The sequence below is a fragment of the Lentisphaera araneosa HTCC2155 genome (assembly GCF_000170755.1).
Taxonomy (GTDB): Bacteria; Verrucomicrobiota; Lentisphaeria; order Lentisphaerales; family Lentisphaeraceae; genus Lentisphaera; species Lentisphaera araneosa.
In genome coordinates this window covers 1-45,000 of the sequence record NZ_ABCK01000036.1, presented here as the reverse complement: position 1 = coordinate 45,000, position 45,000 = coordinate 1, and the positions used below count along the sequence as shown (strand labels likewise).

General features: G+C 41.9%; 43 protein-coding genes. 14 read left to right on the top strand and 29 right to left on the bottom strand.

Annotated features, from left to right (window positions below):
• On the top strand, positions 1 to 326 hold a 326-nt coding region (locus LNTAR_RS22600; protein ID WP_007281098.1), incomplete at its 5' end, for a hypothetical protein.
• 85 nt (positions 327 to 411) lie between these two features.
• On the opposite strand, the gene LNTAR_RS22595 is transcribed toward LNTAR_RS22600, so the two are convergent.
• Entirely contained in the window at positions 412 to 1,194 is a 783-nt protein-coding gene (locus LNTAR_RS22595) for a TatD family hydrolase (protein WP_007281097.1), read from the bottom strand.
• A 110-nt stretch (positions 1,195 to 1,304) separates the two neighbouring features.
• On the opposite strand from LNTAR_RS22595, the gene LNTAR_RS22590 reads away from it, so the two are divergent.
• The 4 genes from LNTAR_RS22590 (at position 1,305) to LNTAR_RS22575 (ending at position 3,332) form a co-directional block, all read left to right on the top strand.
• Complete coding sequence (locus LNTAR_RS22590) at positions 1,305 to 1,859, top strand: heme-binding beta-barrel domain-containing protein (RefSeq protein ID WP_007281096.1); 555 nt, start codon at positions 1,305 to 1,307, stop codon at positions 1,857 to 1,859.
• Complete coding sequence (locus tag LNTAR_RS22585) at positions 1,860 to 2,285, top strand: group II truncated hemoglobin (protein ID WP_007281095.1); 426 nt, start codon at positions 1,860 to 1,862, stop codon at positions 2,283 to 2,285. It abuts the gene before it with no gap.
• Between the two features lie 90 nt (positions 2,286 to 2,375).
• Positions 2,376 to 2,702: a thioredoxin gene (trxA, locus tag LNTAR_RS22580; RefSeq protein ID WP_007281094.1), complete on the top strand. Its 327-nt coding sequence runs from the start codon at positions 2,376 to 2,378 to the stop codon at positions 2,700 to 2,702.
• Positions 2,703 to 2,777: 75 nt separating this feature from the next.
• A complete protein-coding gene (locus LNTAR_RS22575) occupies positions 2,778 to 3,332 on the top strand; it encodes a DJ-1 family glyoxalase III (protein WP_157473797.1) in 555 nt (184 codons plus the stop codon).
• Here LNTAR_RS22575 and LNTAR_RS22570 read toward each other — a convergent pair.
• The 6 genes from LNTAR_RS22570 to LNTAR_RS22545 form a co-directional block, all read right to left on the bottom strand.
• Positions 3,329 to 5,479, bottom strand: coding sequence for a response regulator (locus LNTAR_RS22570; protein ID WP_007281092.1), 2,151 nt, complete (start codon positions 5,477 to 5,479; stop codon positions 3,329 to 3,331). The two genes, LNTAR_RS22575 and LNTAR_RS22570, sit on opposite strands and share 4 nt — an antisense overlap.
• Complete coding sequence (locus LNTAR_RS22565) at positions 5,472 to 6,659, bottom strand: ABC transporter substrate-binding protein (RefSeq protein WP_007281091.1); 1,188 nt, start codon at positions 6,657 to 6,659, stop codon at positions 5,472 to 5,474. The genes LNTAR_RS22570 and LNTAR_RS22565 overlap by 8 nt, the downstream gene beginning before the upstream one ends.
• 114 nt (positions 6,660 to 6,773) lie before the next feature.
• The gene (locus LNTAR_RS22560; protein ID WP_007281090.1) at positions 6,774 to 7,235 is read right to left on the bottom strand and encodes a DoxX family protein; all 462 of its coding nucleotides are present in this window, start codon (positions 7,233 to 7,235) and stop codon (positions 6,774 to 6,776) included.
• Entirely contained in the window at positions 7,232 to 7,621 is a 390-nt protein-coding gene (locus LNTAR_RS22555; RefSeq protein WP_007281089.1) for an MGMT family protein, read from the bottom strand. The genes LNTAR_RS22560 and LNTAR_RS22555 overlap by 4 nt, the downstream gene beginning before the upstream one ends.
• On the bottom strand, positions 7,621 to 9,327 hold the full coding sequence (gene ggt, locus LNTAR_RS22550) for a gamma-glutamyltransferase (RefSeq protein WP_007281088.1): 1,707 nt from the start codon (positions 9,325 to 9,327) through the stop codon (positions 7,621 to 7,623). Before ggt ends, LNTAR_RS22555 begins: the two co-directional genes overlap by 1 nt.
• Before the next feature lie 3 nt (positions 9,328 to 9,330).
• Complete coding sequence (locus LNTAR_RS22545; RefSeq protein ID WP_007281087.1) at positions 9,331 to 10,014, bottom strand: phytochelatin synthase family protein; 684 nt, start codon at positions 10,012 to 10,014, stop codon at positions 9,331 to 9,333.
• 141 nt (positions 10,015 to 10,155) lie between these two features.
• Here LNTAR_RS22545 and LNTAR_RS22540 point away from each other — a divergent pair, with 141 nt between their 5' ends.
• Positions 10,156 to 10,377 (top strand): DUF1653 domain-containing protein, encoded by a 222-nt coding sequence (locus LNTAR_RS22540; RefSeq protein ID WP_007281086.1) that lies wholly within the window; start codon positions 10,156 to 10,158, stop codon positions 10,375 to 10,377.
• Between the two features lie 38 nt (positions 10,378 to 10,415).
• Here the strand turns inward: LNTAR_RS22540 and LNTAR_RS22535 are convergent, their stop codons facing one another.
• From LNTAR_RS22535 to thrC, 7 genes are all read right to left on the bottom strand, one after another.
• Positions 10,416 to 10,868: a hypothetical protein gene (locus tag LNTAR_RS22535; protein ID WP_007281085.1), complete on the bottom strand. Its 453-nt coding sequence runs from the start codon at positions 10,866 to 10,868 to the stop codon at positions 10,416 to 10,418.
• A 19-nt stretch (positions 10,869 to 10,887) separates the two neighbouring features.
• Positions 10,888 to 14,037, bottom strand: a complete 3,150-nt coding sequence (locus LNTAR_RS22530) for an efflux RND transporter permease subunit (RefSeq protein ID WP_007281084.1) — start codon at positions 14,035 to 14,037, stop codon at positions 10,888 to 10,890.
• Between the two features lie 9 nt (positions 14,038 to 14,046).
• Positions 14,047 to 15,756, bottom strand: a complete 1,710-nt coding sequence (locus LNTAR_RS22525) for an RND family efflux transporter (protein WP_007281083.1) — start codon at positions 15,754 to 15,756, stop codon at positions 14,047 to 14,049.
• Positions 15,753 to 17,114, bottom strand: coding sequence for a TolC family protein (locus LNTAR_RS22520; RefSeq protein ID WP_007281082.1), 1,362 nt, complete (start codon positions 17,112 to 17,114; stop codon positions 15,753 to 15,755). Before LNTAR_RS22520 ends, LNTAR_RS22525 begins: the two co-directional genes overlap by 4 nt.
• Before the next feature lie 99 nt (positions 17,115 to 17,213).
• On the bottom strand, positions 17,214 to 17,651 hold the full coding sequence (locus LNTAR_RS22515) for a hypothetical protein (RefSeq protein ID WP_007281081.1): 438 nt from the start codon (positions 17,649 to 17,651) through the stop codon (positions 17,214 to 17,216).
• A 90-nt stretch (positions 17,652 to 17,741) separates the two neighbouring features.
• Entirely contained in the window at positions 17,742 to 19,037 is a 1,296-nt protein-coding gene (locus LNTAR_RS22510; RefSeq protein WP_007281080.1) for a homoserine dehydrogenase, read from the bottom strand.
• On the bottom strand, positions 19,038 to 20,408 hold the full coding sequence (gene thrC, locus LNTAR_RS22505; protein WP_007281079.1) for a threonine synthase: 1,371 nt from the start codon (positions 20,406 to 20,408) through the stop codon (positions 19,038 to 19,040).
• 308 nt (positions 20,409 to 20,716) lie between these two features.
• On the opposite strand from thrC, the gene LNTAR_RS22500 reads away from it, so the two are divergent.
• Positions 20,717 to 21,685: a hypothetical protein gene (locus LNTAR_RS22500; protein WP_007281078.1), complete on the top strand. Its 969-nt coding sequence runs from the start codon at positions 20,717 to 20,719 to the stop codon at positions 21,683 to 21,685.
• Between the two features lie 501 nt (positions 21,686 to 22,186).
• Here the strand turns inward: LNTAR_RS22500 and LNTAR_RS22495 are convergent.
• On the bottom strand, positions 22,187 to 22,876 hold the full coding sequence (locus tag LNTAR_RS22495) for a 3-keto-disaccharide hydrolase (protein WP_007281076.1): 690 nt from the start codon (positions 22,874 to 22,876) through the stop codon (positions 22,187 to 22,189).
• 112 nt (positions 22,877 to 22,988) lie between these two features.
• The gene (locus tag LNTAR_RS22490) at positions 22,989 to 24,698 is read right to left on the bottom strand and encodes a hypothetical protein (protein ID WP_007281075.1); all 1,710 of its coding nucleotides are present in this window, start codon (positions 24,696 to 24,698) and stop codon (positions 22,989 to 22,991) included.
• A gap of 210 nt (positions 24,699 to 24,908) precedes the next feature.
• Here LNTAR_RS22490 and LNTAR_RS22485 point away from each other — a divergent pair, with 210 nt between their 5' ends.
• The gene (locus LNTAR_RS22485; protein ID WP_007281074.1) at positions 24,909 to 25,685 is read left to right on the top strand and encodes an exodeoxyribonuclease III; all 777 of its coding nucleotides are present in this window, start codon (positions 24,909 to 24,911) and stop codon (positions 25,683 to 25,685) included.
• Here LNTAR_RS22485 and LNTAR_RS22480 read toward each other — a convergent pair.
• Positions 25,676 to 25,933, bottom strand: a complete 258-nt coding sequence (locus LNTAR_RS22480; protein ID WP_007281073.1) for a hypothetical protein — start codon at positions 25,931 to 25,933, stop codon at positions 25,676 to 25,678. The genes LNTAR_RS22485 and LNTAR_RS22480 overlap by 10 nt on opposite strands.
• Position 25,934: 1 nt before the next feature.
• Positions 25,935 to 27,479: a glutamate--cysteine ligase gene (gshA, locus tag LNTAR_RS22475; RefSeq protein WP_007281072.1), complete on the bottom strand. Its 1,545-nt coding sequence runs from the start codon at positions 27,477 to 27,479 to the stop codon at positions 25,935 to 25,937.
• A gap of 145 nt (positions 27,480 to 27,624) precedes the next feature.
• On the opposite strand from gshA, the gene LNTAR_RS22470 reads away from it, so the two are divergent.
• The gene (locus LNTAR_RS22470) at positions 27,625 to 28,683 is read left to right on the top strand and encodes a serine/threonine-protein kinase (protein WP_007281071.1); all 1,059 of its coding nucleotides are present in this window, start codon (positions 27,625 to 27,627) and stop codon (positions 28,681 to 28,683) included.
• Between the two features lie 172 nt (positions 28,684 to 28,855).
• Here the strand turns inward: LNTAR_RS22470 and LNTAR_RS22465 are convergent, their stop codons facing one another.
• The 4 genes from LNTAR_RS22465 to LNTAR_RS22450 form a co-directional block, all read right to left on the bottom strand.
• Positions 28,856 to 29,326 (bottom strand): hypothetical protein, encoded by a 471-nt coding sequence (locus LNTAR_RS22465; RefSeq protein WP_007281070.1) that lies wholly within the window; start codon positions 29,324 to 29,326, stop codon positions 28,856 to 28,858.
• Positions 29,323 to 29,697, bottom strand: a complete 375-nt coding sequence (locus tag LNTAR_RS22460; RefSeq protein ID WP_007281069.1) for an SLOG family protein — start codon at positions 29,695 to 29,697, stop codon at positions 29,323 to 29,325. Before LNTAR_RS22460 ends, LNTAR_RS22465 begins: the two co-directional genes overlap by 4 nt.
• A 63-nt stretch (positions 29,698 to 29,760) precedes the next feature.
• Positions 29,761 to 30,633 carry a pseudouridine synthase gene (locus LNTAR_RS22455; RefSeq protein ID WP_007281068.1) on the bottom strand — a complete coding sequence of 291 codons (873 nt, stop codon included), beginning with the start codon at positions 30,631 to 30,633 and terminating at the stop codon, positions 29,761 to 29,763.
• Complete coding sequence (locus tag LNTAR_RS22450; RefSeq protein ID WP_007281067.1) at positions 30,626 to 31,399, bottom strand: class II glutamine amidotransferase; 774 nt, start codon at positions 31,397 to 31,399, stop codon at positions 30,626 to 30,628. The genes LNTAR_RS22455 and LNTAR_RS22450 overlap by 8 nt, the downstream gene beginning before the upstream one ends.
• A gap of 120 nt (positions 31,400 to 31,519) precedes the next feature.
• Between LNTAR_RS22450 and rlmB the strand changes: the two genes are divergently transcribed.
• Together rlmB and LNTAR_RS22440 are read left to right on the top strand one after the other, a co-directional pair.
• A complete protein-coding gene (rlmB, locus tag LNTAR_RS22445) occupies positions 31,520 to 32,113 on the top strand; it encodes a 23S rRNA (guanosine(2251)-2'-O)-methyltransferase RlmB (protein ID WP_007281066.1) in 594 nt (197 codons plus the stop codon).
• Positions 32,114 to 32,322: 209 nt separating this feature from the next.
• Positions 32,323 to 33,162 (top strand): sigma-70 family RNA polymerase sigma factor, encoded by an 840-nt coding sequence (locus LNTAR_RS22440; RefSeq protein ID WP_007281064.1) that lies wholly within the window; start codon positions 32,323 to 32,325, stop codon positions 33,160 to 33,162.
• Between the two features lie 73 nt (positions 33,163 to 33,235).
• Here LNTAR_RS22440 and hemH read toward each other — a convergent pair whose 3' ends face one another.
• The gene (gene hemH / locus LNTAR_RS26295; RefSeq protein WP_007281063.1) at positions 33,236 to 35,659 is read right to left on the bottom strand and encodes a ferrochelatase; all 2,424 of its coding nucleotides are present in this window, start codon (positions 35,657 to 35,659) and stop codon (positions 33,236 to 33,238) included.
• A gap of 191 nt (positions 35,660 to 35,850) precedes the next feature.
• Between hemH and LNTAR_RS22425 the strand changes: the two genes are divergently transcribed.
• Positions 35,851 to 37,386: a bifunctional metallophosphatase/5'-nucleotidase gene (locus tag LNTAR_RS22425; protein WP_007281062.1), complete on the top strand. Its 1,536-nt coding sequence runs from the start codon at positions 35,851 to 35,853 to the stop codon at positions 37,384 to 37,386.
• Positions 37,387 to 37,388: 2 nt separating this feature from the next.
• Positions 37,389 to 37,814, top strand: a complete 426-nt coding sequence (locus tag LNTAR_RS22420; RefSeq protein WP_007281061.1) for a thiol-disulfide oxidoreductase DCC family protein — start codon at positions 37,389 to 37,391, stop codon at positions 37,812 to 37,814.
• Here the strand turns inward: LNTAR_RS22420 and moaA are convergent.
• Positions 37,811 to 38,818, bottom strand: coding sequence for a GTP 3',8-cyclase MoaA (moaA, locus tag LNTAR_RS22415; protein WP_007281060.1), 1,008 nt, complete (start codon positions 38,816 to 38,818; stop codon positions 37,811 to 37,813). The genes LNTAR_RS22420 and moaA overlap by 4 nt on opposite strands.
• A 3-nt stretch (positions 38,819 to 38,821) precedes the next feature.
• On the bottom strand, positions 38,822 to 40,012 hold the full coding sequence (locus LNTAR_RS22410; protein ID WP_007281059.1) for a molybdopterin molybdotransferase MoeA: 1,191 nt from the start codon (positions 40,010 to 40,012) through the stop codon (positions 38,822 to 38,824).
• Between the two features lie 107 nt (positions 40,013 to 40,119).
• Here LNTAR_RS22410 and LNTAR_RS22405 point away from each other — a divergent pair, with 107 nt between their 5' ends.
• Positions 40,120 to 40,971: an SMP-30/gluconolactonase/LRE family protein gene (locus LNTAR_RS22405; RefSeq protein ID WP_007281058.1), complete on the top strand. Its 852-nt coding sequence runs from the start codon at positions 40,120 to 40,122 to the stop codon at positions 40,969 to 40,971.
• A 1-nt stretch (position 40,972) separates the two neighbouring features.
• On the opposite strand, the gene LNTAR_RS22400 is transcribed toward LNTAR_RS22405, so the two are convergent.
• From LNTAR_RS22400 to LNTAR_RS22390, 4 genes are all read right to left on the bottom strand, one after another.
• A complete protein-coding gene (locus tag LNTAR_RS22400; protein WP_007281057.1) occupies positions 40,973 to 43,237 on the bottom strand; it encodes a ribonuclease R family protein in 2,265 nt (754 codons plus the stop codon).
• Positions 43,238 to 43,249: 12 nt separating this feature from the next.
• Complete coding sequence (locus LNTAR_RS22395) at positions 43,250 to 43,705, bottom strand: tRNA (cytidine(34)-2'-O)-methyltransferase (RefSeq protein WP_007281056.1); 456 nt, start codon at positions 43,703 to 43,705, stop codon at positions 43,250 to 43,252.
• Positions 43,706 to 43,851: 146 nt separating this feature from the next.
• A complete protein-coding gene (locus LNTAR_RS27435) occupies positions 43,852 to 44,001 on the bottom strand; it encodes a hypothetical protein (RefSeq protein ID WP_007281055.1) in 150 nt (49 codons plus the stop codon).
• A gap of 17 nt (positions 44,002 to 44,018) precedes the next feature.
• Positions 44,019 to 45,000, bottom strand: a 982-nt coding sequence (locus tag LNTAR_RS22390; RefSeq protein ID WP_007281054.1) for a hypothetical protein, incomplete at its 5' end; no start/stop codon positions are given.

Genomic DNA, 45,000 nt, shown 5'->3' with positions numbered 1-45,000 from the left:
AACTCAAAGCACCTAATGGTGGGGCATTAACGAAACTTGGCGGAGATGCAGCTGTACTTGAAGTTCTTTTAGATCATCAGACTGGAGAAATGAAAATCTATTTCTTTGACGGAGAGGCTAAAAACCAGCTAAAAATTGAACAGAAAAAACTTAATCTAGTTATTAAAGATTTAACTATTGCTTTAACAGCTGATGAAGAAGGTGTTTTTAGAGTAGCGAATGAAAAGCTTAAAGGCTTACAAAAATTTGATGCAGAAGTAGCTGCTCTCGAGATTGAAGGTTTGCCTTTTGATGGAGTTACCATCTCCTACCCAGAAGGAAATTAATCCTTTAGGAGCCAAGATTTAGCCAATAGATTTTTTGATGTCGCCCGTTGTGTTTCGGGCGATTTTTTTGTTTAAATAAAGTGGGCTAGTCGATTTTTAAGTCGTAAAAAAGCTGAGTACTATTTTCGATTTCTCCGACGATTTTAGTAAGTGGCTTACGGTAGATTTCAGCTAATTGCTCGAGGATATGAACAAGAAAAGCTGGTTCATTTCGCGAAGGGCGCGGTTTCATATTGCGGGGGATGAGGTAGGGAGCGTCAGTTTCTATCATGAGGCGATTGAGTGGAATCTTCGGAATGAACTTATGCATGTGGTAGCCTCTGCGCTCATCGCAAATCCAGCCAGTGAGGCCAATGTGTAGGTCGAGCTCTAAATAATCTTCGAGCTCTTTTTTAGTGCCTGTAAAGCAGTGGACAACTCCTTTGCTAAATTGATGTCGCTTCTTTTTTAGGCAGCTCATAAAAGCCTCATGGGCATCGCGCTGATGCATGAAGAGAGGTTTTTGATATTTGATAGCCAGATCAATTTGTTTTTCAAAAGCAAGAATTTGCTCTTCGGCTGTGGAGAAATTGCGATTGAAATCGAGGCCGCATTCACCGACGGCGAGGACCTGATCGAGTTTGATGAGTTCTTCCAATTCCCGTGCCGTAGTTTCATCCCACGAAGAGGAGTAATGAGGGTGTATGCCAGCACTTGCGGAAAAGAAGTCAGGAGAACTTTTTGCGAGCTCAGCAGCTTGCTGACTATTTTCTAAAGTAGAACCCGTGCTGAAAATCCGCTTAAGTCCCGCTTCACGTGCTCGTTGAATGACTTGCTCACGGTCTTTGTTAAAAGCTGGTTTAAACCAGTTGACGCATATATCGATCATAAAATCTCTCTAAATTTTCTTTTACTTTAGACATTTAATCGGACTTTGACAGATCTTGTGTTGAGAAAAAGAGCTAGACTTATATTTTGAAAGAAAAACAGGAATGATTCATGAGTCAAAAAGAAGTTAACTACGGCCCTTTAGCAAATTTTCTTGGTGTATGGGAAGGTGAATCAGGTGTGGATAGAGCACCAAAGCCACAGGGAGACAAAACAACTGAGTTTTATGAGAAGATCACTTTTAGTCCAGTGGGAGATGTGGATAACGCAGAAGAGCAAGATTTAGTGGTGGTTCATTACCATCAAGTCGTGACGCGTAAGAGTGATGGAAAAGTCTATCACAATCAGACGGGTTACTGGATGTGGGATAAGGGAAGTGACGAAGTCATGTTCTCAATTGCCATTCCTCGTGGCGTCTGTGTTTTAGCTAATGGTTCGTGTGAACAAGGTGGGGATGTAAACTTTAAAGTTAAAGCTCAGATTGATGATCCAGCCTATTCCATTTTACAGTCGAAATTCATGCAAGAGAGAGCCAAAACTGAGGCGTTTGAAATTGACCTAAACTTGAGTGCGGATACACTTTCATACTCACAGACGACCTTCCTAGATATTTATGGACGTAAATTTGAGCACACCGATACGAGTTCATTAAAAAAGAAAGCTTAAATGGAGATTCAAAATCCTAAATACGGGCAGGGTGATGCAACTTATCGCGGGGTAGGCGGAGATGAAGGGCTGAAAAAATTGGTTGCGGAGTTTTATCGCCAAATGTCTTCTCTAAAAGAAGCAGAGCATATTCGTAAGATGCACCCAGATGACTTGAGCGAAAGCGAAGATAAACTCTACTGTTTTTTAAGTGGTTGGATGGGCGGACCTCGACTCTACAATGAGAAATATGGTTCGATTGCTATACCTCGTGCTCATACGCACTTGGACATAGACTACCCAGAGGCTGAAGCATGGCTTTTGTGTATGGGAAAAGCTCTTAATGAATTAGCGTATCCAGATGACTTTTGTGAGTACCTAATGACTCAGTTGAAAGTGCCAGCTGAACGAATTCGAATGGCTTCATTAAATCGACAAAAAAATTAGCTTAGCGAAAAGTTTTTTTTAAGATGGATTTCCCAAGTTAGAGGAATAGATTTGATTTTCTTAAATAAAATATAAAAAAGGAGATTAATTATGGCATCAGATCAAGTACTTAATCTAGATGATAGTTCTTTCGAATCAACTGTATCTGAGGGCGTGACTCTCGTAGATTTCTGGGCTCCTTGGTGCGGTCCTTGCCGTATGCTTGCTCCAGTAATTGATAAAGTTGCAGGTCGTCTTGATGGTAAAGCTAAAGTAGCTAAAGTTAATACTGACGAAGCTAATGCAAGTGCAGTTAAATTTGGCGTTAACTCAATTCCAACTATCATGATCTTCAAAGATGGTGAGCTCCAAGACACTCTCATGGGTGCTGCTCAGCGTGAAGATGACCTCGTATCTAAAGTTGAGTCTTACATCTAAGAGAAAAGCATTTAGATTTTTTAAGGCAGTGAATAATTTCACTGCCTTTTTTATTGTAAATAGATGAGGAGAATAATGATGCCAAGACTAGCAGTTGTTTTTGCAGAAGGTTTTGAAGAGATTGAAGCCATTACGATAGTCGATGTTTTGCGAAGAGCGCAAATTGATGTGGATATGGTAGGGCTAAGAAGTCTGTCAGTAAAAGGCTCACATGATATTGAAGTTAAAGTAGAGAAACTTTTAAAAGAAGTGGATCCCAATTTATATGATGGTGTCGTCTTACCTGGTGGGCTCCCTGGTTCTTTCAAACTTCGTGACAATGAAGATGTGCAAAATTTCATTAGGGCTTTTAATGGCAAACTACAGGCGGCGGTATGTGCGGCTCCTATCGCGCTACAAAAAGCCGGAGCTCTTGAAGGTAGACATGTGACCAGCCATCCATCAATGAAAGACGAATTTTCAAAACAGCTTTATTTGGAAAGTCCCGCCGTGATCGATGGTAAAGTCGTGACTTCACGTGGGGCAGGAACAAGTTTCGAGTTCGTTGCTGCGATTCTAACTGTATTAGAATTAGAAGAAAAAACCGAAGATCTCAGGGCAGCAATGTTATATCCAAATTTCGATTCTTAGGAAGTTAGTTTCTTCTCTTTCAGCCATTGCAGGATTTTTGCAAGAAAATCCTGCTTTTCAAATGGTTTAACTATGTAGTCATTCATGCCGACTTTATAGCATTCTTCGATGTTATCTTTAAAGGCATTAGCACTAAAGGCAATGATGGGTATTTCAACTCCTTTAGACCTTAGCTTATCAGTCGCTTCGAAGCCGTTCATTTGAGGCATTTGACAATCCATAAGAATCAAATCCGTTGGGTTAGATTCCATGAAATCTAAAGCAGCTTGGCCACTGCTCTTTAAATGACAGTTTAAAGGTAAGCCCTTAAGGCAATCCTTGACGAGTTCGAGGTTGATGCGATTGTCATCGACTACCAAAATATTGGGCTTGTAGCCTAAAGCTGAAAAGTCGATGGCTTTTTTAGCTGAAGTTACAGGGTGATGCATTTTTTCAAGAACTAGCTCAAACTCAAAGCTACTCCCAATGTTTTCTTGAGATTGAACGTTGAGTGTCGTTTTCATTTGTTTTAATAGGTCTTGGCATATCTTAAGTCCCAAACCATAGTTCTTAGAGGAGAGGTGGTGGCCTTTAGTTATTGCATTTAAGGTTTCACTGCCGATTCCCATTCCTGAATCTTTAACTTGAACATGCACTTGAGCTGTGTTATGATTGTCTAGGTAGTAGCAGTTGATATCCACCGATCCTTTTTCGGTAAATTTAATAGAATTACTAATCAAGTTAACGAGAACTTGTCGAATTCGATCTTTATCACCTTTAAGCCAAGCAGTAGATTCGTCGAGTAAAGTAAAATTTAATTTTAGCCCTTTCGCGGTACAGGAGCTCTCAAAAAGTTTTCGTAAACTCCTTAATAACTCATTAAAGTTAAAGACACGAAGATTGAGTTCACTTTTATCCTCAAGTATTTTGGAAAAGTCCAAGATTTCGTTAATGATCATTAATAAACTTTTTGTCGATTGATAGATAGAATCACAGTAGTTTTTAGCATCTTCATCTAAGTCAAGCTCTCGCAAAAGTTCGGCATATCCGTGTATCGCATTCATAGGTGTTCTGATTTCATGACTCATATTGGCAAAGAACTGGGATTTGAATTCACTCATTTTTTGAAGTTCACCAATTTTACTTGTGAGTTCTTTAGTTCTTTGATGAACGAGTTGCTCCATTTCAGAGTTAATTGTTTCTAAGTTTTCTGATCGATTCTGTAAAGCTGAAATGAGTTGGTCAAAGAGTATTTTTAAATTATCAAATTCTTGAACGATAACCCCTTCATCTTTGGGTTCTGAGCCACTTAGTTGGCATTGGCTGAAATGTGTCTCTAAGGCATTTAAAGGTTTGACAAAGAGGTGATTTATAATGAGAAAACCTATGGTAGATATAATGATACTCACCACAAAAGCAATGAGTAAGTAGTGGGCTAAGGCACTATTTCGCGTTTTGATAAAAGGAGAATAGTCAAAATAAATATTAGCCCAGAAGCCCTTTCCTAGATCAATTCTTTGTTCAAAGGCGCGAGGGATATTGGGACCTAAATATCTCAATTCATGATTTTTATGGAATATTTGAAGCCCCTCACTATGAGCTAGTAATTCTTCCATGTTTTGATAAACTTCTGCCAAGGGAAGTTCCGCAATGAGAGCCCCTTCTGTGAATTCATTGTGTTTTATAGCCACACTTAAGCGAATTCTAGGGTGGGGTTCCTGCTTAATAAGGTCAAGGTTTTGATCAAGAGTTTCGTTGAGAATGCTTTTGATAGCAGGACTCATGATGAAAGTTTTATTGGCGTTCGTACTACTTCGAATTAGGTTTCCTTCAAAATCTACAAGATAGAGTGGATAGTGTTCACCGAGTAACTTCCATGAATTCATTAGGCTTTGTGCTTCTTCGGCGTTTTGTTCGGGTTGAAGTACGGCTTGAGAAAAAATTCGTAATTGGGCAAAATCCTGTAAAATTTTTGTGTGTTGAGTGAGGTGAGATGATATTTCTTTTTGGAGCTGTTGGCTGCGGATATCTGCTTTGTTTTGAAAGCTTTTATGACCTAAATTGCTTAAGTTAATACTAATTATATATCCTGCTCCTACCATAAGGGTTATACCAATGAACACCATAAAACTAATACTTGTTTTATAAGCCGATAAATGCTTAATCATCAGTTTTTCTCCGATGATTGATTTGTCCTTTCTGATTAAAGTAGGCCATGCGATAATCCTGAACTCCCAAAGCTTCATGACTAAACGCTTGGTTTATTCGATAGGGAGAAAACGGTTTAGAATAAGTTTTTAGCAGGCCAATAACGGGTATTTTTAAATTTTCTAACTCATTTTTCACTGATTCTCTAAGCTCAATATGACGTTTGTCTAATTTGTTTTGAGAAGCTTCTAGTAAGAGGGAGGTTAAATCGTAAGCGTGAATGAATCCACTCGGGGCTTTTATATAATGATTATCAAAATCATTAGGGAATAATTTGGATGCTTTACTAATAATTTCATTGTCCGAAGTTTTTGATAAATCTAATGAACTTTGTATAAATAGGAAGGGGTGTTGCCTTGCTTTTGGAGTAAGTTTTTCATAGAATTTTCCACCTGTAACTCCCCAGTGTGAGATGATTGGAATGTTTAAATTTGATTTGCTTATAGCATTTACAATGGAGGCACTTTCATTTGAATTACCAACGAGAATAATGCTGTCTGCATTTGATTCTTTTAAGTTTAAAATGATTTTCTCAGTTGCGTAGTCTGATAAATTCCATTTAAACCAATCGCTTCCCGCACTACTTATTTGTGATTTAGTGATAGCTTGAGTTAAAGTGTTCCAGTTGTTTTTTCCCCAGGCCGTGTCTTCTAATAAGAGGTAAGGTTTTTTAGTTTTATGAATGTCAATGGCACTTTCAATTAGGAACTGTCCCACAGTAGAATCATCGAGTGAGAGTCGAAAGATATAATTATCTTTACTTTGTGTTCGAGTTATGGGAGCGGCGGCTGCCCAAGGATTCAGCAGTAAAAGTTTGTGTTCATTAATAAAGTCTTTGTTAGCAAGTACAGGGGGAGAATGCATGCCACAAAATACCGCAAGAGTGTTTGGGTCGTCGGCAGCAATTTTTAAATTTTTAAGGCTGCGGCGGTTATTGCCCCTATGATCGAGTCGTTTAACTTCTATTTTGGTCTTATGTAATTTTTCTTTGTTGATATGAAGTGAGGACAAGATCCCAACTTCGATAGAGCGACTAGACTCATAGTAATTGGAAAAGTCTGCATCAACGTAAATTGTGAGTTTTTCAGCATCTAGTGAAAAGCTCCAAAAAAACAATAAAATAATTCCAATAAGCCGCATTTCTTCTCCAAAGTCATTCTATCTAGACTATTACAGAAAAAAACTAAAAGCAAATTTCTTCAAAAGCTATTTTTTGGTTAGTTTTTTATAAAAGATTTTTTAGAGCTTTTTAGTTTATTTTTTCTTAGGGTTATCTTTTTTATGAGCTCGTTTCTTACTTATAACAGCATCAAGGGATACCCTTCCAGGGCCGAGAATAATTAAAACGACATAAGTCATTAGATAAATGAAAGCGAGTTCGGCGCTGGGTTTTCCAGGGGAATCAAAAAGTTGTCGCTGAAAAATAAATAGATTGACATAGACGCCTACAGACATGGTGATTATTAATTGGGACAAGGCAAAGCGACTTACTAAACCTAAAATTAATAAAATGGCACAAAAAAATTCCGCGAATACCGCAAGACCTAAACAAATGCTCGAACTGAGCCCGAATAAAGCAGGGAATTTTTCACTTACAGTGGAGAAGTTTTGTAATTTAGGCCATCCATGTGCAATAAGCATAGATCCACCAAAAGCGATTCTAGCTAAAAGCAATGCCATGTCCGTACTTAACTTTGGAGTGTTTTCTTGGCTCATGATTTATCCTTATCGAAATTGAAAATTAATTTTTCTTCATTAATCTTGCCCTGTATATCAAAAAAAACACCCTCGTTTTTGAGTAAGTTGAGTTTTTTAGTGATCTGTTCACCGCTGCCTTGTCCAAAAAAACCACCGATACTAAAATCACTCTTGATTATTCTATGGCAAGGGACATCTGGAGCCCAAGGGTTGGCTTTTAGAGCTTGGCCAATGGCCTGGGAAGAGCGGCAGTTAATGGATTTTGCGAGATTCGCATAAGTACTGACCCGACCACGAGGGATTTCTAGAAGCTGTTTGAGAACTGATAGGCGAAAGGCACTAATTTTTCCTTGTAATTGAGCCTGAGACATTTCATCAATTAATTGTTGTTTGTTTTTGGCCATTATTTACCTAGAGCTTTGCCATCAATTCGTCTTGGATCCGCAAAGCCGTGCTTGCCGTCATAACGCATCATAATAGTTTCTGCGCAACCAAAGGGAAAAACTTCTTCAGTATTGTGCCCTTTTTTCTTCAGGCTTTCAACGATTTCTTCATTGAGCCCAGACTCAAATTCGAGCTTGTCGGGCAACCATTGATGGTGGATTCGGGGGCGTAAAGTTGCTTCTCGTAAATCCATGTTAAAGTCAATGACATTGAGCAGGATTTGTAGAACTGTACTAATGATTCGACTTCCTCCAGGACTTCCAGTGCATAAGTAGGGTTGATCTTTTTTGAATACGATTGTGGGAGTCATCGAGCTCAATGGGCGTTTATTACTCTTAACAAAGTTGGCTTCGCCTCCGAGTAAACCATAAGAATTAGGGACGCCTTCGAGAATGGCAAAATCATCCATTTCATTATTTAAGAAAAAGCCGAGGCCAGGAATCATAATCCCACTACCAAAACTGTAATTGATTGTGTAAGTAAAACTTAAAACGTTGCCTTGACGATCAGAGACAGAGAAATGAGTGGTGTCGTTACTTTCGCGAAAATGTACCTTGCCGTGAGAAATTTCTTTGGCGGGACGGGCGCGATTCATTTTAATAGATCTTTTTAATTTCTTGGCATACTTTTTTGAAATGATTTCTTGCTGAGGAATATAATTAAAATCAGGATCGCCGGGATAGTGGCTGCGATCGGCATAAGCCAACTTCATCGTTTCAGTAAGTAAATGATAATATTGATCTTTTGGCATTTCTTTGAGGTCGTAATTTTCCAAAATATTCAGCATCTGAATGAGGTGCATACCACCTGAGCTCGGAGCGGGCATGGACGCAATTGTTAAACCTCGATATTTACCAATGAGGGGCTCACGCTCGACGACTTTATAGCTTTTAAGATCAAGTTGAGTGATGAGGCCACCATTTTCTTTATGCCATTTAACAAATTCTTTTCCTAGGTGACTCGTGTAGAAATAATTGGGCCCGTATTTCTTGAGGCGTTTTAAAGTTCCTGCTATATCTTCTTGAACAAGGATCTCACCTTGTTTAAGAGCTTCTCCCTCAGGAAAAAATATTCTTTTAGCTTCAGGGTTTTGCATTAAAAAATCTTTTTTGCTTTTAAAATCATAAGCAAGGCCAGCGGAGACTTCAAAGCCATCTTCGGCAAGATAAATGGCAGGTTCAATGACAGTTTTATGTTTGAGTAGGCCAAATTTCTTGTTGATGTAATCAAGTCCAGCTAAAGTTCCTGGGACAGCACAGGCCTTTGGAGAGAAGCGTAAAGCATTTTGGTCGACACTTCCATCAGCTTTCAAGAAATCGGATTTTTTAACTGAAGAGGGCGCACGCTCTCGAAAGTCGATAGCCACAGTTTTTTTGGTCTCGGCATCGTAATAAAGCGCAAAACCACCACCAGTAATATTTCCTGCTTTCGGTTGAGTAACGGCTAATGCGTAGGCAATTGCGACGCCAGCATCTGCGGCATTGCCCCCAGCTTCAATAATTTCTAAACCAATATCTGCAGCCTTGTCATCTTGGCAGACAATCATTACGTTTTTTGAACGGCTTACGGAAGTGTTTTTTAAGTCAATTTGTGGGATTCTTATAATCGGATCCGCAAAGAGAAATGAAGAAAATATAAGTGTAAAATGAAAGAAATATTTTGACATAGTTTACTCCTTAGTTAAACGCAACCATCCGCGTGAAATTTTACTGACTGGGTCTTCGGCGAGCATAGCGTAATAAAGATCTTTGTCATTTACCCAAAATGATTCGCGACTCCCTTGAACCTCAAGGATTAAGACAGAGCGACTTTCGACGTCGTAGGCAGTGACTAGAGAAAAGTGGCCAGAACGCATGCCTTCACCTGCGAGTGATTGACGTGAAAAGTTAACGATATACTGAGAGTTATCATTAAGGTTTTTAAGTTCTTGGCGGAAGAGGTCCAGGCCAGCTGTGTGGGCATAGAACTTTTGAGATGTGAATTGAGGCGTACGACGTTTTGCAGCTTCGTGCAATTCCCTCAAGGTCATACCCATTTTTGAAACGGTGGCAGGAGCAATGACTTCCTCCGCCACTTTATGGTCAAAAAAATTATCTTGATCAATTTTATTGTTTTGTGCAAGAGTATTTCCTGCAATCGTAAGAGAACAAACCCCACAGAAATTCTTTCTTTGTGGCTGCCAGAACTTTTTTGTTTTTGTGTAGAGCACTTGGTCAACGCGTGCCAATCTTTTTTGGCCTTCGCTCGAAGAAAGGCTGTGAACATCTTTAGGGACAGTGTGAATGTCGAAGCGAGAATCAGCCGTACAACTCCATAGGAGAAGTAATGACAGGAGTGGGATTAACTTGGACATAAGCTTGTTTCTCTTAATGAATTGATAATGATTTTAATAAATATGAAGCGACTTAGATGACTTACAATAATTGGAGCCTTGTCGAGCTCGTATGATGCGCCTATCTTGCGGGAAAATTATTAGAAAAATTGAGAGTTCGATATGAAAAAAGGCATCTACCGTCACTACAAAGGCAACTTCTATGAACTCATCGACGTAGCCAAGCATAGTGAAACAGAAGAAGAGCACGTGGTTTATCGTCCAATGTATGGAGAGATGGGCTTATGGATCCGCCCATTGAATATGTTTGATGAACTGATTGAGCTTGACGGAAAAACAATCAAACGCTTTGAGTTTTATTCAGACAAAAAAGAAAGCCCATAAGTGATCACTCATGGGCTTTAGCGAGGAGTCAGTCTTTCTTAGTGATGATCAATTAAATTGAGCATGTAGGACTTTCCGTCTACTTTGATTGAAATTTGACCGTGAATATGAGCTTTGATCAAGTCATTTTGAAGTTCAAAAGTCGCCGATTTACCTTCACTATCCGCTTTTGAGGCCGTGAACTTAAGCTGCTTGCGACCAGATTTAAGGGCGAGGTTTAAGCGGGGAGCTTTTTCAATGCTCTTGAGCGTCTTACCGTCAGGCTTAAAGAGCACGATTTTAAATTTCCCTTTCTTTTCCATGTGGGCGTACCAAAGTAGAGCCTTGTTACCAACTTTCAGGACTTCTCCGCCATGACCTGGATGGGGTTCATGGTCTGCATGCCCGTGATCGCCGTGTTGACCCTGGTCCTGGCCTTTAGGTGAATCTTCGGCAAAGCTTAAGTTTGCGAAGCTCGCAAAAGCAATTATTGAGATTAATATTTTTTTCATTTCTTGGTTCCTTATGTTTTTATTTAAAATTAAATTGGACTTGTTCAGAGGTCTTGGATTTTTCCGCCGCTTTTTTACCAAAGAGCCAAAAAGCCGCGGGACTTACAATGAATTCGAGTAGGGTACTTGAGATGAGCCCACCGATAATGACGGTGGCAACGGGGTAGAGGATTTCTTTGCCGGGTTGACCAGGGGCTAAAGCGAGCGGAATGAGGGCAATTCCACTCGTGAGAGCAGTCATTATCACTGGAACCATGCGTTCCTGTCCAGCCTTAATAATGAGCTCGGGAGTGAACTTTACGCCTTCGTCACGATGGAGATGGATGTAGTGATCCAAAAGAAGAATCGCGTTTCGAGCAGCAATACCACCGAGTGAAATGAGACCAACTAATGTCGCTACCGAGAGAGTTTGTTGACTAATGGCTAGATAGGAAACGGCACCAATGAAAGCCATGGGAATACTGATCATGACTTGTAAGCTTAGGTTGATAGATTTGAAATGCATATAAAGAATCAAAATCATGCATAAGATTGAGACAATACTGAGCCATAAAATGCGTTGAGTGGCTTTGCGTTGAGCCTCGAATTGCCCACTTATCTTGAGTGAGTAACCCTTTAGATTTTCCATTCTTGCACGAACAGAATCCAAAGCGGAATCAACTTCGGCAACCACTTCACCTAAAGATCGTCCCGCGACATTGTGTTGCACAATGATCCGACGACCCACATTTTCATGTTTGATATTATTGTAACTCATGGTTTGAGAGACCTCTGCGACATCCGATAAGCGAATGAGCTCACCATTCGCTTTTGGAATGTAGAGTTTGCGGATGTCGTCTAAAGATTCTCGATTTTCTTTTTTTAAGCTCAAAGTGATCGGGTAGGTGAACTGACCTTGGACAAAGCGCGATATACTTTCACCGCCGAGAGCGAGCTCGACTGTTTTGCCCACATCTTCAACAGATAAGCTATGTTGAGCAAGTTGATCGCGTTTTGGAATGATGGAGACATTAGGGATCAAGACTTGCGGTTCGATCATTAAGTCTTTGACACCATCAATAGGTTGAAGTGCGAGCTCGGTGTCTTTGGCAAGGGAGCGCAAAATGTTGAGATCAGGGCCAAAAATTTTAACGGCCACTTGAGCTTTGACTCCCGAGAGCATGGCGGAAAGCAGGTGAGCTAGCGGTTGGTCAATTGAATAAGCCACACCAGGGAACTCAGCATCGACTTCTTGACGAATCTCTGCGATCACTTCTTCTGGGGAACGGTCGATTTCGGGATCAAAACTTATAATGACCTCAGAAGTATTTACCCCTTCAGCATGTTCGTCACCCTCGGAACGTCCCGTTCGGCGCGTGACATTTTTGATGCCATCAACTTTAGTGAGTAAATTTTCTAGGCGCAAGCCATAGGCATTAGAAGTCTCGAGGCCCGTGTCAGGCGGGAGAACCAAGTTGATTTGAGCTACGCCTTCATTAAAGGGAGGCAGGAATTGCATTCCTCGCGTCAGCAAGAAACTAATGCTGATTCCTAAGGCAATGACAAGTAATATGAGCACTGCTTTGGCGTGTTTAATACTTATAGCAATCACTTTTGCCACAAAAGTCTTAAGGGTGCGAACCACGTAAGTATCTTTTTTGTCTCCTTTACTCAATGATTTTGGAAGCATGAAGTAACAGAGCACTGGAGTGACAGTCAATGAAACCAAGAGCGAGGCCAGGACAGATATGATATACGATGCTCCAATGGGCGTGAATAATTTGCCCTCCATGCCCGTTAAGAAAAAGAGCGGAAAATACACAACCATCACCAAGAGTGTGCCAATGACGATGGGCTTGCGGACTTCCGATGAGGCATTGAAAATAACCACGAGGGAGTTGAGCCGATCTTCTTCTTTTTTGAGAAAATTTTCTTTTAAACGCCTAAAGACATTTTCCACGTCCACAATGGCATCGTCAACTAGGGCACCAATAGCCACGGCAATTCCACCCAGAGTCATGGTGTTGATCGAGACGTCAAAAAGAGAAAAGACGAGGATGGTGAGTGCCATCGATAAAGGTATGGCGGTCAAAGTGATGAAGGTGATTCTCCAGTTCATTAAAAAGATGAAGAGGATAATTATGACCATGATGCCGCCGTCGCGAACGGCTTCCATGACATTGTCGATGGCGCGTTCAATAAAAATAGATTGCTTAAATAAATCACTATTGATCTCTAGGTCACTATCCAAACTAGCCGAGAGACTTTCTAGTCGCTTTTCAACTTCCTCAGTCAACTGGACGGTGTCGTAGCCAGGCTGTTTCATGATGACCATTAAGATACCTGGAGAGCCATTGATTCCCGCTTCGCCGATTTTAATGGGAGATGGGCCGAACTGAATAGAAGCCACATCTTTCAAAAGGATGGGGCGTAAGTCATCTGCTTTAACAACAACGTTCTCGAGGTCTTGCTTATTCTTAATGAAGCCGCGCACTGTGATGGCGGGAGCTTTAGTGCCTAAGTTGATAAAGGCGCCACTGCTATTGGCATTATTTTTGTTGATCGCTTCTTCAATTTCTTGAATGCCGACACCAAAGCTACGGAGTTTTTCCGCATCAATAATGGCTTGCAATTGTTTAGCTGAGCCACCGCCGATGATAACTTTTGAAACTCCAGGGATTGAAAGCAACTCATATTTGATTTGGTACTCTGCTAAAGCTCGAATATCGGAAGGCGAATGTTTCCCCGTCTTACTATTGATGCCAATGATTTGAATCTGCCCCATGATCGATGAGATAGGAGCCATGACGGGTTCGATTCCCTCCGGTAGGCGCGATTTAGCGAGAGGGAGCTTTTCCATGACAATTTGTCGATTGCGATAAATATCGGTGCCCCAAGCAAATTGGACTTTAATGACAGAGAGCCCCAAGCCCGAACTCGACATGACGTTCTCAACCCCAGTGGCTCCGTTTAAGATTTGCTCCAGAGGCAAAGTGACAAGCTGTTCCACATCTTCGGGAACCATGGCATGGGCTTCCGTCATGATCACAACCGTGGGACGGTTGAGGTCGGGAAGAACATCAATGGGCATGTCATCGGCAATGAAATAAGCCGCCACGGTCATGAGCAAGGCGGAGCCAATGACAAAGAGCCTATTTTTTAAGGCGAATGAAATAATATGATTCAACATGATGCGCCCTTAATGGTTGTGCCCAGCATGTGGATCGACGGCTTGGGGAGTCCCTGCAATTAAGGCGAGCTCCAAGGCAAAAGCGCCTGCGATAACCATAGACTCTTCTGGGAGCAGTTCAGAACCCTCGCCAATCACGGCAACATCATTATTTTGGTAAAGAATAATGACTTTACGGCGAATGAATTCATCGTTTTCTCTTACGAAAACAACTTTATCGGAACCGTGGTCAATGACGGCTTTGGCGGGGAGCACAATGACGTCTTCTAGAACTTTAACGGGAACTTTTAATTTATACTTCATGCCTTTGCGTAGATTCCAGTTGCGGTACTTGGTTCCATCGACTGAATGCTGACTCAGGACAGTGTTGGGGCTTGGGAGTAAGACTAAAGCGGAGCCCTGTTCTTGGCCGATGATTTTTGAGATTTTTAAGTCATTTAAGTCGACAGAGCTACCTTTGATGAGGGGAGTGGCCTCAATCGAATACTGATTTTGAACGGCTTTATTAATAAGTTTGAATTCAGAACCACTTGGTTTTGCGGTCATCATCATTTTGCTCGGATCAGTTAAGGTGAAAAGGGTGTCGCCTCGAGCGACAACTTGCCCAGGTTTGATATTGATCTTCTTTAAATCCCAAGAGTTTTTATTGATAGGCGCTTTGATTTTAATGATGCTTTCAAGAGCACCTAATTGATAGAGTTGATCAATATCAGTTAAGCTATGACCCTGCTGAAGGAGACTCGAGATTTCCAAGAAAGATTTGATAGCGGTCTTATTTTGTGTGAAAAATTCGACTAAGTTTTTGTCGATGAGTTCCTCGGCGGATAATTCACCAATCGTAGCAATCACCCAACGGTTTTTTTGCTGTTCTTTTGTCATTAAGGTAAATAGTGAAGTTGAGTTTTTTGTCCAGATATAGTTTTGCTTGAGAGCGTTTAACCAGAGTTTTGGGCTTTTGACTAATTCTTTTCCTGCTTCGACATTTTTGATTTCTGAGGGACTTAAACCGTGAAGCCTGAGCTTGGAGCGGTTGTTTTCTAGATCTTGAGTGGCCTTAGAAATCTCGTAACGTAAGCTGATGAGATCCTTTTGAGGAACAATGGATAAGCCGTCGCTATCTTCCTTAAATTTCTCAAGTCTCGTCAGTTCGCTATTTAGGACTTTGAGGTTGCGTACAGAAGAGCGCAGGGCTGCAATAGAGCTATGGTATTCTTCAGATGCAGGACGAAGGATGTCTTCCACTAATTTTAATTGTGGGCGAGGGATCGGGTCTCGAATAATTTCGGCTAAGATCGTTCCAGAAGCAATCATTTGCCCAGGTTCTAATTGAAAGCTCTTGAGCCTCCCTGAAAGTGGGGCATAGAGTGGGCGCTCATTGAGTGGGTGATTGTCTATGTAAGCGGGGACAGGGCTGAAGATTGTGTAATTACTTGAGTCAATTTCTGCAAATTTAACACCCATATTTGTGAGGGCTTGTTCAGAGATTTTGGCCGATTCTTTACTGGCGCCATGGTCACTGTGAGCATCACAATCAGCTTCTACACCGTGGTCATGACCGGCGTGATCGTCATATGAACTATGGTCGTCTTCGCACGCATCACCTTTTGCATGATCGTGCCCTTCGTGAGCGACGGCTTCATTTTCATGAGAGTGAGCGGGAATTTGATCACAGGAAAAGAATAAGCCCGTGATGCTTAAAAGTATTAATAGAGATTTCATTTTTTGAGCTCCATTTTCTGTAATTTGAGATTCTTAATATTGGGTGCTAATTCTTGATCCAAAGGGACGCCGCAGAGCTTTTCGACTTTGATGGTGCTTTGCCAAGCTTCGATCTCTAATTGCACTTGTTGGAATTGCAGTTCTTGATGATCTTTAATCATATCCATATAACGTAGAGCATCGATGGTTCCCAGTTCGAGTGCTTTTTTCGCGTCGTTTAAATTCGCTTTGGAAAGTGGCATGAGCGCTTCATTGATCACTTTGAGTTTTCTTTTGGCGAAAGCTTGTTGCTGATAGAGCTTTTTGAGTTCAGCCAATTTATCATTGAGTAAGTCTTTGTAGACAAGTAGAGCTTCTTTACGCTCACTCTCGCTAATGGCAATGCTTTGTTGATTACTATCAAAGATAGGAAGATCAATGGATAGAGGAACAGAATAAGTGCGCTTTCTTTCGCCCACTTCCTGTTCGGCATCAAAGCCAACGCTTAAGTCAGGATATTGCTTGGCTAGTTCAAGGCGCAACTTTGCATCGGCGATATGAAAACCCATCTCGGCTCGCGCTAGCTCGGGATTATTGAGGATGAAGCTAGTTTTGAGTAGATTGAGTTCGACTTGTTCGTGGGGCAGGTCAATTTTTTTGAGTTTGACTTTGTTAAGTTGATCTTCATCGATGACGAGCAATGAAGAAAGCTCTGCCAATGATTGTTTGGATTGACTAAATTGATCAAATTGAGCGAGTGTGAGCTCTCCTTGTTGGAGCTGAACTTCAGTCAAGCTAAGTTTACTAGTGGAACCTAGGTCAAATAATTTCTTTGTGGCTTGCGCAGTTGTTTTGAGTGTCGATTCAATTTTCTTTTGCAAGCGGATCGCTTTCTGAGATAAACTGAATGAAATGTAAGCTTCACGTAAGTTGAAATAAAGCTCCCTATGACTTAAGACTTGCTCATTATAAGCCGCTAAGGCAGCTAATTCATTGAGCTCGTCGTTACGGCGGAGCCGCGGGCCGAGGGGGATGTTGAAGGCGATGCCCACAAAACCTTGTGTGGAGCTCGCGCTTGTGTCCTCTAAGCGTGAGCCTTTTGCAGGACCCGCAGTAAGACTCGGGTTTGGCCAAGGAGTTTTAATGTCAGCGACTTTCTGTAAGCCCTGATATTTTTGACGAATTTGCTGAAGCCGCAAATTATTTTCGTCCATGGTTTTTGCGGCTTGCGCAAAAGTAAATTCATCTAAGTCGAGTTCTTGTGAACGTTGAGTTTCGATTTCATTTAATATTTCTTCAGGTTTGAGTTCGACGGGCTCGTAAGTTTGACAGGAAATAAAACTTGCAAAAGCTGCGCCAACTAAAAGGTTTTTCTTCATAATTTAATACCAATTAATCTTAGACATCGCTAGTGTTATTTGCCGATTCAGCGGCAAATACGAAATGCTGTTAAGCAAAATGCTTAAAGATTTATGGTATTAAATAAGGACTTCTGTAGTGGAGAGAACTTCGAGATGAGGAGGGGGTATACAGGGTTTTGTCAGTGGCCAGAAGCTATGGAAATCTTGTGGCTCTAATTCTGACAAGCTTGGGCTGAAATTGAATAAGCTGATTGATTTGTAGGAAATGAAATCGACGGAACTTTTTCGCTGATCGGATTCGAAGGACTCGATCTCCATGTCAGAACAATCATCGTTGCTTTTGAGTTCTACAAAATCGCAAGCACTGTCTTCACAGGCATTGTGCTGCTCATGTTCACTGCGTTCTTCTTCACAGTCACATGAGCCATTAAAGCCAAGTTCGAGTTTGATTGTACCTGAATCGGAAACACAAATAATCGCATTTGCGGGCATCGCACCGACAAATGAAATGAGCAAGCTACAGAGGAGTAGGATGGCTTTGTGTTTAAAATTCATAGTTATCTCAATCTTGATTTAGCTTATATATAGTTCAATTTTTCTAGAGAATCAACTTTTACCCATGTAAAAGTTGATTGCATCGAGAAATTATCCTTTGATGGGATAGAGGATAACTTGTTCGTGAACGTATTCAGAAGCTTGGATTTCTGCAACAGCTTCTTTCATTGCTTTGACGGAAACTTCGTGAGTTTGAATCACAACTGGTTTAACGCCATCGGCACTAGCTTCAGCTTTTTGAAGGACAGAATCCATAGAAATGCCATGTTCACCTAAGATGAGTGCCACTTTGCCGAATACGGCAGGGCAGTCCTCAAGCATGAGTCTCAGGTAGAAAGGTGAACTTTGCTCTTCTTGAGGGATGAATTCAGCTTTGTCGCAGAAGATCATTTTTTGTTGCTGGCCGAGTGTGCCATTGCAGAATTGGCTTCCCGCTTCAATGAGGTCAGCAAATACAGAGCTCGCAGTGGGTTTTTGACCTGCACCTTGACCGTAAAGCATACCTGGACCGAGTAAGTCACCTTCGAGTTCCACGGCATTGAAAGCACCTTTTACATTGCCAAGCATGCTGTCTTCACGAACGAGTGTACATTCAGTAGAGAGAGCAACAGCACCTTTTGCGTTGAGTGTGTAGGAACCGAGCAGCTTAATGCTGTAGCCCGATTCTTTAGCATATTGGATATCGCTGAGGCTGATGCCACGAATACCTTTGATCTCGATAGCATCTGTTCCGAACCATGTACCGTATGCTAGACTTGCGAGGATCGCAGTTTTTTGCGCTGTGTCATCGCCATCGATGTCAAGAGAGGGGTCAGCTTCGGCATAGCCGAGGTCAGTAGCACCTTGGAGTGCATCTTCAAAGGACTGATCATTTTCTTGCATCTGAGTGAGGATATAGTTACATGTTCCGTTGAGGATACCAGAGATTGAAGTGACGTGATTGCCCGCAAGACTTTCTTTGAGCGCCTTGATAATCGGGATGCCACCCGCAACTGCGGCTTCAAAGAAGATAGCTGTTTTGTTGTCTTCAGCTAATTTAAAGAGCTCTTCGCCATGAGCCGCAATGAGGGCTTTGTTGGCCGAGACAACTGATTTACCATTTTCGAGCGCTTTTTTAACGAGGTCATAAGCTAAAGTTGTGCCGCCGATTAACTCGAGAACAATATCAACTTCTGGGTTATTGACGATAGAAAAGGTGTCAGTCGTAAGGATTGAGCTATCAACTTCGCAAGCGCGTTTGGCATTGAGGTCACGCACTGCGATACCCGCAATACTGAGTGAGTAATTGTTTCTTTTTGCAAGAAGTTCTTTTGTGTCGGCAATTGCGTTAACAAGTCCGCTTGCAACTGTACCTAGACCTAAGAGGCCGATTTTAATTTCTTTCATCTATGCTTCCTCGAGGGTTTTAACGATGATTGATTTAATTGTCTCTGTGTGCGCATCTGCGACTTGATATTTCATGTCGTCTTCGCTAAGAGCATCTAAAATGGGGTGGTTGCCAATGACTTCGCCACAGGCGAGTTTGATTGACTCGGGGAATTTGCCTGAATGAGCCGTAGCTAAGCAGACAATTTGCTCATCTGGGGCTAAGAGATCAGCGACGTGAACACCTGTTGCTGTATGAGGATCTAAGACGTAATCATTCTCTTCGCTATAATTTTTGATAGTGGCTAAGGTTGTTTCGGTATCACAGCGTTTAGCCTCGATGAGCTCGCAACTGATATCGTAATGAAGTTCACCTTTAGCTTTAAATTCTTCCATGAGAGATCTGAGTTTTGTAGCGTCTTGGCCACAGCTATAAAAAAGGTAGCGTTCAAAATTACTGGCCAACTGAATATCCATCGATGGACTCACACTGTGGTGAACGGTGCCTTTTTTGTAGATGCCAGTATCGAAAGCACGACAGAGAACATCGTTCTCGTTTGTTGCAAGATAAAGTTTCTTAATGGGTAGGCCCATTTTTGCAGCGAGGTAGCCGGCAAAAATATCGCCAAAGTTACCCGTGGGGACTGAGAAACTAAGTTTTTGCTGATTGTTTTCAGTGGCACGGAAATAAGCGTAGAAATAGTAAACAGTTTGTGCGAGCAAACGTCCCCAGTTCACTGAGTTTACAGCACCTAAGTCGTATTGCTTCTTGAAATCGAGTTGGTTGAAGATGTCCTTCATCATCCCTTGGCAATCATCAAAGCTACCTTCAACGGCAATGTTGTGAATGTTTTTTTGATTCACAGTACACATTTGCATAGCTTGGATTTTACTTGTGCGATTATGGGGGTGCATGACAAAAACATGAACGCGCTCAGAATCTTTTAGGCCATAAATAGCAGCACTACCGGTGTCGCCAGAAGTGGCAGCGAGAATATTAAGTTTGAGGTCGCGTTGTTCGAGAATATAGTCAAAAAGTCGGCCGAGAAATTGTAGTGCTACATCTTTAAAAGCAAGTGTGGGGCCATGGAAAAGTTCGAGGATGAGGTTTTTGCCTGCAGGAGCTAATGGGGTGATTTCATCATCACGAAAAGTACTGTAAGCTTTTTCAATAATTTCCTTAAGATCATCCTGGGGGATATCATTGGCGAAAACAGACATGATTTCGAAAGCCAGTTCAGTATAGCTGAGGTCTCTCCAGCTATCGAGTTTATCGGAAAAGTCGGGAAGCTCAGAGGGTAGGAATAAACCGCCATCTGGAGCTTGGCCAGTGAGGATGGCGTCCATGAATGGGAGCTCATCAGTTTGACCACGTGTACTTCTGTACTTCATCTAAAAATCCTTCTTTGTACTTACACTCCAAAGGGGAGATAAGTTTGTAAATTGTAAGTCATTATTAACCAGCATCAATTATTGTGAAATTCACCAGCTAATTATGGTCCTAAAAATTAATCTACCTATTCTAAAGAAGTATTGTTTTTTTTCCAGTTCAAGTCCTAAACATTCAAGCAAGTTACTTGGGGTGTCTCAGCACTTTGGTGCTTGGCTACCTTACAACATTTTGCTTAAGTACAAAAGTTGGGCTTTGCTTTCGTACAAGTGGACTCATATATTCTTACTACATTGGTAAGGAGATGTTTATGATTCATAATCGTATAAAGGAAAAATGTGCAGATCAAGCAGTCTACTATTTAGTGACTAATCGAATTGCCGGCGGCAGAATGTTATTTAAGGATCGAGAAAAGTATAAACTTAAAGAACTATTGTTTGCGGGGCGCGCAAAGTTGAGTTATGAGGTGATTGATTATGTCTTTATGGGTAACCATTTTCATTTATTCATCAAGATCCCTCCAATGTCTCACATGGATGATGTGGAGTTGCTTGCCCGTTACAGGCTATATAAAAATAATGATGAAGTTAACTTTATTAATTCAAAACAGAAAGATGATTTTAAAGAGAAAATCCATGACATCTCATTTGTTATTGGGAACTTTGAGCAACGTTTTGTCCAATGGTTTAATCGAGTCCACAACTCGTGGGGACGTTTGTTCGGTCAAAGATTTGATTCTGAAATGGTGGAGGTTTCTCATCAATCGGATTCATTACTTCGAGTGATGGCTTATATCTCTTTAAATCCAGTTCGAGCAGGGATTGTCACTGACCCAAAGGATTTCTTTTTCTGTGGATATGCTGATCGTTTGGCAGGTGGAGGTGTTGGAAATTGTGATAATGACTTCTTTGATCTCTTTTGTCGTAACATTGTGGCAGTAGGTATCAAAGATAAACAAAAGCATTTTAGGGAGGTTTTTAGGGCTTATATGCTTGGTTTGCGTCGTTATAAGAATGCGGATTCAAAAACTGTCAGGGAATATCTGCGGACAGAATCTAATCTGTCCGCGGAGGCACTCCAGTGGGATGATCTCTTTATTCACAAATGTAGATTCTTTACTAAATGCCTAGTAATTGGCTCAGAAGCTTTCGTTCGAGAGAAGTTGGCCAAATTCTCCGACAAGATGAAATGGAAGAGGATTCATAAGCCTTACACTGAAGATGACTGGAACGATATTTATTCACTTAAACCTCGAAGGCGGGGAAACCCCGCGGGCTGAATAGGTGGGGATGCACAGTTATTGATCAATAACATCAGACTTAATTAGGACGAATTTTAAACCGTTTTGATTAAGTCGTTGTTATTTTAGCTAAATTTGTACTCAATCGGCTAAGAATTTGCTCAGATTCCTCACTCCATATGCAACTAAAACAGAAAATGACTTTTTACAGGTAATTTCAAAGTCCCTAAATTCAGAAAAAGAGTCCCGATTTGAGACTCTATTCAATCAGCTTTTTTTAAGGCCTGTCCTTGATTTTCTATTTTTTAAGGCCTGTCCTTGATTTTCTATCAGCTTTTTTTAAGGCCTGTCCTTGATTTTCTGTCCTTGATTTTCTATCAGCTTTTTTTAAGGCCTGTCCTTGATTTTCTTTCTTCAGCTTTTTTTAAGGCCTGTCCTTGATTTTCTATTAAGGCCTGTCCTTGATTTTCTAAAGGGTTGTAGTTATTAGTCAGAAATGAATGGTGTATGACATATTCTTTATTTTGAGTTAAGGCTTTTTTAAAGAGGGAGAATATGCATCTTTCGAAATTCAATTTTCATTAATGCGCCATCGTGAATTTGTAAGCCGATTACTCCCGACTGTGAAGCCTTGGGGTCATGATCAATAAAATCCATTATTTTGACTCCATTTAACCAGTATTCTAAGCGATTAGATTTCGCACGAATAGTTGCGCGATTCCAGTCGTTCTTTTTGATCAATTGAGCTGTTATCTTATTATCTGGAAAAATACGTAAGGAAGGGCGGGCATACCAATCACCTAGGGATCCTAAGAACTTGTTATAAGAGAGGTCATACTCGTAGCCAGAGGCCACTTCAAAAGCTCCTTTTTTCTTGATGCGATCAAAAATGAAGGGTTTTACTCGATAATAAATGCCGCTATTGGGAGCGATACTTCCTGTGAGTTTGAATTCGCTAGTAAAAAGAAAATCACCAAATTTTTGTTTAGTGTACAGCCACTCGGGCTTTTGAGGTTTTTCTTTTCCTGTGTCACCGATGATAACATTATCAGAGATTGACCAAAGTGACGAAGTCACTTTCCATGCCTTCAGAGAATTATCTGCTATGAGGTTAATAGACTCTTTACTCTGTACTTTGGGTTCACTAGCTTCATTGACGTTTTTGTCAGCCGCTATGAGACCGCCGGCAAATAATGAAAAGCAAAATAATTTAGTCAGTATTAGTTTCATAATCTCTCTTTCATAAAGTTAGTATGACCTACTGAATTGTGTCCTATCAAGATGGATAATCTTTGAAAGAACTAGCGTATAAGCCTTAAGCTAAATGCTCATTAAAGCAAGATTAAATACTTACGCCTTTGATGAAGTTTTCGGGGATGACTTTTGAGTAATTCATGGCGATTTTGAGTTCAGCGCGCAGGGTTTTGTTACGTAGGATACGGCTGCGAACAGTGCTGAGAAATTTCTCAGCCATTGCTTCACGAGAGCACATGACGGCGGCTTCCACAAATGCAGTGGCCTGGATTGCAACGCGGTTGTAAGCATAACGCAATTGGTCTTTGCTAACGGAACGAATTCGCTTGAGAAGAACACTGTGGACTGAGCGCGTGAGGGTGATACGCATTTCTTCACTAATAGGGTGACGCTGGAGGGCTGGGAAGAGGTAGTCCATGTAGGTGTGGAGATCTTGGTTGTTTTCGATTTCCATTTCTTGTGACCAACGGACAAAAATCCCTTTCATGTCTTCAGAAATAACTTTAATTTGGGAATGATCTGGGATTTTTTTTAATTCAGCAATGAGAATAAGTGTGAAGGGGAGTAAAAAGTTGCCAGGGTGACGAGCAGACTTCCAACCAAGTGGATCGCAGTTAAGAAGACGTTTGTTGATGGCTTCATAATCACCAGTTAGTGCTTGCAACATGGCCATGAGTCGACCGTGTCCACCCAGTTTCTCGAGGAACTCAATTTCATCTTGAAGAGCGCTATCGTCAGGAGCTTGGTGGACAGTGTTGCACCAAGTGACAAGACGACGTTGGTCAGGTTCCATACGCCAAGCTTCGTGGCGATATTTAAGTGCAAGCAGTGTGTCACCATCGCGTTCTGCAATTTCCGCAAGCCAGTCGGCTAGGACGGCGCGTTTGTGAGGAGCTTTGACAACTTTGATGCCCTTCATACAGGTTTCTTCTGCTTTTAAAAGATCATTATCTTCTAGGTAGTGAGTGACGATGTCGAAGAAGAGTTCAGGGTGCTGCTGCCCTGTTCTTTCAGCTTCTTCTTCCATGCCTTCAACCCCTTGTAGAAGGAAGAGGGCTTCGCGAATGAGCCAGAGACGTAGCGATTCGAAATCAGGTTCGTTGACGGCGTGGTTTTTGAGGTACTTCAACCATTCGGGGAGGAAGGCTTCGAGTTCTTCATCGGAGAAGGGAAAGGCGTCATTAATAAGTGTGAGACCACAGCGACCTTCACCTAAGGCTAAGTTCTCCTGTAAAATGTCATAGATTTCAGCAGGGCGACCTTCGACTTCAGTGATTTCAAAAGCACTGCGTAAGTAGCGAGATTTAGCAGCAGTAATGTCTGTAATGACGATGTCTTGTGCAGAATAGAGTTGGTGTTCAACAGCAATGTCTTCAGCCACGTGTAAAGCAGAGAATAGGAAGGAATAGGAGCGGGCTGCTTTGGCATATTCTACGTTGAGGAAGGCGTCGTTTGTACGGGCGAAAAGGACGTCCATGTCATCGACCCAAGCGGGAAGTTCTTTGGGGTTTTCAATATCGAGGGAATGATCGTAGAAGCCCATTGAGATTTTTTTGTAGAAGGATTCAACATCGTCAATGAGTTGGAGGTCGTCATCAAAGTCGACTTCGCTCTCGTTAACTTCATCGATATCTTCAAAGGCAATTGCCTGGAAAAATTCCAAACGTTTATCAACGGGGAGTTCGCTAGCGAAGTCAATGATATTGCTTTTGAGTTTGTCTACGGGAATGGCGTTGATAACTGTTTTGATTTCAGTTAAAAAGGCATCGGCGGGATATTCTTGAGTTCCATTCGTCATTGTTGAGCTCCTATTCTCATACTCGATAATGCTTAGTTGTTATATCCGGATTCATTTAATAGACTTAGATAGTGAAAAGTGTAAAGTATTTCATGGGGTGGAAATGAGAAAAGCCGTAAAAAAAGTCTTTTTTTCTAGCCTAGGAGAAGCAGAATTGGTCAAAGCTCTTATTTTCTATGCAATAAACATAAGAAACAGTAAGGTTTGAAAATGAGTGTGAAACTAATTTCATGGAATGTCAATGGCATTCGAGCCGTTGAAAAAAAGGGCTTCGTAGATTTGATGCAAAGCTGGGATGCGGATGTGATTTGCCTCCAGGAAACTAAAGCTCACAAAGAGCAGTTAAGTGATGAGCTCATCAATATTGGCAATTATACTTCCTATTGGCATTCGGGTGAGAAAAAAGGCTATTCAAGTGTGGCAATTTATAGTCGAATTGAGCCGATTCGCGTCATCGAAGGTTTAGGAATCGAAGAATTTGATCGTGAAGGGCGCGTGATTATTGCGGAATATAGCGATTTCTATCTATTTGGCGTCTACTTCCCCAATGCTCAGGCTGAATTGAAACGGATTGATTATCGCTTAGAGTTTGGCGATGCATTGATTGAGCAACTCAAAGAAAAGTATAGCGATAAAGCCTGTGTTTTATGCGGGGATTTCAATGTCGCTCACAAAGCTATTGACTTGAAGAACCCGAAGGCTAATGAAAAGAACCCTGGTTACTCCATCCAAGAGCGCAATTGGATGGACAAGTTTTTGGCTGCAGGTCATGTGGATACTTTTCGAATGTTCAATCAAAATCCGGATGAGTATTCTTGGTGGTCCTACCGCGGTGGAGCAAGAAGCCGAAATGTGGGTTGGCGCATTGATTACTTCTGTGTGAGTGAAAGTGCTCGTGATCGAGTTCTTGATGCAGGCATCATGCAGGAAGTCTTAGGTTCGGATCACTGTCCAGTGAGCATCGAGCTAGAGAGCTCTCAGGGCTGAGCTTTTATCGACATGTCGACGTAATAATAAGCCATAATTAAAATGCTTAGAACTAGAGCCAAACTCAGACAGAGTTTGGCTTTAACTTTTGGGCTCAAACTCTCCGAAGAAATTCCTTCGCTTTTTAAACAGGCAGCACAAATTTTAGCAACTTTGCCTTGAGGATTTTTGCAGAGTCCGCAAATATCAGTGCCACAAGATAAGCAGGACTGAGTTTGAGTCGACTCGGGGTGTTTAGGGCAATTCATTTTAATCCATGTTTAGAAATTGTTTGAGGTAAGTTGGGTAGTCTGGGCCTTCACGCTCAATTTCTTTTTGTTTTTCAAGGGACAGGGTAGAAGCCTCTTGGAAAGCGGCTTGCAAGTTAGCATCGGCATCAAAGTTTTTGAACGATTGTTGATGTTGCTCAGAGAGTGCTTCGGTTAAACCTAAGAAGCTCTCATTTTCTAAGGCTTGAATAACGCGATTTGAAGGAAGTAACTCTGGCTTTGTGAGACGTTTTTCTATTTCTGCGATGGCTTGGCTGAAATCTTTAGTCTTGCGGCTTTTATCAAGGATATCGGCGACTTTCTTGAGGTCATAGAAAATCCTTGTGCAGGCTTTATGGAGATCGAATTCGTCATTTTGCGGGCAGCGCAAACGCAGGTCTTTTTTTCGTCCTTGGACAGTGACTCGCATGAGATTGTCGCGTGAGCATTCACGGGATTTATCAGTTTCGGGAGAGCTTTCTTTGCAGATGAGGTAATAGAGGAAAACTTCCATGAAATCAATTTGTGCTTTGCAAATGCCCAGCGGTTCAAAAGGGTTGATGTCCAGGGTGCGAACTTCGATATACTCGACTCCATCTTGTTTTAAAGCGACTAGGGGTCGACGGGGATTTTTTGGGTTTGGCTTGGGTCGAATCGTCGAGTAATACTCAAATTCAGCTTGGAGGAAATTGTCGGTCAATTGAGTTGGACCTTCATCATCAACTTTGGGTAACTTAGCCCATTGTTCATCAGTTTCGGTAACGGCTTTCTGTAAGCCCTCGGTGTATTCGTCCAGGGTGTTGACTGAGATGTTGAGGTTGCCTTGGCGTGAGGTCGTGTATCCTGCATCACTCATGCGAACGGAAACAGCTTCTGGCATGCAGTAGGTCTCGGGCCCGATTTTTTCTTTTAATTCTGAGTCCACAAGTTCACTGAAGCTCTCGTGAAAGGCTGGAGAAGCACCAAAGAGGTAGTTGACGAACCAGTTATAGGATCGGAAGTTTCTCAATAAAGAAAAGTAGTGCTGTGATCGGAAATCTTGATCATTTTCGCTTTCTTTAATCTTGGCGAGGTTTGTCCAAAAATCTTCACTAGGAGAGAAATTGAAATGAAGACCAGCAATTGTCTGCATTTTTTTTCCATAGCGGTAGGAAAGGCCACGGCGATAAACTTTACGGAATTCGCCAGCACCCGAAGGTCCATATTCAGCAATCGGAATGTCATCTACTAAGTCGCATGGCATGGATGAAGACCAAAGGTTTTCGCCTTCAGGTAAGTTTTTGTGAATAAAATAATGTAGATTACTAAGGAAATGGATGAGATCGTCGCTCTTATCAAAAATAGGTGTGACTAATTCGAGCAAGGCTTCAGAAAAATCGGTTGTAATTGAACTGTGGCAGAGGGCAGAGCCATAGGCTTCTGGGTGAGAACCTAGAGCCATACGCCCGCCCTTGACGAAACGAAGTGCCTCCCTCTCGAGTCCCTTGTTTGAGCTGTCTAAAGCAGCTGATTCTGAAAGCTTGTTCAAAAGCTTAAGCCAATCCATAAAAACTATCCTAGTAATCTCAAAGATAAAAGTTTCTAATAAATGTTGAAAAAGAACAAATACAAAAGCTTGTGAGTAAAAAAATACGCTACAATTATTTTAATTGAGCACTAAGATAAGGGCAATGAATTAAGGATAATAATTAATGCTAATCAAATTACGTTGCAGCAAGTGCATGAGGAAGGTCTCTGCCGAAGATGATTTACTAGGGAAAAAAGTACTTTGCCCTGCATGTAATTCGGTTATTCCTTTGCCCTCGCCACAATTTGGTTTTGGTAAACAGATTAAAGGCTATGCCATTGAGCAATGGCTTGGTGCGGGTAACTGCGGCGAAGTTTATTTAGCAAAGCAGATCGCGATGAATCGTCATGTGGCGCTAAAAGTGATGAAAGCTTCGGAAGATTTGATTGAAGAAGATAAGAAGCGCTTTTTGCAAGAAGCGCAAATTTTGGCGCAGCTTAATCACCCTAATATTGTCCCTGTTTATGATGCGGGAAGTGCAGAAGATTGTCATTATATGGCGATGGGTTATGTGAATGGTCAGACTCTAGAAGAAGTCATTAAAGAAACTCAATCACTTAAAGAAGTTGACGCACTTAAGTTGACCTTGAAATTGGTTCAAGGTTTGCGCTACGCTTGGGATGAGTTTGGGATTTTGCACCGCGATATTAAACCGGCGAATATCATGATTAATCAAAATCACGATATCAAGATTATGGATATGGGTATTGCTAAAAACACTCATCAGGATGCTAATATAACTCAAACAAGTCATTTGGTTGGCACACCTTATTTTATGAGTACAGAGCAGGCTCAAGCCCATCAAGACCTTGATTTTCGGACGGATTTATATTCCGTAGGTTGTACGCTGTATAATATGATTGTGGGGGATGTTCCTTTTAAAGGTGGTACCATTATGGAAATTATGGAACATAAGTTCGCCGATAAAGTAGTTCCCCCAAAAGAGCTGCGTCCCTATATCAGCAAGAGTACCGATAAATTAATTTTGGAAATGATTGCATCCAATAAGGATAAACGCCCAAAGTCTTACGATGATTTAGAAGCTAAGCTCGAAAAATGTCTACGAGTCGCAGAAAAGCGCAAGCAAGTAAGTGATGACAATAAGCAAAGCAAGGTGATCAAGGCTGTAGTGATTCCGCTCGTCCTTATTATCGTCATTCTTGTTATTGTTTTAGCACTTTAATTTAAATTTTTACGATTACTTAAGAATGTTATGCGCCGTTCCTTCAGAACGGGAGGATGCCAGAATTATAGTCCTATGGTTGAAAACCATAGGCGGGATTATGCCTTGTGCCTTCGGCACACTTACTAGTGTTTTTTACATAATAGAGCTAAATTGATTATGGAATAAATTTTCATTTCTGTCGGACATGGCGCAAGAGCAACCAAATGCGTTTTCGTATATTATTGACGCGTATTTGCCAACGGTAGTTTTCTTTGTCGCACACAAGTGGGTAGCGAATTTTTAGGTCGTTGATGCGATCGTAGATACTTTCGACCAAGTCTTCTGTGTCTTTCCCAGTCCAAGAGGCTAGAGCAGTGTTTTTTAGTGAAGGGTAGTTGGGGATTTTTGAGTCTTTTAAACTATTAAAGTTGTAGCCTTCTTTTGAGAGACGTAAAAATTCTTTACAAGTGATTTTATCGATGACCTCACCAATGGGAATTTTGTCATTCACAATGAGGTCTAAGTAAGTTAGATTATTTTTGAGTTCGCTCAAAAGTGCTCGCGAATCACCTTTGCTGCGTTTAAGCCACTTGCTGATTTCGCTAATGGCGGAACCCGCAGAGGCGAGAGATTTGAGGGCAGTTGGGATATTAAAACTCATGAATCATCCTCGGTGTTAAAATCAAAATGGAGTTGTGCATTGGGTCGAAAATCAAAGATTTTGAGGTCTCTTTTTCGAGCTTCCTCAAACATAGAGTCAGTTCCCTTGCCACCGGGGAAAACAGCAAGAGCATCGGCATAATCAGCCATTTGACGATTGCGCAGTGGGCCAGCCATTTTACCATAACTTTGCCAATCAGCTTCAAAAACTTTCACGGGGATTCCTTGCTGCTCAGCCCATTGCTTCGCGTCTGCGTCAACGCCGGTGGCTCCACCACAAATGACAGTTTTAATTCCTGTGATTTGCAGCAGTTGTTCGTAGTCACTTGGAGTGAGATGGTAATGACGACCGCCTGCGATAATTAATTTCATAACTTACTTCCTCGTATCTTTTACCATTAAACCTTAGCCTTTCAGAGTCAAGATTTTCCTTGCTTAAAAGAGCAGTTTAAGTTGGGATTGGAATGAGTGACGTTTTTTGCTAAAGGGGTCAGTGAAGGCGATAGATTGAGCGAGTAGTTGCATGGGCTTTTCATAGTTATCAGGTGGTTTCTCGACGAAGCTGGGGTAGAGGGGGTCATGCAAGATCGGGTAGCCGATTGAGGCGAGATGTACGCGGAGTTGATGTTTTTTTCCCGAAATAGGCTTGAGTTCGAATTTAACTAAGTTGTCCTTAGCTTCGATCACATTGATGTATGATTCGCTGTTGGCTTTGCCTTCTTTGATTGCACTTAGGAACCAAGGCTCACCAGCTTCGATACGGTTTTTAAGGTGCCAGTAGCCTTGGTCTGGAGCAGGTCCCGCAGAGATGGCATGGTAAGTTTTTTCGACTAGGCGATTTTCAAAAAGCAGTTGGTAATCTTTACGGATGCTTACTTTTTTACTAAAGAATACGAGGCCTGCCGTCAGTCGGTCAATGCGATGAAGAGGGGAGATGTCGGGATTATTTTGCGATTCTCGCAAGCGGTAGACCAAGGTTTCTTTTACATAGGGACCAGCGGGATGGATGGGGAGGAAGTGTGGCTTGTCGACGAGTAGTAGGTTTTCGTCTTCGTAAAGAATTTGTTCCTGAAAGGGGATGACTTTTTCATTTTCGACTTCTCGATAATAGATAAGGTGCTGATCACCACAATAAGGCGCCTTAGCATTTAGAGTTTCTTCTTGAGTTGTGGTGATCTTGCCTTCCGTAAAGCGTTTCGCCCACGTATCACGAGAGATTTGAGGAAAGGTTTCACAGAAGAAGTCGAGGTAGTTTTGGTGATGACTCTCTTTGGGGAGCCAGACTTTTGAGGGGATTAATTTACTCAAGGTCTAATACCTTCCCGTCTTTGAAAACTAGAAGTTGGCCCTTTTCGAACTGGGTCCATTCTTCGTTATCGGTAAGTGGTTCGGTTGCGATAATCGCAACTCGATCTTTTTTTGTCGTCACAGCAGAGAAATTAATGCTCAAATCTTTATCGCTCAGGTGCGCCTCGCTAAAGGGTGCTTGTCGAATAATATAGCACAAATGAGTGGTGCAATGAGCAAAAATGTATTTGCCGTTGGAAAGCACGAGATTGAAGGTGCCGAACTTAGCAGCTTCTTCACAAAATGATTTTAGGCAATCGTAAATACTCTTGAGTTCTGGCTCGTGAGTCGGGCTGAGTTCTCGGAAGCGATTAAGCAGATCACAGAAAGCCATTTCGGAGTCTGAATCACCAATGGGTTGAGTGGGGACTCCTCCAGAAAATTTATAACCCCACAAGTCGCCATTATGAGCATAAACCCATTGTTGCCCCCAAAGTTCTCGCAGGTAAGGTTGGGTGTTTTTTAATTCGACAGCGCCTATGTTGGCTTGGCGAATATGGGCGATAACATTGAGGGATTTGATGGGGTAGTTTTTGACGAGCTGTGCAATTGGTGATTCAATAGCTGGTAAGGTATCGTGAAAGCTTCTACAGGCACTTTCTTCAAAAAACGAGATGCCCCAGCCATCACTATGCTCGTCAGTAAGTCCGCCGCGTTGGGCAAAGCCGTCGAAGGAAAAGCAGATGTCTGTTGGAGTGTTGCAATTCATTGCAAGTAATTGGCACATATTATTCACCTAGATAATTATTTTATAAGCTAGTTTTTGGTGAGAGAATATTCAATCTGTTTGGATATTTCTTTTATAAGTGGAATATGTGAGCATAATATAATTTATGGAGTCATAATCATGAGTCGTTTTCAAAAACGTGGATCGCGCTTTGGTACGGATGACAATGAGAGTCGTGCGAACCGCCATGCACAGGGTGGACGCCCACTTTTAAAACAAGAAGATGAATTAGAGAGTTTCTTAGAAAGTAAAAAGACTCCTTTTGTCTTAATTTTAGATGGAGTCCAAGATCCGCACAATCTTGGCGCGTGTATACGTACCGCTAATGGGGCGGGCGTCGATGCCGTGATTATCCCCAAAGATAATGCGGCACCCATTACTGATACAGTTATGTCTGTTAGTTGTGGGGGAGCCTCCAATACAGCTATCTTTCGCGTTGTGAACATTGCTCGGACAATGGAAAAGCTGAAAAAGATTGGTGTGTGGATTGCCGGGACATCAGATAAAGCAGATCAAGATTTATACAATTCTGACTTGAAAGGCCCAGTTGCCTTGGTGATGGGATCAGAAGGGAAGGGTATGAGAAGGCTCACGGAAGAGAAATGCGATTTTTTACTGACTATCCCTATGGGAGGTACAGTGCCCTGCTTAAATGTATCTGTTGCTACAGGTGTATGTTTATACGAAATTGTTCGCCAAAGAGCCGAAAGCTGAAATAAGGCTACTAAAGACTCCTTTATGATTCAAACAGGGCTTTTAAAATTAATTTACAGTTAAGAAATTGAAAAAAAGTTTTGCTTTCTTTGTTTGAGACCTTTTTCCTCCCCATAAATGATTTATCCTTAAGGTAGGCACTGATTTTGTCAAAGAGGAAAAAGTGCAGTGAGAGTTGTAAACGTTGTGTCGATTTATTAGGAGGTTCTATGGGGCTCTATCAAGAAAGTATTAAAAGTTACATGCAAAGCATTGCGACTTTGCCTTTGGTCTCAGTTGAAGATGAGATTGAATTAGCCAAATTAATTGAAGCTGGTTCTGAGGATGCCCGTGAAAAACTGATTATTGCCAATCTAAAATTAGTTGTGAAGATTGCGCACGATTATAAATCACTTGGTGTTCCCTTGGCCGATTTAATTTCAGAAGGTAACATTGGTTTAATGAAAGCTGTGGAAAAATTTAGACCTGGTCATGGTGCTAAGTTTTCTTCCTATGGTGCTTGGTGGATTAAGCAAGCGATTCGTCGTGCCGTTGCTGAGCAGGGTCGCGTCATTCGCATACCCGTACAGTCAGCCGTTAAGATTCGTAAAATTCATCATGAAGCCATGTTGCTAGCTGAAAAATTGGGTCGAGTTCCTTCAATGGAAGAAGTTGCTGAAGCAACAGGTTTTTCAGTACGTTCTGTGCGAGGCATGTCTGTAGCATCAACTGCTCCTGCGGTATCACTGAATACAACTTTGAAGACTGGAGAAGAAGGTGTTTTAGAGGATGTGATTCCCGATACACTTCTTAAGCTGCCAGGCGATAATATGAATGAGACTGACGTGAAACAAGTTTTATTAGAGGTTATTGACTCGAAGTTAACTGAGCGCGAGCAAATGATTATTAAGATGCGTTACGGTTTAGATGGCCATCAGCAAAAGACTTTAGAAGAACTCAGTGATATGGTCGGAAGAACGCGTGAACGTGTTCGCCAAATCCAGTATCAAGCACTCAGAAAACTTTATGCGCATTTAGATTCAGATATTTTGGCTTCATTACAAAGTTAAGCTTTAGATCACTTAAAAAAAAGAGGCCCTAACTCGATGAGTTAAGGCCTTTTTTTTGTGATGAGATTTGAAACTAGCTTTCCGCCTTCTTCTTATCGGGAATAGACTTCATCATGAATAGTGGTATGATAATGATAGCGGCAGCTGCAAAGAAGGGAGCAAGGTAAGTGAACTTCCAATAAAGGATACCACCTAAGATGGGCCCTACAGTACGAGCAAAAGCACCAGCAGAACGATAGACTCCCAAAACTCGGCCTTGGTCACTAGCAGGTGCATACAGCGAAACGAGAGCTGTTAAGCACGGTATGACCATCGCTGAGCCTACAGCCATAAAGAAGAGACCGAGGTAGAGGACGAAAGCACTTTGCCAAAGTCCTGCAAGAGCTACTAAGGTGAGGCCAGGGATGAGTATGATAAGTCCCTTTTTGGTAACGACACCTTCGCCAACGCTAGCCGCTTTTCTACGAACATAGCCGCCTTGAACCATTGATAAAACGAAGCCAATGAAGACAAAGAGTAGTCCGTTTTTTCCTGGGCCATAGCCTAGGCGTTCATCAGTCAGAAAAGTCAGCATGTTTTCAGCAGCACCAAAGGCAACGAGGAAAATAAAGTTAGTAAAGATGACTGCGCTAACTCCAGGGTAGCTTTCAACCTTGAATAGTTTAATGGGGTTGATGGTACGGTGGATTTCGCCTTTGCCGCGTTTTTCTTCTGGGAGAGTCTCGGGGAATTTCTTATAAACAAAGAAAAAGTTAATCATGGAGAGTACAAAAGCAATGGCGGCTGGAGCAGAGAAGGGGTTGACACCATAGTCTTTCCAGTTAGATACTGTAGAGAGGTCGATAGCCCAAGCTGAAAGACCACCAATTGCAGGGCCTAAAATGAAGCCTAAGCCAAAAGCAATGCCGATAATGGCCATTCCTCTAGAGCGAGTTTTTTCTGAAGTTGTATCAGCAACTGCGGCGGTCGCAGTGGTGATATTACTACCCATTAAACCAGAAATGAGTCGAGAGATAAGGAGTAGGAAGAAGCTTCCAGAAAAGAACCATATTAAGTAAGAAAGGGCTATGCCAAATATAGAAAATAATAAAATTGGACGTCGACCAATACGGTCTGATATGGTTCCAAAAACTGGAGCCATAAGGAATTGTAGGAAGGAATAAATGAAGATTAGAGAGCCGCCAAATAGTGCCATTGTAGCATGTTCATTACCCGTTCCACCAAAAGTCGCTTCGATTTGGTGGATCATGTCCATTAGAGTACGGAAGAATGTACCTTCTCCTTCAACTTCGTTATAGTAAGCTAAGATTCCCGGGAAAAGGGGGAAAATGATTGAGAAACCAATGAGGTCCACAAAGAGTGTGAGGAACATGGTTTTGAGGACGGAGCGATCTTTCGGAGAGAGTTCGCCATCAGGATATTTATCGAGGCCTTTGTAGGGACAAGTCTCACATTGTGTAGAAGCATGGCAGCAGCCTTGCTCTTCAGCTTTTGGGAATTCACAGGGTGAATGCTCTAGGCGTGGGATTTTTTCAGGTTCTTGGAAAGCAATTTCTTCACCGAAGTTTTTAACCCATTGATCATCGTCGTTAAGGCAGGGGATGAGGCGGAAACTTTCACCGCCATGCTCAAGGAAAATTTCTTCGAGGCCAATACCAACTTCTTCCAAAGTTTCTAAATTGTCAACCACAAAAGCAGGGCAAGTAACGGCAACGTTTTTGATTCCTTTGTGAGCGAGTTCAATCAGGGTTTCTTCTGTGCCGGGGGTGAGCCAAGGTTCACGACCGAATTTTGATTGGAATGTAAGGAGGATGTTTTCCTTGTCAATGCCAGTAACTTGATCAGCAATGAGATGTCCAGTTTCAGTACATTGAGCAAAATAAGGATCTCCTCCTCGAACTCGGCGAATGGGGTAGCCATGAAAAGAAAATAGGAGCTTTTCGGGGGGATTGGTAGCAAGGTCTTCACTAATAAGCCTTGCTACATTATTTATATAAGATGGAGAGTTATGAAAATCTTCGACAAATTCAATGTTCTTACATTTACCATGTTCAGCAATACCTTTTTCAAGCATATCCTTGCAAGAAAGAGTGGTGGCTTCACAGTATTGAGGGAAGAGAGGTATGACACGGATTGTTTCACAACCCGCCGCCATAAGTTTACCATATTGATGAGGTACATTAGGTTTACTCAAAATATATGAGTATTCGATGAGAATGTTTTCGTCATCAATTTGTTCTTGGAGCTTAGCTGTGAAGGATTCCGTATTGCGAAACAATGGAAAAGTATCTCCTTCCCAAATTTTAGCATAAGCTTCCGCCGATTTTGGTGAACGAGAAGGTAGGATAAAGCAGTTAAGAATGATTTTCCACGCAAAGTTTTGTTGATCAACAACTCGTGGATCAGATAAAAACTCGCTTAAATAAGATTTGACATCAGGGACGGCTGGGCTGGCTGGTGAGCCGAGCTGAATAAGTAAAATACCTGTTTTTGACACAGTTGTAACTCCAAGAAGATTAGAAATTTGGCAAATATATCGCAGTTGCTTTTTAATAAAAGGCTGAGTGTAATTTAAGGGCAATCTTTCATGTTCTAATCATTAATTAAGACACGTGTTTAATTGATAAGAGCTTGCATCTATAAGGATTTTTTTGTATATTCAAAGCTCAATAGTTTTAGAGATGTTAAATGAAAGATAAACTTACCTTAGTCTACACGACGGACTTACATGGTTTTTTAGTGGCGGATAGTTACCTCACTGATCAAAAGTCGAGCCATGGACTTATTCAGACGGCTAGCCTCATTAAGCGTATTAGGCGGGAAGAGAAGGAAGTTATCTTTTTTGATAATGGCGATACTCTATCGGGCTCTTTGATTTCTTTGCGCTGTGGTGAGGACAAGCGTTATTCTAATCCAATGGTTAATGCCCTCAATGAACTGGATTGCGCTTTTTCTGTTGTGGGTAATCATGAATTTGATTTTGGTCGCAAGTATTTAGATAAAGCCGTTGAGCAGTCAAATTTTCCTTGGTTGGGAGCCAATTTAGTAAAAAACCGTGGTGGCAATCCAGCATTTGGTCCTGCCTGGCATATACAAACTACTGAGAGCGCCAAAAAGGTGGCATTCATTGGCTTGACAACTCCTGAAACAGCTGAATTAGCTCATGAAGATGCGATCAAGGGTTTAACTTTTTTAGATCCTCTGGAAGTTTTGGGTCCAATCCTTAAAGAAGTTAAAGATTTTGGTGTGGACTTAATTGTCGTTTCATCTCATGGTGGTTATGATTCTAAGACTCCATTTTGGAGTCAAGAAGTTCCTGAAAAGCTAGATTTACGCTCGCAAATTTGTGAAAAATACCCTGAAATCGATCTTTTTATTACCGGCCATACACATAGCTTATTAAGTGATCGCGAAATTAATGGTGTTCATACAATTCAAGCGGCTTGTTATGGTCATTATCTAGGTCGAATAGATATTGAATGGGCTGAAGGTGAGGTGGAAATTCAATCGGAGAATATCCCTGTTAAAGGCCAACGTTTGGAAAAGAATTTATTGGAATCTTCACGTCGAGTATTAGAAAGCACTGTTGAGTGGTTAGATGAACCGATTGGTGAATCTTTGGATGATTTTTCCTTCTCTTCAAGTCGAGAAGCCTTGATGTATCCAAGTCGTTTGATGAGTTTAGTCCACATGGTGATTCAAGATGCTACTGATTGCGATATTTCTGCAGCGGCCTTTTGGAAATTAGATGGCTGGAAGTCGGGGACTATTACTCGACGCACGATTTTAAATCTAGTTCCAGATAACTACTTACACGTTTTGTCTATGAATGGCAAGACTTTGAGAAAAGCTTTAGAGCAGAGTTTGAGCTTTTTTGAGTGTGATGAATCAGGTGATGTTGAGCCCGGGTCAAGAATTTACACTTATGATATATGGTCGGGAGTCTACTACCAAGCCGATTTGTCCTGTAAGCCCGGAAGGCGTATTAAAGAACTGACTTACTTAGGTGAGCCTGTGAGTGATGAGCAGAATTTGAAAGTTGCCTTTTATCACTTCCGTACCAATGGTGCTTTAGGGTATGAGATGTTGCAAGATGCTAAGTTGGTTTGGCAATCAAAGAAAACCATGCGCGACTATTTATTAGCCTTTATGAAAAAACATTATGAGTTGAGTGTGCCAGTTGAGTTTAACTGGAAACTCATGTCGGGCGAGGAAGTTCTTTAGCAGTGAAGCTGCTTATATACGATGGTGATTGCGGGCTGTGCCATTGGGCCGTTGGCTTCTTGATTAAACGCTTAAACAAAGAGCGTGCACAGATTCGCTTTATTTCTTCGACTTCTGAAGCTGGAGTTTATTTACTCACAAAATTTAATTTTGACCCTCAGAATTTAGATAGCTTAGTCATGTATGATGGTGAGCAAGTTCTTTTGCGTTCGAAAGCAGTGGTAAAAGCACTAAGTGATTGCCGCTATTTGTGGCCACTTGTAGGTGGTGTTGTAAGTGTATTTCCAGGCCGAGATTATTTTTATGATAAAGTTGCACAAAATCGTCATAAATTAATAAAGAAAGACGCCTGTGCTTTTGATCCAGATTTTGGTCGCTTTAGTTTGGGCACACTCGAAGAGATGAGAGAGTTTTACCCGGATATTTAGCCACCCATCTTAAACATTTCGACGATATCGTGTTGGCGAGGGTGTTTCAAGGCATCCATGCGTTCTTCAGAATAACGATTCGTACGCTTTTCCCATACATTTTTGATGAGCTTAGCTATTTCCGAGTCGTCCTGATCCTGTCTCATGGGACTTAGGAGGTCAGTGCCTCGGGCGCAAAAGAGGCAGGTGTAGAGTTTACCATCAGACGAAATTCGAGCCCTAGTACAATCTTTGCAGAAAGCTTGAGTCACAGAGGAGATGAAGCCAATTTCCCCCTGGCCATCTTCGAATTGGTAGGCTTTAGCCACTTCTCCATAAAATTTAGGTTCCAGTTCAGTGAGATGCCATTTTGCAGAGATGATTTTTTTGACTTCAGCTGAGGGAACAACTTTTTCAAGATTCCATTGATTGCAATTACCAACATCCATGAACTCAATAAAACGTAGCTTGAGTTGACGTTCCCGCGCAAATTCAGTTAAGGGGATGATTTGGCTTTCATTTAAACCTTTTTCGATCACGCAATTGAGCTTCGTGTTGCTGAAACCGCAATTCAATGCGGCATCAATGCCTTTAATCACTTGATCTACAGAGCTGCGCCCACCTGACATTTGTTTAAATAGGTCTGGATCGATAGCGTCAAGGCTAATTGTGAGTCGTTTAACGCCATTGTCCTTAAGCATTTGGGCTTTGTCGGCGAGCAAACTAGCGTTGGTGGTTATTGCTAGGTCTTCGAGCTCTGGGATTTTTGCGATGCCCGCAATGATTTGATCAAGGTCTTTTCTAAGGAGAGGCTCGCCGCCAGTGAGTCGTATGCGTCTTACACCGAGCTGGACGAATATTTCACTTAAGCGAATGGCTTCGTTCACAGAGAGCATTTCATTCTTTTTGAAAAAATCATAATCACGATCCGGTGGCATGCAGTAAAGGCAGCGGAAGTTGCAAGCATCAATGACTGAGAGTCGGAGGTCGCGCATGGGGCGAGTGAATTTATCGAAAATTTCCATAAATCACCAAGGATAAAAAATGGCGACATGGCCTTTTTTAAAGTCGCTTATCTCGGCTTCGAGTTCTATGAAACCGTGGGAGCCAGATAAAGAGCCAAAGTCACCGGAACCATTAGTTCTTTGTGGTCTTGCAAGAAGTTTCGGGCCATTTGATTCAACGCAGACGGGGAGGAAGCGCGTCATGTTCTTTTTGAAAGTAAAATCTTCTGCGAGTTCAGCTTTGAGTTGTGGAGGGCAAAGCGCGTTTTGGCTTCTGTTTAATTGAGGCAGTATGTAGCGCTGAAAATTGATAAGTGCTGATACGGGGTTGCCGGGTAAACCAAAGACACTTTTATTTGAACTCGTGCCAAACCAAAGGGGTTTGCCAGGTCTTTGTGTGACCTTGTGGAATATCTGTTCAACACTTAGTTCTTTAAGGACTTGAGGAACAAAATCAAATTTTCCCATGCTGACACCACCTGTTAGGATGAGCATGTCGTTACTTTCGAGTAAATCTCGGAGTTTGTCCCTTAGAGCATCTAGATCGTCTTTTAAGTGATATTCCTTGGCGTCATAACCAGCTGATTTTAAGGAAGCAACAATAGAAGTGGTGTTGGATCGTCTGATTTGCCAGGGTTTGATGTCGACACCAGCTGAGACCAATTCGTCTCCAGTTGCGATGACTGCAACTTTTGCGAGTTTCGCAACTTTGACTTGACCATAACCAGCGGCGGCGGCAACGGCGATCTCTGGAGCATTCAGTACTTGGCCAGTTCTAGCTAGCTTAAAACCTTGGGAGTGGTCGCTGCCTTGGATATGGACGTTTTGCCATTGTTGAAGTTCGAGTCCGTCTTCAAGAGTCGCTACGTTATTTGTGACAGAAATTCTTTCAACGGGGATTACGCAGTCACATCCGGAAGGGAGTACGGCACCTGTCATGGCTTCTAAGCAGGTGCTGGGGTCTTCGAGACTTAGAGGTGGGTGGCCCGCAGCTTGCGTGCCTTTGATTTCAAAAGATGTACGTGAGTTTTGCCATTGAGCATAATTGATCGCAATGCCATCCATAGCGACGCGATTAAAGGGCGGATTCTCTCTTTCGGCTAGGATGTCTTCGGCAAGAATGCGACCGTGAGCTTCAATAGTGGGGATCGACTCGCTGTAGTAGTTGGGGCTGTTTTGGCGAATGAGTTTTTCGGCCTCTTGAACGCTGATCATTATATATCCTAAATTATGGCTAAACTTTACTAGAATTTAGATGAAAGCGAATGGAAATCAATGTATTGTTGATGCTAGTTTAAATAGAAAGTGTAAAAGGGTGAAATATGTCAAAGAGTGTAGAACTTGCCTTCGATGAGGTGAGTATATTGGGCGAGGGGCCTTGCTGGTCAAAGATTGGTTTTGCTTGGGTCGATATCTTGGGGAAAAAGATTTGGCAAGAAGTGGACGGTGAACTGAAATCCTATGAAATGGAAATGATGCCCAGTTCATTGGCTTATGATGAGAGTGGTAATTTAGTTTTTACACTCAACGATGGTTTTTATCGCTTTGAGAACGGTGTGCTGAAAAACATAAAAAAACTAGAAGACTCTCAAGAAGGTTTACGCTTTAATGATGGCAAGGTAGATGATTTGGGTCGTTATTGGGCGGGAACGATGGATATGAAAGAGGTGAATCCAGATGGGAGTTTATATGCCATGGATCAAGGCGTGATTTTTAAAGTCTTGGATGGAGTTACGACCTCAAATGGCTTGTGTTGGGATGAGAACACTTTTTACTACGTGGACTCTCCGACCAAGCAGATTAAAAAATATTATTATGATGCTGATGCGATGACTTTAGTTGGCGGAGATGTTTTGTTTGAAGTTAAGGAGCAAGATGTTTATCCAGATGGGATGTGTATTGATGAGGAAGGACATCTTTGGTTAGCGCTTTGGAATGGCTATAAAGTTCTTCGGATTCATTCTCAAACAGGTGAAGTTATGGATGAAATAGTTCTTCCCTGTAAAAAGGTGACTTCTTGTTGCTTCGGTGGAGAAAGTAAGGACGAGCTTTACATCACAACGGCGAGTTATGAAATGACTGAAGATGACTGGAAGAATTACCCTGATTCAGGCAAAGTATTTAAATGTAAGCCCGGGGTTAAAGGGACACATTTAAACCTTTATAAAAACTGAGTTAGCGCTTCTTTTTGGGTCGTCTCGTTCTTTTCTTTTTTCTTGGAGGTTTATCAGTGTCTTCGTTCTTATTTGCTTTGGCTTGTGCTTTTTTCTTGCGGAGAAGTTCGTCGAAAAACCTTTCAGTAGGAGCTTCTTTCTTCTTTCTCTCTGGGCGAGCTTTTTGACTAGGAGCTTTATTGCCTTCGACAATAGGCATCACCATAAACTCTCTCATTTTGAAGTCAGCTCCGAGGATTTTAACTTCTAAAGTATCGCCACATGACCATGTGGTTCCCGTGCGTCTACCGACAACGAGACCTTTTTCCACATCAGCATCAAAGAAGTCGGAGTCGAGATCACGGAAATTGACATTGGCATACATGCCATAATGAGGGATGTAGAGTCGCATTTTTTTAACGGAAACTCGAGTGATCAGGGCGTCGCATTCAAGTTCGCTATCGCCGGCTTCAAGAGCTTCCACATAATGCAGTTTAAAGCGATTAACGGTTGTTCGATATGCTTCGTCAGTCACGGCTTCACGTGTATTGATGATTTCGGCGAGGTCATCTAAGCGATCTTTGGTATAGACGGGACCACCCTTGTCTTCCATATTCCATAGTTGTTGATGAACCAAGAGGTCAGCTAGACGACGAATAGGAGAGGTGAAGTGAGAGTAAAGGTTTTTGCCCAGTCCAAAATGAAGACCCTTCATAGATGAATAGGAAGCTCTTTGCATAGTGCGTAAAAAGTCCATCGAGATAGCAGGGGCACTTGGGTGACCTTTAATTGAGTTGAGGAAGCGAATCGCATTTGGCCTTAAAGTGATATCGCCAGGGCTAACGCCATAGAAAGTATTAGCATCTACTGAGAAAGAGGCCGCTTGTTCTTCGTCTGGTTCGGGGTGAATACGAAAGAGTCCAGGAGCTGCCTTCGAAGTGAGTTCTTGGGCAACGACGGTGTTTGCTGCGAGCATAAACTCTTCAACCATCTGCTTTGATTCACTAGGAGAATCTTTTTTCAGGCTATTGATCGTCATTGTAACGGGGTCGCACATGACGCGAACTTCGGGTGCGTCGAGGGGGATGAACTGCTCGATTTCTTCGCGGCGTTTACGGAGGGTATGCGAGAATTCGTAGAGTGTTTTCACGTCTTTACAGACGTCTTTGCCCCAAGGATCTCCAGAAAAATTAGCGTCAGCGTAGTCTTGAACTTCTTGATAATTTAAGCGTTTACGGACTTTAATCGTCGAGTGAAAGCGCTCAAAGTTAATCACTTCGCCACTTTCGCGATCAAAAGTAATCATAACCGTGTGGGCGGGTTTAACTTCGTTTTCAATTAAACTACAGCGCTTGCTCACGAGAACTTTGGGAAGCATGGGGAGCATGCGGCCAGGAAGGTAGGCAGTGAAAGCACGTTTTTTGATGGAGGTCATGAGTGTTGAACGGGGACCGATGTAGGCTGCGACATCCGCAATGTGGATGCCGATCGTGATATGCTTTTTGTTTTTTGCTGGATGAACTGAGAGTGCGTCGTCAAAGTCTTTTGCATCGCGTGGGTCGATGGTTGTGATCAGCTCTTTAGTTAAGTCGCGACGAGCAATTTTTCTTTGACGAATACGAGATGCGGCTTCTTCAGCTTCATCGGAGTATTCGGATTGGAGATCAAATTCATCGATGATAGCATCGATTTCTGCCGTTAAATCATCGGCGTTGCCAAGTGATTGGCTGAGGGATGCGGTGATCTTGCCAGTTTGCGTATCTCGCGAAACGAGTTTGGCGCGGATCCAATCGCCTTCTTTTGTTTCGGTCGGTACACTTTCGACACTGAGTTCTACAGCGGGAATACCCGTGCGAAGTGGTATCAACCAAGGTTGGCCTTTGCGAATTTGAAGTTGACCGCTGAGTGACTCAAGCTTGCTTTCGAGAATGTTAATAATTTGACCAACAGGACCTTTTTTACTTTGTTCAGTAATTGAGACTTCGACTGTCTCGCCATTGACAGCGGCACCAGTTTTGTTTGGTGGGATAAAAATTGTCGTTGATTTATCAATTGGGTTGACGAAGCCGTAGCCACCCACGCTAAGTGAGAGGATGCCAGTTTTGACCTCTAGTTCTTGTAAAGAAAACTTGCCACCCATTTCTTTTTTAATCGAGCCTTCTCGTTTTAAATCCGCGAGGGCGCGATTGAAGTGCTCTTGATCACCTTTGGCTTTGCAGAGTCTTCTACGTAACTGAGATTTCTTTAATGATTCCTGCGAGAGTATTTGTAGAATGTCTGCTTTCATAAGGTGACCTTTTTAGGTGTAGGATATTTGTCGAATAGCTTCGTAAGTAACTATGGAGACTGAGTTAGCTAAGTTGTGGCTCCGAAGATGATCGCCTCGCATGGGGATAGTGCAGAGTGAGTCTTGGAAGTTTTCGTAGAACTCAGGAGGGAGTCCATGGGATTCATTGCCAAAAATTAAATAATCATCTTCAGTAAACGTATGCTCATAAATAGTTTTTTTGCATTTTGTTGTGCAAAAAACCATAGTTTTATCTTCTGGGGTGTTGTTTAGGAAGTCTTCCCAGGACTCATGAATATGGAGTTTGACGTGAGGCCAATAATCCATACCCGCTTTTTTGATTTTCTTTTCGTCGAGCTCAAAGCCTAAAGGCTTGATGAGGTGGAGGTCATTGTCTGTACAAACAGTAAGCCTCCCAATAGTCCCAGTGTTCTGGGGTATGAGAGGCTGAAATAGAACTATATTCATTAACTAGAAACCTATACCAAAGGAGTTCCGTTCCCAGTTGGTGGGCGTGTTCTGTGGCTTGTCATCCACGTATCCCTGCTCTTTATTCAAAAAAGCACAGCCACTGCAAAGCAGGGCTGTGATTGAAAGAAATAGAGCGATTTTAATTACTGACCTGGTTTTACCCAGCTTGATTTTTCCCATAATTTTTCGCTACCTGTATAGTGTTGTGCTTCTTCAAAGGTGAAGTACAGGGCGGTGCAGATTAGGGCAAGCGTAATTAAGTTAACGATAAACGTTAAGACTGAATTCATCATAGTGAATGTCTCCTAAATTATTTTGCGACGATGGCTTCGAAGCCAACTTCTGGCATGCCTTTGCGAGCTACGTTCAGTACTTCAGCAATTGCTTTGTTGTCTAAAACTCTTGTGATTTTCACTTTGCAAACATACTCACCATCGTGGTGGATGAGCATTTCGCCTCTGTTGAATACTTCATCTTCAGAACCTTTGTCAATAACGATGAAGTCGAAAGTTGTATTAACTTCAAGAACAGTTGCAGTAAGGTTTGGTGGCATTGCACCAACTGCATCTTCGTCTGGAGTTAAGAGTTCTACTTGTCTTTCAAGACGAGCGATCTCGGTGTCTTTTTTACCGACTGTATTTTTAAGTTCGTTGATCTCGCCGTTAGCTTCTTCGAGGTTAAGTTCGAGTTCTTCAGTTTTAACCATAAGCTCTTCGATTTTTTCAGCAGCAGCTTGGAACTCTTTAACTTTCTTGTTGTATGTTTCCATGTCAGCTATGAATTTAGCTGTTTGTGAAGCGTACTCGTCTTCAGAAGCGAGTTGGTCGCCATCAGCAGTCCAGTCTACGAGTGGAGCAGCTGCAATGGCTTGTTTAAATGTTTCAGAAAGTGTGTTGGCACGATCGTAAAGGTTTTTTACGTTGCGGTTAAGCTTTTCTAAAGGAGTTGTGTAAGACTGATCTTCGAGTGTGCTTGGATCGTTGATGTCAGATGCTTCGATAGCTTTATTAATTGTGTTAGAAAGAGCAACGATTTGAGCTACGATTTCTTTTTCTCTTTTGTCGAGAGCTTCGATGTGGCTTTCGATGATTTTAACTTGTTCTTCAGTCTGGCCATATTGATTTAAAGTACGAACAATAGCGTCTTCCTCAATATCGAAAGGAGCTTTTACTGCGTTACCTAAACGAAGGATTTCTGTAGAGAGTTGGTTTCTGTGCTCAGTCGCTTTTGCCATGAGAGCTTTGATGTCAGTTAGTTGCTTCTTAATTGCATCAGGATTCTTGTGGTAGGCT

Excerpts from the sequence above, each read along its gene's own strand:
- LNTAR_RS22595 (WP_007281097.1), bottom strand. The coding sequence starts at position 1,194 with ATGATCGATATATGCGTCAACTGGTTTAAACCAGCTTTTAACAAAGAC.
- LNTAR_RS22590 (WP_007281096.1), top strand. The coding sequence starts at position 1,305 with ATGAGTCAAAAAGAAGTTAACTACGGCCCTTTAGCAAATTTTCTTGGT.
- LNTAR_RS22585 (WP_007281095.1), top strand. The coding sequence starts at position 1,860 with ATGGAGATTCAAAATCCTAAATACGGGCAGGGTGATGCAACTTATCGC.
- trxA (WP_007281094.1), top strand. The coding sequence starts at position 2,376 with ATGGCATCAGATCAAGTACTTAATCTAGATGATAGTTCTTTCGAATCA.
- LNTAR_RS22575 (WP_157473797.1), top strand. The coding sequence starts at position 2,778 with ATGATGCCAAGACTAGCAGTTGTTTTTGCAGAAGGTTTTGAAGAGATT.
- LNTAR_RS22570 (WP_007281092.1), bottom strand. The coding sequence starts at position 5,479 with ATGATTAAGCATTTATCGGCTTATAAAACAAGTATTAGTTTTATGGTG.
- LNTAR_RS22565 (WP_007281091.1), bottom strand. The coding sequence starts at position 6,659 with ATGCGGCTTATTGGAATTATTTTATTGTTTTTTTGGAGCTTTTCACTA.
- LNTAR_RS22560 (WP_007281090.1), bottom strand. The coding sequence starts at position 7,235 with ATGAGCCAAGAAAACACTCCAAAGTTAAGTACGGACATGGCATTGCTT.
- LNTAR_RS22555 (WP_007281089.1), bottom strand. The coding sequence starts at position 7,621 with ATGGCCAAAAACAAACAACAATTAATTGATGAAATGTCTCAGGCTCAA.
- ggt (WP_007281088.1), bottom strand. The coding sequence starts at position 9,327 with ATGTCAAAATATTTCTTTCATTTTACACTTATATTTTCTTCATTTCTC.
- LNTAR_RS22545 (WP_007281087.1), bottom strand. The coding sequence starts at position 10,014 with ATGTCCAAGTTAATCCCACTCCTGTCATTACTTCTCCTATGGAGTTGT.
- LNTAR_RS22540 (WP_007281086.1), top strand. The coding sequence starts at position 10,156 with ATGAAAAAAGGCATCTACCGTCACTACAAAGGCAACTTCTATGAACTC.
- LNTAR_RS22535 (WP_007281085.1), bottom strand. The coding sequence starts at position 10,868 with ATGAAAAAAATATTAATCTCAATAATTGCTTTTGCGAGCTTCGCAAAC.
- LNTAR_RS22530 (WP_007281084.1), bottom strand. The coding sequence starts at position 14,037 with ATGTTGAATCATATTATTTCATTCGCCTTAAAAAATAGGCTCTTTGTC.
- LNTAR_RS22525 (WP_007281083.1), bottom strand. The coding sequence starts at position 15,756 with ATGAAATCTCTATTAATACTTTTAAGCATCACGGGCTTATTCTTTTCC.
- LNTAR_RS22520 (WP_007281082.1), bottom strand. The coding sequence starts at position 17,114 with ATGAAGAAAAACCTTTTAGTTGGCGCAGCTTTTGCAAGTTTTATTTCC.
- LNTAR_RS22515 (WP_007281081.1), bottom strand. The coding sequence starts at position 17,651 with ATGAATTTTAAACACAAAGCCATCCTACTCCTCTGTAGCTTGCTCATT.
- LNTAR_RS22510 (WP_007281080.1), bottom strand. The coding sequence starts at position 19,037 with ATGAAAGAAATTAAAATCGGCCTCTTAGGTCTAGGTACAGTTGCAAGC.
- thrC (WP_007281079.1), bottom strand. The coding sequence starts at position 20,408 with ATGAAGTACAGAAGTACACGTGGTCAAACTGATGAGCTCCCATTCATG.
- LNTAR_RS22500 (WP_007281078.1), top strand. The coding sequence starts at position 20,717 with ATGATTCATAATCGTATAAAGGAAAAATGTGCAGATCAAGCAGTCTAC.
- LNTAR_RS22495 (WP_007281076.1), bottom strand. The coding sequence starts at position 22,876 with ATGAAACTAATACTGACTAAATTATTTTGCTTTTCATTATTTGCCGGC.
- LNTAR_RS22490 (WP_007281075.1), bottom strand. The coding sequence starts at position 24,698 with ATGACGAATGGAACTCAAGAATATCCCGCCGATGCCTTTTTAACTGAA.
- LNTAR_RS22485 (WP_007281074.1), top strand. The coding sequence starts at position 24,909 with ATGAGTGTGAAACTAATTTCATGGAATGTCAATGGCATTCGAGCCGTT.
- LNTAR_RS22480 (WP_007281073.1), bottom strand. The coding sequence starts at position 25,933 with ATGAATTGCCCTAAACACCCCGAGTCGACTCAAACTCAGTCCTGCTTA.
- gshA (WP_007281072.1), bottom strand. The coding sequence starts at position 27,479 with ATGGATTGGCTTAAGCTTTTGAACAAGCTTTCAGAATCAGCTGCTTTA.
- LNTAR_RS22470 (WP_007281071.1), top strand. The coding sequence starts at position 27,625 with ATGCTAATCAAATTACGTTGCAGCAAGTGCATGAGGAAGGTCTCTGCC.
- LNTAR_RS22465 (WP_007281070.1), bottom strand. The coding sequence starts at position 29,326 with ATGAGTTTTAATATCCCAACTGCCCTCAAATCTCTCGCCTCTGCGGGT.
- LNTAR_RS22460 (WP_007281069.1), bottom strand. The coding sequence starts at position 29,697 with ATGAAATTAATTATCGCAGGCGGTCGTCATTACCATCTCACTCCAAGT.
- LNTAR_RS22450 (WP_007281067.1), bottom strand. The coding sequence starts at position 31,399 with ATGTGCCAATTACTTGCAATGAATTGCAACACTCCAACAGACATCTGC.
- rlmB (WP_007281066.1), top strand. The coding sequence starts at position 31,520 with ATGAGTCGTTTTCAAAAACGTGGATCGCGCTTTGGTACGGATGACAAT.
- LNTAR_RS22440 (WP_007281064.1), top strand. The coding sequence starts at position 32,323 with ATGGGGCTCTATCAAGAAAGTATTAAAAGTTACATGCAAAGCATTGCG.
- LNTAR_RS22425 (WP_007281062.1), top strand. The coding sequence starts at position 35,851 with ATGAAAGATAAACTTACCTTAGTCTACACGACGGACTTACATGGTTTT.
- moaA (WP_007281060.1), bottom strand. The coding sequence starts at position 38,818 with ATGGAAATTTTCGATAAATTCACTCGCCCCATGCGCGACCTCCGACTC.
- LNTAR_RS22410 (WP_007281059.1), bottom strand. The coding sequence starts at position 40,012 with ATGATCAGCGTTCAAGAGGCCGAAAAACTCATTCGCCAAAACAGCCCC.
- LNTAR_RS22405 (WP_007281058.1), top strand. The coding sequence starts at position 40,120 with ATGTCAAAGAGTGTAGAACTTGCCTTCGATGAGGTGAGTATATTGGGC.
- LNTAR_RS22400 (WP_007281057.1), bottom strand. The coding sequence starts at position 43,237 with ATGAAAGCAGACATTCTACAAATACTCTCGCAGGAATCATTAAAGAAA.
- LNTAR_RS22395 (WP_007281056.1), bottom strand. The coding sequence starts at position 43,705 with ATGAATATAGTTCTATTTCAGCCTCTCATACCCCAGAACACTGGGACT.
- LNTAR_RS27435 (WP_007281055.1), bottom strand. The coding sequence starts at position 44,001 with ATGATGAATTCAGTCTTAACGTTTATCGTTAACTTAATTACGCTTGCC.